This is a genomic window from Paracoccus maritimus, from assembly GCF_025195095.1.
Lineage (GTDB): Bacteria > Pseudomonadota > Alphaproteobacteria > Rhodobacterales > Rhodobacteraceae > Paracoccus > Paracoccus maritimus.
In genome coordinates this window covers 623,888-666,955 of record NZ_JANAVZ010000001.1, presented here as the reverse complement: position 1 = coordinate 666,955, position 43,068 = coordinate 623,888, and the positions used below count along the sequence as shown (strand labels likewise).

The following is a 43,068-nucleotide window of genomic DNA, read 5'->3' as shown; positions in this document are numbered from 1 at the left end:
CACGGAAATCACCAAAATACTTCGTGATCGCCGCCGTCAGCGTCGTCTTGCCGTGGTCAACGTGACCGATCGTCCCGATATTGACGTGCGGTTTCGTCCGTTCAAACTTTGCCTTTGCCATAACTGGCTCCTCTTCTTCTGACGGTGCGTGCAGGCACGCACCCTACGGGGGTTGGTAGGGTGCGCGGACCGCGCACCGCCCTTATGCGTATTTCTTCTGGATCTCGTCCGAGATGTTCTGCGGTACAGCCTCGTAATGCGAGAACTGCATCGTGAACACCGCGCGGCCCGACGACATGGAACGCAGGTTGTTGATGTAGCCGAACATGTTGGCCAGCGGAACGAACGAGTCGATGACATTCGCGTTGCCGCGGCTGTCCTGCCCGCGAACCATCCCGCGACGGCTGGTCAGATCGCCGATGATCGACCCCGTGTATTCCTCGGGCGTGACCACCTCGACCTTCATGATCGGCTCCAGCAGCTTGGCGCCGGCCTTGCGCAGCCCTTCACGCATTGCCGCGCGCGAGGCGATCTCGAAGGCCAGAACCGACGAGTCGACATCGTGGAAGGCACCGTCGATCAGGGCGACCTTGAAGTCGATCACGGGGAAGCCCGCCAGCGGGCCGGAATCCATCACCGACTTGATGCCCTTCTCGACGCCAGGAATATATTCCTTCGGCACCGCACCGCCCACGATCTTGCTTTCGAACGAGTAACCTTCGCCCGGCTCGGTCGGGGTGATGACCAGCTTGACGCGCGCGAACTGACCGGTACCGCCGGTCTGTTTCTTGTGCGTGTAGTCGATCTCGGCTTGCGACGAGATGGTCTCGCGATAGGCCACCTGAGGGGCGCCGATATTCGCCTCGACCTTGAACTCGCGCTTCATGCGGTCGACCAGGATGTCGAGGTGAAGTTCGCCCATGCCCTTCATGATCGTCTGGCCCGATTCCAGATCGGTCTCGACGCGGAAGGACGGATCCTCTGCCGCCAGACGCTGCAGGGCCAGACCCATCTTTTCCTGGTCGGCCTTCGACTTCGGCTCGACCGCGATCTCGATAACCGGATCGGGGAAGGTCATGGTCTCCAGGACGACCTGCTTGCTGGCATCGCACAGCGTATCACCGGTGGTGGTCTCTTTCAGACCGGCCAGCGCGATGATGTCGCCCGCGAATGCCTCGTCGATCTCTTCGCGGCTGATCGAGTGCATCATCATCATCCGGCCAATACGCTCGCGTTTGCCCTTGGTCGAGTTGATGATCGAGTCGCCCTTCTTCAGCACGCCCGAATAGATCCGGGTGAAGGTCAGCGAACCGACGAACGGGTCGTTCATGATCTTGAACGCCAGCGCAGAGAACGGCGCGGAATCGTCGGCAGGACGCTCGATGTTGCGCTCTTCGGTCTCGTCATCGGGGCTGAAGCCCTTCAGCACCGGCACGTCGATTGGCGCGGGCAGGAAGTCGATGACCGCGTTCAGCAGCGGCTGGACGCCCTTGTTCTTGAACGCCGAACCGGCAGCGACCGGGAAGAACGACAGCGACAGCGTGCCCTTGCGGATCAGCTGGCGCAGCGTATCTTCGTCAGGCTCGTTGCCTTCCAGATAGGCTTCCATCGCATCATCGTCCTGCTCGACGGCAAGCTCGATCATGTTGTTGCGCCATTCCTCGGCCTGATCCTTCAGTTCGTCGCGGATCGGCTGGCGGGTCCAGGACGCACCCAGATCCTCGCCGCGCCAAGTCCACTCTTCCATCTTGATCAGGTCGATGATGCCTTCCAGCTTGTCCTCGGCGCCGATCGGCAGGGCGATCGGGCACGGGGTGCCGCCGGTGCGGTCCTTGATCATCTTGACGCAGTTGAAAAAGTCCGCGCCGATCTTGTCCATCTTGTTGACGAACACGATCCGCGGAACCTTGTAACGGTCGGCCTGACGCCAGACCGTTTCGGTCTGCGGCTCCACGCCGGCATTGGCGTCCAGAAGGCAGATCGCGCCATCCAGAACGGCCAGCGAACGCTCCACCTCGATGGTGAAGTCGACGTGACCCGGCGTGTCGATGATGTTGAAGCGGTACTTGGTGTCCGACGTGCCGTCGGCAGTCGGGTCTTCCTGGCGCTGCCAGAACGTGGTGGTCGCGGCAGACGTGATCGTGATGCCGCGTTCCTGTTCCTGTTCCATCCAGTCCATGGTCGCGGCGCCGTCATGCACTTCGCCGATCTTGTGCGACTTGCCCGTGTAGAAAAGGATGCGCTCGGTCGTCGTCGTCTTGCCGGCATCGATGTGGGCCATGATGCCGAAGTTGCGATAACGCTGCAGCGGATAATCGCGTGCCATGGTCGGGATCCTTTCGCTTTACCAGCGGTAGTGGCTGAACGCCTTGTTGGCGTCGGCCATCTTGTGGGTGTCTTCGCGCTTCTTCACGGCGGTGCCGCGGCCGTTGACGGCGTCGGCCAGCTCGCCTGCAAGGCGCTCTTCCATCGTATTCTCGTTACGGTTCTTCGCGGCCGTGATCAGCCAGCGGATCGCCAGCGCCTCGCGGCGGACGGGGCGGACCTCGACGGGAACCTGGTAGGTGGCACCACCGACGCGGCGCGAACGCACTTCGACGGAAGGCTTCACGTTGTCCAGGGCTTCGTGGAAGACTTCGATCGGTTCGCGCTTGAGGCGGCCTTCGACGCGCTCCAGCGCGTTGTAGACGATTCGCTCTGCGGTCGATTTCTTGCCGTCAACCATCAGGTTGTTCATGAATTTGGTCAGCACGCGATCGCCATATTTGGCGTCGGGCAGGATTTCGCGCTTTTCAGCGGCGTGACGACGGGACATTGATGCCTCTCCTTATTTCGGACGCTTGGCGCCGTATTTCGAACGACGCTGACGACGATCCTTGACGCCCTGGGTATCCAGCACACCGCGCAGGATGTGGTAACGGACACCCGGAAGGTCTTTCACACGGCCGCCGCGGATCAGCACGACGCTGTGTTCCTGCAGGTTGTGCTTTTCGCCCGGAATGTAGGAGATGACCTCGAAGCCATTCGTCAGGCGGACCTTGGCCACCTTACGCATAGCGGAGTTCGGTTTCTTCGGCGTCGTGGTATAGACGCGCGTGCAGACGCCGCGCTTCTGCGGACATCCCTGAAGATGCATCGACTTGCTGCGCTGCACCCTGGGCTGCCGCGGTTTGCGGATCAGCTGTTGAATCGTCGGCATTCGGTTCCCCGTCTTGCTCTGTCAATACTCGCAGCCGACCGGCTGCGCCACTTCTCGACGGCATTCTGCGCGAATCGCAAAACGCCAAACCCATCCGGCCCCGAAAGGGGTGGATGGTCAAATTCCAGAGGATCGGGGCATTTTTGGCCCGGATCGTGACCACACAGGTTCTGGTCCCCGATGCGGTTTCCCGCCGGGTGTCGGGCGTATAGGGGGAATCGGATAGGGTGTCAACACAACCCGCGAATGCCGATGCCGCCCTGGCCGGTTCATCGAGACACCACATGGCCCCGGGGTCAAGACCGCTGCAACTGCGCTTCGCGCCAGATGGTGTATCCCCCTGCCCCGACGATCAGGATCGCGCCGATCCATGTCCAGGAATCCGGCCATTCCCCGAAGATCAGCAACCCGGCAACGATCGCAACCAGCAACGAGGTATAGCGGAACGGCGCGACATAGGAAATCTCGCCCACGCGCATGGCCGCGACCGCCGTCAGATATCCCAGCGTCAGGAACGCACCGCTGAGAACCAGCAGCGCAAGCTGCCGCACATCCGGCGCAACCCAGCCATCCCAGATCACCCCGACGAAGCCGGTGACCGCGACACTAAGCGCCGCATAGAACGCGATCGAGGCCGATCCGACATGCCGACCGAACAGTCGTGTCACCATGTCGCGCAGGACCATCAGCAGCATCGCCGCCAGCGCGACAAGGGCCCAGATGCCGAACGTCCCGCTGCCCGGGCGAAGGATCAGCATTACCCCGATCATGCCGACCACCACCGCCGAGGTGCGGCGCCAGCCCAACGGTTCGCCAAAGAACACGGCCGCGGCCAGCATGATCGCCAGGGGCAGCGACTGCATCACCGCCGCAAGGTCGCCGATTGCCATGGCACGCAGGGCATTCAGGAACAGGACCGTCGAGCCGACCTCGCCCAACACACGCCAGAACATCGGCCAGCGATCGCCGCGCGCCAGTCGCAACTGCAACCCGCCCTCGCGCCGTGCCAGAAACCACAGCACCACCACCATCGCGACGCCTCGCAGCGCGATGGCCTGATACAGAGGCATCGTCTGTGTCACGTATTTCATCACCGCGTCGTTGCAGCCATATCCCAGCATGGACAGGCACATCAGCACCGCACCGCGCAGGTTGTCGCCAGGCTGAAGCGGCTGGGTGGTGATCGAGGCCGGGCTGACCCGGCGAAAGGGCGATATCAGGGGCGCGCGCATGAAACACCGTGAGATTACCGGACATTCCTGCGATAGGGCCAGACGCGGTGACTTGAAAGCCCCTTGCCCGTCCGATGGGCAACGCGTCCCGCCACGACCATGACATGCTGGCCCGGGGATTTCAGACAAGAAAGGCCCGGCCGATATGGCCGGGCCTTTCTCAGTTCATGTCAGCGATCTCAGTCTTCGCTGTGCTCGTGCACATCCGCGACACTGCTTTCGGATGCCGGTTGATCCATCGCGGGTTCCGGCGCCGCCAGCGCGGCGGCAGCCTCGGCCTCGGCGCGGCGCGCCTCGATCACCTCGGCATCGCGTTCGCTGGCGATGCGGCGAACACGCGCGGTGGCCCCGCCGGTGCCTGCCGGGATCAGCCGGCCGACGATGACGTTTTCCTTCAGACCAACCAGCTTGTCGCGCTTGCCTTGAACGGCAGCCTCGGTCAGCACGCGCGTCGTTTCCTGGAACGAGGCGGCCGAGATGAAGCTGCGGGTCTGCAGCGACGCCTTGGTGATGCCCAGAAGCACCGGCTCGCCCGAGGCCGGGCGGCCCCCCTTGGCTTCGATCTTGGCGTTCTCCTCCTCGAACTCGTCGCGTTCGACATGCTCGCCCTTCAACAGCGTTGTATCGCCGCTGTCGATGATCTCGATCTTCTGCAGCATCTGGCGAACGATCACCTCGATGTGCTTGTCGTTGATCTTCACACCCTGCAGTCGATAGACATCCTGCACCTCGTCGATGAGGTAGTCGGCCAACGCCTCGATCCCCATGATCCGCAGAATGTCGTGCGGTGCCGGGTTGCCGTCCATAATGTAGTCACCCTTCTGCACGAAGTCGCCTTCCTGCACCGGGATGTGCTTGCCTTTCGGCACCATGTATTCGACGGGCTCCTGACCTTCCGCTGACGGCTCGATGGCGATGCGGCGCTTGTTCTTGTAGTCCTTTCCAAAGCGCACATAGCCGTCGATTTCGGCGATGATGGCGTGATCCTTCGGACGACGTGCCTCAAACAGTTCCGCCACGCGGGGCAGACCCCCGGTGATGTCCTTGGTCTTGGCACCCTCGCGCGGAATACGCGCGACGACGTCGCCCGGGCGGATGTCCTGACCGTCCTCGACCGACAGAATGGCATCGACCGACATCGGATAGCTGACCGGGTTGCCCTGATCGTTGCGCACCGGTTCGCCGTTGGCATCCATGATGATGATCTCGGGCTTGAGGTCGTTGCCCTTGGGCGCCGACCGCCAGTCCGTCACGATCTTCTGGGTCATGCCGGTTGCCTCGTCGGTCTCGTCGCGGACCGACAGGCCCGTGGCAAGATCGACGAACTTCGCCACGCCGCCCTTTTCGGCGATGATCGGCAGGGTATAGGGATCCCATTCGTACAGCTTGGCGCCGCGGATGACGCGGTCACCGTCCTTCACGAACAGCTTGCTGCCGTAGAACAACTTGTGACTGGCGCGTTCCTGCCCCTGATCATCCATGATCATCAGCTGCATGTTGCGCGACATGACCACCATCTCGCCGTTGGCATTTTCCAGCACGCTTTCGTTGCGGAACTGGACCGTGCCCTCGTGCGAGGCGGCCTGGAAGGACTGCTGACCACCCTGTGCGATGCCGCCGATGTGGAAGGTCCGCATCGTCAGCTGGGTGCCCGGCTCGCCGATCGACTGGGCGGCGATAATGCCCACCGCCTCGCCGATATTGACCAGCGTGCCGCGTGCCAAATCGCGACCATAGCATAGCGCGCAGACGCCATCCTCGGATTCGCAGGTCAGCGCCGAACGGATGCGGACGCTTTGCACGCCCGCCTGTTCGATCGCATCGGCCTTGCGTTCGTCGATCAGCTCGCCACCGCGAATGATGATCTCGTCCTCGCCGGGGACCAGCACATCCTCGGCCGCGGTGCGTCCCAGAATACGCTCGGACAGCGGGGCGATGACCTCACCATCGTTGACGGCGGCCGAGGCGGTGATGGCCTGCTCGGTTCCGCAATCATGTTCGCGGATGATGCAGTCCTGTGCCACGTCCACCAGACGACGGGTCAGATAGCCCGAGTTCGCGGTCTTCAACGCGGTATCCGACAGACCCTTCCGGGCACCGTGGGTCGAGTTGAAGTATTCAAGAACGGTCAGACCTTCCTTGAAGTTCGAGATGATCGGCGTCTCGATGATCTCGCCCGACGGCTTGGCCATCAGGCCGCGCATGCCACCCAGCTGCTTCATCTGGTTGACCGAACCCCGAGCACCCGAATGCGCCATCATATAGACGCTGTTCGGCTCCATCTCGGCGCCGCTCTCGTCCTTCTTGGTGGCCGAGATCGTCGACATCATGGCCTCGGTCACGCGGTCGTTGCATTTCGACCACGCGTCCACGACCTTGTTGTACTTTTCGCCCTGGGTGATGAGGCCGTCCAGATATTGCTGTTCGAACTCTTTCACCTGTTCCTGGACTTCGCCGACGATGTCCCACTTGTTGTCGGGAACGACCATGTCGTTCTTGCCGAAGCTGATGCCCGCGCGGAATGCCTCGCGGAAGCCAAGCGACATGATCTGGTCGCAGAAGATGACCGACTCTTTCTGACCGCAATAGCGATAGACGGTGTCGATGACGTTCTGGATGTCCTTCTTGCGCAGAAGGCGGTTGACCAGTTCGAACGGGGCCTTGGCATTCATCGGCAGCAGCGCGCCCAGGCGCACACGGCCCGGCGTCGTTTCAAACCGGCGGATGACCTCGTTTCCGTTCTCGTCGATCTGGCGAATGCGCGCCATGATCTTGGCGTGCAGATGCACCTCGCCCGCGGCCAGGGCATGTTCGACCTCTTCGATATTCGAGAAGGCCATGCCCTCGCCCTTCATGCCCTCGCGCATCATCGAGACATAATACAGGCCCAGAACCATGTCCTGCGACGGGACGATGATCGGCGCGCCGTTGGCGGGCGACAGAACGTTGTTCGTCGACATCATCAGGACGCGCGCTTCCAGCTGCGCTTCCAGCGACAGCGGGACGTGCACGGCCATCTGGTCGCCGTCGAAATCGGCGTTGAAGGCCGAACAGACCAGCGGGTGCAGCTGGATCGCCTTGCCCTCGATCAGGATCGGCTCGAATGCCTGGATGCCCAGACGGTGCAGCGTGGGCGCGCGGTTCAGCAGAACCGGATGCTCGCGGATGACTTCGTCCAGGATGTCCCAGACCTCGGGGCGTTCCTTCTCGACCAGCTTCTTGGCCTGCTTGACCGTGCTGGACAGGCCCTTCGCCTCAAGCCGCGAATAGATGAACGGCTTGAACAGCTCCAAAGCCATCTTCTTTGGCAGGCCGCACTGGTGCAGCTTCAGTTCCGGGCCGGTCACGATGACCGAACGGCCCGAAAAGTCGACCCGCTTGCCCAGAAGGTTCTGGCGGAAGCGACCCTGCTTGCCCTTAAGCATGTCCGACAGCGACTTGAGAGGGCGGCGGTTGTTCCCGGTGATGACGCGGCCTCGACGGCCGTTGTCGAACAGCGCATCGACCGATTCCTGCAGCATGCGCTTTTCGTTGCGCACGATGATGTCGGGCGCGCGCAGCTCGATCAGCCGCTTCAGACGGTTGTTCCTGTTGATCACGCGGCGGTACAGGTCGTTCAGGTCCGACGTGGCGAACCGGCCGCCGTCCAGCGGCACCAGCGGACGCAGTTCCGGCGGAATGACCGGAATTACGGTCAGGACCATCCATTCCGGACGGTTGCCGGATTCCAGAAACGACTCGACGATCTTCAGCCGCTTGATGATCTTCTTCGGCTTCAGTTCGCCCGTCGCCTCTTTCAGATCCTCGCGCAGCTGTTCAGCGGTCGCCGCCAGATCGATATTGGCGAGCATCGCGCGGATCGCCTCGGCGCCGATATCGGCGGTGAAGGCATCGGCGCCATAGCTGTCCTGCGCGTCCAGATATTCCTCTTCGCTCAGCAACTGGCCATAGGTCAGGTCGGTCAGGCCCGGCTCGATGACGACATAGTTCTCGAAGTAGAGGATGCGTTCCAGATCGCGCAGCGTCATGTCCAGCATCAGGCCGATGCGGGACGGCAGCGATTTCAGGAACCAGATATGCGCGACCGGCGCGGCCAGTTCGATATGGCCCATCCGCTCGCGGCGGACTTTCTGCAAGGTGACTTCGACGCCGCATTTCTCGCAGACCAGGCCGCGATACTTCATGCGCTTGTACTTGCCGCACAGGCATTCGTAGTCCTTGATCGGACCGAAGATGCGCGCGCAGAACAGGCCGTCACGTTCCGGCTTGAACGTGCGGTAGTTGATGGTTTCGGGCTTCTTCACCTCGCCGAAGGACCAGGCCAGAATTTCTTCCGGCGAGGCCAGCGAGATCTTGATTTCGTCGAACTGCCGCGGCGGGGCCAGCGGGTTCAGGGGGTTGGTGGCAAGTTCCTGGTTCATTTTCAAATCCTAATGAAGGGCACGGGGGTGGGGACGGGTGAGGGCCGCAGCCCTCACTCCTCTTCCTCCGCATCCAGGAGTTCCATGTTGAGGCCCAGACCCCGGACCTCCTTGACCAGCACGTTGAACGATTCCGGCACGCCGGCCTCGAAATTGTCCTCGCCCTTGACGATGGACTCGTAGACCTTGGTGCGGCCGGCGACGTCGTCCGATTTGACGGTCAGCATTTCCTGCAGGGTATAGGCGGCGCCATAGGCTTCCAGCGCCCAGACCTCCATCTCACCCAGACGCTGACCACCGAACTGCGCCTTACCACCCAACGGCTGCTGGGTCACAAGGCTGTACGGACCGGTCGAACGGGCATGCATCTTGTCATCGACAAGGTGGTGCAGCTTCAGGATGTATTTCATCCCGACGGTGACCTTGCGGGCGAATTGTTCGCCCGTGCGGCCATCGAACACCACCGACTGGCCCGACGTATCGAAGCCAGCGCGCGCCAGCGCGTCGTTGACATCGGCCTCTTTCGCGCCGTCGAAGACCGGCGTGGCGATCGGAACCCCGGTGCGCACGGTGTTCGCGTGCTCGACCAGAGTGTCGTCCTCCATGCCTTCGAAGGTCTCGGAATACAGCTGATCGCCGTAACCGATCTTCATCGCCTCGCGCACCGGGGTCATGTCGCCGTTGCGGCGATATTCTTCCAGCGCTTCGTCGATCTTGATGCCCAGACCGCGCGATGCCCAGCCCATATGGGTTTCAAGGATCTGGCCGACGTTCATCCGCGATGGCACGCCAAGCGGGTTCAGCACCAGATCGACCGGCGTACCGTCCGCCAGGAACGGCATATCCTCCATCGGCACGACCTTGGACACGACGCCCTTGTTGCCGTGACGACCGGCCATCTTGTCGCCCGCCTGCAGCTTGCGCTTCACGGCGACGAAGACCTTGACCATCTTCATCACGCCCGGCGGCAGATCGTCGCCCTGACGGACCTTCTCGACCTTGTCCTCGAAGCGGGCCTCAAGAGCCTTCTTCTGGGCGTCATACTGATGGTTCAGCGCCTCGACTTCCTTGGCGATGTCTTCTTCGCTGACAGCAAGCTGCCACCACTGGCCGCGGCTGAGGGTTCCCAGCAGATCCTCGGTGATCTCGGAGTTCGCCTTGACACCTTTCGGTCCCTTGACGGCGGTCTTGCCCATGATCAGCGATTTCAGACGCGCATAGATGTTACGGTCCAGAATCGCCTGCTCGTCGTCGCGGTCGCGCGCCAGACGCTCGACTTCCTCGCGCTCGATCTGCAGGGCGCGTTCGTCCTTGTCCACACCGTGGCGGTTGAACACGCGGACTTCGACGATCGTGCCATAGGCCCCCGGCGGCAGACGCAAGGACGTGTCGCGGACGTCGCTGGCCTTTTCACCGAAGATGGCGCGCAGAAGCTTTTCTTCCGGCGTCATCGGGCTTTCGCCCTTCGGGGTGATCTTGCCGACCAGGATATCGCCCGGTCCGACCTCGGCGCCGATATAGACGATGCCTGCCTCGTCGAGGTTGCGAAGCGCTTCTTCACCGACGTTCGGGATGTCGCGGGTGATTTCCTCGGGCCCCAGCTTGGTGTCGCGGGCCGCCACTTCGTATTCGTCGATATGGATCGAGGTGAACACGTCGTCGCGGTGGATCCGTTCGGAGATCAGGATCGAGTCTTCGTAGTTGTAGCCGTTCCACGGCATGAACGCGACGACCACGTTCCGGCCGATGGCCAGCTCGCCCTGATCGGTCGACGGACCGTCCGCGATGACCTGACCGCCTTCGACTTTCTCGCCCACCTTGACCAGCGGACGCTGGTTGATGGTCGAGGACTGGTTCGAGCGCTTGAACTTGCGCAGACGATAGATATCCACGCCCGCATCGCCGGCCTCGAGGTTCTCAGTGGCGCGCACGACGATACGCTGCGCATCGACCTGGTCGATGACGCCGCCCCGACGCGCGGTGATCGCGGCGCCGGAATCGCGTGCCACGACGGCCTCCATGCCGGTGCCGACGAAGGGCGCCTCGGCGCGCAGCAGCGGCACGGCCTGACGCTGCATGTTCGAGCCCATCAGCGCGCGGTTGGCGTCGTCGTTTTCAAGGAACGGGATCAGTGCCGCGGCGACCGAAACCAGCTGCTTCGGCGAAACGTCGATCAGATCGACGGCATCGACCGGGTTCAGCATGAAGTCGCCCGACTGGCGGGTCGAAATCAGTTCGTCCACGAAGTTGCCGTCCGCATCCAGCGTCGCGTTCGCCTGCGCCACGGTGTGACGCATTTCCTCGGTCGCGGACATGTAGACCACGTCGTCGGTGACACGGCCGCTTTCGACCTTGCGATACGGAGTCTCGATGAAGCCGTACTTGTTCACCCGCGCGAAGGTCGCGAGGCTGTTGATCAGACCGATGTTCTGACCTTCCGGCGTCTCGATCGGGCACATCCGGCCATAGTGGGTCGGGTGAACGTCGCGAACCTCGAAGCCTGCGCGTTCGCGCGTCAGACCGCCCGGCCCAAGGGCCGAAAGGCGCCGCTTATGCGTCACTTCGGACAGCGGGTTGGTCTGGTCCATGAACTGCGACAGCTGACTGCTGCCGAAGAATTCACGGACGGCTGCCGCTGCGGGTTTCGCGTTGATCAGGTCCTGCGGCATCACCGTGTCGATCTCGACACCGGACATGCGCTCGCGGATCGCGCGCTCCATGCGCAGCAGACCGATGCGGTACTGATTTTCCATCAGTTCGCCGACCGAACGCACACGACGGTTGCCCAAGTGGTCGATATCGTCGATCTCGCCCTTGCCGTCGCGCAGCTCCACCAGTCCGCGCACGCAGGCCACGATATCTTCGTGGCGAAGGGTGCGCTGGGTGTCCGGTGCGTCAAGGTTCAGACGCATGTTCATCTTCACCCGACCGACCGCGGACAGGTCATACCGCTCGCTGTCGAAGAACAGGCTGTTGAACAGCGTGCTGGCAGCCTCGACGGTGGGCGGCTCGCCGGGGCGCATGACGCGATAGATGTCCATCAGCGCCTGATCGCGGTTCATGTTCTTGTCCGCCGCCATCGTGTTGCGGATATACGGACCGACATTGACGTGATCGATGTCCAGAACCGGAATATCGGTGACATCGTTGTCCAGCAGCACCTTCAAAAGGCCGCCCGACAGATCGCCCTGCTTGTCATATTCCGCAGTGATCTCATCGCCGGCCTCGGCGTAGATCAAGCCGGTTTCCTCGTTGATGATATCCTTGGAGACAAAGCGACCGATGATACGCTCGAACGGAACCAGCAGGCTGACCTGCTCGCCCGAATCCAGCAACTGCTTGACTAGGCGCGGCGTTACCTTGTCGCCCGCTTTGGTGATCACCTCGCCGGTATCGGCATTCACAAGATCGTAGGCCGGGCGCGTGCCCCGAACGCGCTCGGGGAAGAAGCGCGTCACCCAGCCCTGACTGCGGCCGTCCTTGCGCAGCGTGTAATCGACGGTCTCGTAGAAGGCATCCATGATACCTTCCTGATCCATGCCAAGCGCATAAAGCAGGGTCGTCACCGGCAGTTTCCGGCGGCGGTCGATGCGCGCGAAGACCAGATCCTTGGCGTCGAATTCGAAGTCCAGCCAGCTGCCGCGATAGGGGATGATCCGGCAGGCGAACAGCAGCTTCCCCGAGGAATGGGTCTTGCCCCGGTCATGGTCGAAGAACACGCCGGGCGAACGGTGCATTTGGGAAACGACGACGCGCTCGGTCCCGTTCACGATGAACGTGCCGTTGGTGGTCATCAGGGGCATGTCGCCCATGAAGACATCCTGTTCCTTGATGTCCTTGACCGATTTCGCGCCGGTGTTTTCATCGACATCGAACACGATCAGACGCAGCGTCACCTTCAACGGTGCCGCATAGGTCATGTCACGCTGCTGACATTCCTCGACATCGTATTTCGGGCGTTCCAGGTCGTACTTGACGAATTCCAGCGTCGCGGTCTCGTTGAAATCCTTGATCGGAAAGACCGACTGGAACACGCCCTGAATGCCGTCGCCATCGTTGTGGCCGGTGCCTTCGCCCGAGTTCAGGAACAGATCGTAAGAGGATTTCTGAACCTCGATGAGGTTCGGCATCTCCAGCACTTCGCGAATATTGCCGTAATAGCGCCGGATGCGCTTCTGGCCGACATAGGATTGCGCCATGGGGTCTTGTCACCTTTCGTCTTCGCGCGCGATCCGGGTCGGGGCCCCCGGATGCGGCCTACGAATGCAGGGGTGAGGTTCCATTCGTGCCGCGCGTCCCACCGCGTGGCTCCCGAACCTCGAACATGCCCTGAAGGAAGGTCTGCGACGGATCGTCCAAATCGCCCTTCAAGACAGATTCGGCAGGGACCGGGAAAGCCCGGACCCTGCCACATTCATCCAGCAAGAAAGCCGATTACTTCAGCTCGACCTTGGCGCCAGCCGCTTCGAGCTTTTTCTTGATTTCTTCGGCTTCGTCCTTGTTGGCGCCTTCCTTGACCTTGCCACCAGCTTCGACCAGGTCCTTGGCTTCTTTCAGGCCCAGACCGGTGATGCCGCGCACTTCCTTGATCACGTTGATCTTGCTGGCACCGGCCTCGACCAGAACGACGTCGAATTCGGTCTTCTCTTCGGCAGCTTCTTCAGCGCCAGCAGCCGGACCGGCCATCATGACGGCGCCACCGGCAGCCGGCTCGATGCCGTATTCGTCTTTCAGGATGGTTTTCAGTTCTTGGGCTTCCAGCAGGGTCAGGCCCACGATTTCTTCGGCGAGTTTCTTCAGATCAGCCATTTTTCCGTTCTTTCCAGTTAGTGTTCCAACGTCGGGTATTCAACCACCAGTCGGGAAAGGGTTGCGTCAAGCAGCCTCGCGCTCTTCCAGAGTGCTGAGGATGCCCGCGATGTTGCTTGCAGGCGCGCCGATCGCACCGGCGATGTTGGAAGCAGGGGCGCCGATGCAGGACACGATCGAAGCAATAAGCTCGTCACGCGACGGCATGGCGGCCACGGCTTTCACACCGGCCGGATCCAGCGCCGAGTCGCCCATGGCACCGCCCAGGATCACGAATTTCTCGTTCCCCTTGGCGTATTCCTGGCAGACCTTGGCCGCAGCCACAGGGTCTTCCGAGAAGGACAACACGGTCATGCCCGTCAGGTAGTCGGCGATGCTTGCGCAAGGCTTACCTTCCAGGGCGATCTTGGCGAGCTTGTTCTTGGCAACACGCACCGCACCACCTGCTTCGCGCATCTTCGCTCGCAGGTCCTGCATTTGCGCAACCGTCATTCCCTCGTAGTGGGCAACCACCACGACGCCAGAGCTTTCAAAGATCTGGCCGAGTTCATCGACCACCTGTTCTTTTTGTGCTCTATCCACGGTTTCACTCCAATATGGGGGTTTCCCCCCGGCTCTCACTTTGTTCCGGCCCCGAGGGACCGGATCGGGTCCGTGAGGGACAAGATCGCCCGAAGGTTCAACCTTCGGAAAAATGCTTGTTCCCATCTCAGGAAGGACATTAAGCCTTGGTCCTTGCGGACCGCGGCACCCTCCGTCTCGGACAGGACGGGGCGGCGTTTCGGCAGCCCCGTCATTCCCGGCTTACAGGCCGGGAAATTCCTTAATTGGCGGTCGCCGAAGCGACGTCCACCGAAACGCCCGGCCCCATGGTCGAGCTGATGGAGACCTTTTTCATGTAGGTCCCTTTCGCGCCCGAGGGCTTGGCCTTCTGTACCGCGTCCACGAAGGCACGCAGGTTCTGAGCCAGCTTGTCTTCGTCGAAGCTGACCTTGCCGATGCCGGCATGGACAACGCCCGCCTTCTCGGCCTTGAACTGAACCTCACCACCCTTGGCGGCCTTGACGGCATTCGCGACATCCATCGTCACCGTGCCGACCTTGGGGTTCGGCATCAGGTTGCGCGGGCCCAGAATCTTGCCCAGACGGCCGACCAGCGGCATCATGTCCGGCGTCGCGATGCAACGGTCGAACTCGATCTTGCCTGACTGGATCGTTTCCATCAGGTCCTCGGCGCCGACGATGTCCGCACCCGCTGCCTTGGCTTCGTCAGCCTTGGGACCACGGGCGAACACGGCCACGCGCACATCCTTGCCGGTGCCGGCGGGCAGCGTCACGACGCCGCGGACCATCTGGTCAGCGTGACGCGGATCGACACCCAGGTTCAGCGCGATCTCGATGGTTTCGTCGAACTTGGCCGAGGCCGAGCCCTTGACCAGCTTGACGGCATCCTCGACGCTGACGTTGGTCTTGCCTTCAAAGGCGGCGCGGGCCGCGGCTTTTTTCTTCGCAATCTTCGCCATGGCTTAGCCTTTCACCTCGATACCGATCGAACGGGCCGAACCCAGAATGATCTTCATCGCCTGATCGACGTCATTGGCGGAAAGATCCGTCATCTTCGACTCGGCGATCTCGCGCACCTGCTTGACGGTCACATAGCCAGCGGTCGCGCGACCGGGCTTTTCCGAACCCTTGGCGCGGTTGCGCTTGCCCACCGGCTTCAGGCCGGCTGCTTTCTTCAGCAGGAAGGACGCCGGCGGCGTCTTCGTCTCGAAGGTGAACGACTTGTCGGCGTAGTAGGTGATCACGACCGGAACGGGGGAACCCTGCTCCATCTCCTGCGTCTTGGCGTTGAACGCCTTGCAGAATTCCATGATGTTGATACCGCGCTGACCCAGTGCGGGGCCAACGGGGGGCGACGGGTTCGCCTGACCCGCCTTGATTTGCAGCTTCAGCTGCCCGACGACTTTCTTGGCCATGTGGCCTTCTCCTTATCATCACGCCCCTGCCCTTGACCGGACTTGCGGGGCCGACTTAGCGGTACGGCCCGTATCCCCGAAGGGACCGGCGCCTCCCGCAACCAATCACGCGGTCTTGGCGACCTGCGTGAATTCCAGTTCGACCGGGGTCGGCCGGCCGAAGATCGAAACGGTGACCTTGATCCGCGACGCCGCTTCGTCAACCTCTTCGACCATGCCCGAAAAGCCCTCGAAGGGGCCATCGGTCACATTCACCTTCTCGCCCACGTCAAAGCGGATCAGGTTGCGCGGTGCAGCCTCGTCGCCATCGCCGGTGCGGTGAAGGATGGTGTTCACCTCTTCGTCACGCATGGGCATGGGCTTGCCCTGCGATCCGAGAAAGCCGGTGACCCGGTTGATCGAGTTCACCAGATGATAGGTCCGATCCGACATGTCCATGTGGACCAGCACATAGCCGGGCATGAAACGACGCTCGGACGTCACCTTCTTGCCGCGGCGGATCTCGATGACCTCCTCGGTCGGGACCAGCACCTCGTCGATCTGCTCTTCAAGGCCCTTCTCGGATGCCGCCTGACGAATCGCCTCGGCGACCTTCTTCTCGAAGTTCGACAGGACGCTGACCGAATACCAACGCTTTGCCATGTCTCGATCGACCCCTGTTCGTCTTTCGGGAATCACCTGCACATGCCGGCAACCCCTTGAATTCAAATGCGCCCGGCAAAATTGAAATCGGCGCGCATGCGGATTCGATGCACGCCGTCAACCGGACAGTCGTGGGCAGATACCGCCACGCGCCCGGAATTGCAAGCCCGGATCAGCCGCTGATGAACTTCAACCCTTCGGTCAGGCCGAAGCGGATCACCAGATCCACCAGAAAGAAGAAAATACTGGTCAGCGCGGCCATGATGAAGACCATGATCGTGGTCGTGATGACCTCGCGGCGGGTGGGCCAGGTGATCTTGGCGGCCTCGGCGCGGACCTGGTTGATGAACTGGACAGGATTGGTGGCCACTTGCGGCTCCTCGCGGAAATTCAGTTGGGCATTTAACTGGCGACGCGCGGCGATTCAAGCCCGCACCGGAAAAGCACCCGCCGGACACACGACATGCACAGCGCGTACACCGACAACGCACGCCGCGTTAACACAACCGAAACGACTGCCGCCGAGCGACCCTGCCGATCAATATCGCCTGGCAATTCGAGACATGTATGGAGGCCTGGCAGGGGCAGGGGGACTCGAACCCACGACCCTCGGTTTTGGAGACCGATGCTCTACCAACTGAGCTATACCCCTGCAGCGCAGCCCTGATAGGGTTTGCGACGCGCGCCGTCAAGCACACAATCGGCGACTGATGACGCCGGGCGTGCACCGGGCAGGAATCACTAGATCCAGCCGCCGATATTGTCGCGGATGACAGACATCATCACCTCGATATGAGCCGGGTCGTCGTTCAGGCACGGGATATAGGTGAAGTCCTTGCCGCCTGCGTGTTCGAAACTTTCGCGGATCTCTCCGTTGATCTCTTCCAGGGTTTCGATGCAGTCTGCCGCAAAGGCGGGCGAGACCACCGCGATATCGGTGACGCCCTGTCGGGCCAGTTCGGCGACATGTTCGACGGTATAGGGACGCAGCCATTCCTCGCGGCCGAAGACCGACTGGAAGGTGGTGTCGATCACGCCGTCGGGCCAGCCAAGCTCCTGTTGCAGAAGGCGCGAGGTCTTCTGGCACTGGCAGTGATAGGGATCGCCCTGCATCAGGTATCGCCGTGGCATGCCGTGATAGGACGCGACCAGACGTGACGGCACCCTGTCCCCCAGGGTCCGGCGGACCGAACCCGCCAGCGCCGCGATATAGTCGGGCCGGTCGAAATAAGGATCACAGGTCCGCACCGAAGGTTGCCAGGTCTGTTCCATCAGCGCCCTGAACAACTGGTCGTTCGCGGTCGCCGAGGTCGGCGCGGCGTATTGCGGATACAGCGGCAGGAACACGATCCGCCGACAGCCGGCCTTCACCATCCGATCCAGCACATCCGAGGTCGAAGGATTGCCATAGCGCATGCAGAATTCGACCATCACTTTGTCGCCCCATTCGGCCTGGGCGCGGTCGCGCAGCGCCGCCGTCTGATCGCGGGTGATCGTCATCAGCGGGCTTTCGCCCTTGTCTTCGTTCCAGATCAGCTTGTAGTTCGCGCCGGAACTGAACGGTCGCTTGGTCAGGATGATGCCCTGCAGGATCGGCTGCCATTTCCAGCGCGGCAGGTCGATCACCCGGCGGTCGGACAGGAATTCATTCAGATAGCGACGCATAGACCAGTAATCATAGCCGTCGGGCGTGCCCAGATTGGCGATCAGGATGCCGGTTCTGGCGGGCTGGATCGCGGGGTGATCGGCGGGCGCGTGGTCTGGCGTCATGGCTTGTTCCTGATTTCGTTCAGCGCATCGGCTAGGCGGGTCTTGGCAGAGCCGGGCCGCAGCGGTTTGGGCTGCGATTCGGACGGGGCCCATCCGGTCAGAAAGACCAGATCGAAGGTCGTTGCGACACGGGACGGATCGTCGCGGTCGGGATGATGTTCGGCCATGATCGCGGCGGCGCGGGCAAACACCTCGCGCCGTGTCGGACGGCGCAGGCGGGCGGCCATGGCGTTGCCCTCGCCCATGGCGCGCAAGTCGCGCGCGAGATGGATCAGGTCGCGATAGCTGGCACGCTGGCTGACCAGGTCGGCGACCGGCAGCGCCAGCCCGGCACGTCCCAGCAGCGCGCCCATGTCGCGGATCTCGCCCATCGGCAGGATGCGGGGCGACAACCCGCCCGTGACTTCCGCCTCGGCCTGCGCCAGAACCTGGCGGACCTCGTGCAAGGTCTGGCCGCCAAGACAGGCGGCGATGAACAATCCGTCTTCGCGCAGGGCGCGTGCCGACTGCACGATCTGTCCAACCGGGTCGTCCGCCCAGTGCAGCGACATGGCGTGAATCACAAGATCATGCGCGCCGGGACGCAGATCCAGCACCGGATCATCGGCCACGATCCTCGCATCCGGGAAGCGCGCGCGCCAGAAATCGGGAAATCCCGTCACCAGGGCGGTTTGCGTAAACGATCTGTTAATCTCGGCCAGCCTATCGTGGATCTCGTCCGCGGCAAGGCGGTGCAGCACATCGGCATGGCCCGCGCGGATCGCGCGCCGGCGCTGACGCTTCAGCGCCGCGCGGTCGGTCAGGACAGGGCGATCGGTGGCAGAGGGGGCTTCCATGGGGATGCAACATAGGGTGCTTCGCAGGGCGATGAAAGGCGCGCTGGCACTGCTGTATCCGCCGCAATGCATCGGTTGCGGCGTGCCCGTCGCGGGCAGCGCCGAAGACGACACGGGGCTGTGTCCGGATTGCTGGCGCGAGACCCGCTTCATCACCGGCACCGCGTGCAACCGCTGCGGCGCCCCGCTGCCCGATGATGGCACCTGCCGCACCGACGACGAATCGCTGATCTGCGACGATTGCCTGGCGATCGCGCGTCCCTGGCGGCACGGCCGCGCGGCGATGGTCTATTCCGGCACGGGTCGCAGCCTGATCCTGTCGCTGAAACATGGCGACCGGCCCGACCTGGCGCCCTTTCTGGCGGGCTGGCTGTCCCGTTCGGCCGCGCCGCTCGTGCGGCCGGGCATGGTCGTCGCGCCGGTCCCGCTGCATCTTCGGCGGCTGATGAAGCGGCGCTACAACCAGGCGGCACTGGTCTCGGCGCATCTGGCAAGGTTACGCGGGCTGCAACATATGCCCGATCTGCTGATCCGCCACCGCCACACGCAGGGTCAGGACCATCGCAATGTCAGCGACCGTTTTGCCAATATCGCCGGTGCGCTGGGGGTGAACCCGCGCCGCAGCGCGCGGATCGAAGGCCGGGCGGTGCTGCTGGTCGACGACGTTATGACCTCGGGCGCGACGCTGGCCGCAGCCGCCGAGGCGCTGCTGGCGGCTGGTTCGGGTCCAATATCGGTCGCGGTTCTGGCGCGCGCGGTCAAGGATGACTAGATTTGTCCCTGGAACCTGATGACCGGAACGCCATGACCCAGAAACCTACAGTCGAAATCTACGCCACCCGCACCTGCCCGTTCTGCATCGCTGCCAAGGCGCTGCTGGATCGCAAGAATGTCAGCTATGCCGAGATCGATGTCGGCGCCGAACCCGAACGCCGGGCCGAGATGATGCAGCGCGCCCACGGCAAGCGCACGGTGCCGCAGATCTTTGTCGGCGAAACCCATGTCGGCGGCAGCGATGAATTGCACGCGCTGGAGCGCGCCGGCAAGCTGGACCCGCTGCTGCAGGGCAAAGCGGCATGACCGGCGGCGACATGTTGAAGGTCGGGCTGGTCCAGCTGAACGTCAGCGACGATCCGATCGCGAATCTGTCGCAGACCATTCCGCTGATCCGGCAGGCGGCTGCCGAGGGTGCGCAGCTGGTGCTGACGCCCGAGGCGACGAATATCCTGTCGCCGGATCGCAAGCGTCAGGAGGCGGTGCTGCATGTCCAGGCCAAGGATCCGACCCTGTCGGCATTGCGATCCGAGGCGCGCGCCGCCGGGATCTGGCTGCTGATCGGATCGCTGGCGCTGAAATCCGGCGATGGCGACCGTTTCGTCAACCGCAGCATCCTGATCGATCCCGACGGCGAGGTCGCGGCCAGCTATGACAAGCTGCACATGTTCGACGTGAAAATTTCCGAGACCGAGCAATATCGCGAGAGCGCCGCCTATCGCCCCGGCGATCGGGCGGTGGTGACCAAGGCGGCAGGTGTGCCGGTGGGGTTGACGATCTGCTATGATCTGCGGTTCCCGCATCTTTACCGCAAGCTGGCGCAGGCCGGTGCGCGGATCCTGACGGTGCCCTCGGCCTTCAGCCCGACAACCGGCGCCGCGCATTGGGAGGTGCTGATGCGCGCGCGCGCCATTGAGACCGGCTGCTTTGTGCTGGCCCCCGCGCAATGCGGCACGCATGACGCGCCGCACAGCCCCGATCGAGTGCCGCGCCGCAGCCACGGGCACAGCCTTGCCGTCGATCCCTGGGGCAAGGTGCTGGCTGACGGGGGCGTGACGCAAGGTCTGAGCATGGTCGAGCTTGACCTTGGGGCAGTTGACAGGGCACGGTCGCGCATTCCCTCGCTGACCCATGACAGGCCGTTCGACGGCCCGTGAGACCTTGCCCAGACAATGAACAAGCCCGTGACAGACATCGAGAAACCGCAATCGACCGACCGGCTGGCCGCAAGCCTGTTCGCCGAGGTGCTGATTGCCGATCAGCTGTCACGCAACCTGATCAGCAAGGCGCTGCCGCGCGGCATGCAGATCTCTCATTTCTCGGTGCTGAATCTGCTGGCGCATGTGAACGAGGAACGCACCCCCGCCCAGTTGGCCGAGGCGTTCCACGTCACACGCGGCGCGATGACCAACACGCTGTCGCGGCTGGAATGGGCCGGGCATGTTCATATCCGCCCGGATTGGGACGACGCGCGGCGGAAATTCGTGTCGATCAGCCCGGCGGGTCGCGCGGCGCGGGATGCGGCAATCGCCGCGTTCATGCCGCTGATTGCCGAAGTGGTGCGCGATATCGGGGCGGATCGGGTGCGCGGCGCGCTGCCGGTGTTGCGGGAACTGCGCATCCGGCTTGAGGGCGGGCCGGACTGAGGTTGGCCGGTCAGGTCGGGCGCCGCGCCGTCAGGATATAGTTGACCGACAGATCGCGGTCCGACAGGTGCCACCCGAAACCGATCGGGTTGAAGACCATGCCGCGCCGATCCACGACATTGCAGCCTGCCGTTGCGGCCATCGCGGCCAGTTCGTCCGGCTTGATGAAGCGTGCCCAGTCATGCGTGCCCCTGGGCAGCCAGCGCATGATCCATTCGGCCCCGATGATCGCCGCGCCGAAGCTTTTCGCGGTGCGGTTCAGTGTGGACATGATTACCAGTCCGCCGGGACGCAGCAGATCGCGGCAGGTGGCGATGAAGGCCCCCGGATCGGCGACATGTTCCACGATCTCAAGCGCCATAACAACATCGAACCGCTCGCCCGCATCTGCCAGTGCCTCGGCGGTCGTGGCGCGATAGTCGATCGCAAGGCCCTGCTGGTCGGCGTGAAGCCCGGCGACTGCGATATTGCCCTGGGCGGCGTCCGCACCCACGACATCGGCGCCCAGACGCGCCATCGGTTCCGCGACAAGGCCACCGCCGCAGCCGATATCCAGAATACGCAGCCCATCGAATGGCCGGGCGCCCTTGCGATCGCGGCCAAACTCGGCCGCGATCTGGGTGGCGATGTAATCCAGACGCACCGGGTTCATCAGGTGCAACGGCCTGAACTTGCCCTTGGGATCCCACCATTCTGCGGCCATCGCCTCGAACTTGGCAATTTCGTCGGGGTCGATGCTGGTCATGCTTCGGTCCTTCTGGCAGGCGCTGTCGGTTGTGTCTATACTGGTCGGATGGACCGAATGGCAGGGCAAATCTCCGCGACACATGGCCGCCTGCACCCGGCGGACGATCCCTTCGACCGCCGCATCCTGAATGTGGGCGACGGACATCGTCTGTATATCGAGCAATGCGGCAATCCGGAGGGACGGCCGGTGCTTGTGCTGCATGGCGGGCCTGGTGGCGGATGCAGCCCGTTCATGCGCAGGTTCTTCGATCCGGCCCATTTCCGGATCGTGCTGTTCGACCAGCGCGGCTGTGGCCGGTCGCGGCCCACCGCATCGGTCGAGGCGAACACGACGCAGCATCTGGTCGCCGATATCGAACGCATCCGCGCCGATCTGGACATCCCGGCCTGGCTGCTGTTCGGCGGCAGCTGGGGCGCAACGCTGGCGCTGGCCTATGCCGAGGCGCAACCCGACCATGTCACCGGACTGGTGCTGCGGGGGGTCTTTCTTGGCCGGCAACGCGAGCTGGACTGGTTCTATGGCGGCGGCGCGGCGCGGTTCTTTCCCGATCTGTGGGCGCGGTTTCAGGATCCCATCCCCGAGGCGGAGCGCCACGACATGATCGGCGCGTATCATCGCCGCCTGTTTTCGGAAGACGCGGGACGGCAGGGCCGCTATGCCCTGCCCTGGCTGATGTGGGAAAACGCGCTGGCGGGCCTGCAATCGGCACCGGTCAGCCACGCGCCCGCCGAATATGCCCGCGCCTTCGCCCGGCTAGAGAATCATTATTTCAGCAACCAGTGCTTTCTGGAGGAAGGTCAGCTTCTGCGTGACCGCCACCGGATCGAACATTTGCCCGCGGTGATCGTTCAGGGCCGCTATGACATGGTGTGCCCGCCCGGAACCGCGCATGAGTTGGCCGAGGGCTGGCCGGGCTGCGAATTGCGGATCATCCCCGCATCGGGTCACGCCCTGTCCGAACCGCGCATCTCGTCGGAACTGGTCCGGGTCATGGACACGATCCGCGACGACGATCTGCGCGACGGTTCGGCCAGCGCCGGTTCAGCGTGACAGCGAGGCCAGCGGCAGGCTGAAATTGCGCACAAGCCCCGAGGCCGCACCGCCGCCGGTGATCTGCCCTTCAAGAGGCCCTGCCACCAGAAGATCGATCAGCTGCGATCCGAAACCCGGCGCGGAGGGATCGGTCGATATTTCGGCATCGCCACCCGTCGTGTCCGGATCGGTCGACGTTTCCGACCAGTCCAGTTGCAGCGAATTGCCCCCCAGCCGCCATCCGATCGCCAGCCGCCCGCCGCCATCGCGCAGCGCGCCGTATTTTGCGGCGTTCGTGATCATTTCGTGAAAGACCAGCGCCAGAGTCGCTGCGGCGCGTGGCCCCAGATCGATCTGCGGCCCTTGAAAATCCAGCGACAGGCCCGGCCGCTGATAGGGCGCGGTCAGGGTTTCGATCAGCCGGTCAAGCGGGACGCTGCCAGCCGCCAACTTGTCAGACGCCACGCTCGGCGCGATCAGCCCGTGCGCCGCCGATAACGCCTGAAGGCGCTGTTCAATCTCGGCCGCCAGAGCATCCGCGTCATCTTCGTGCGCGCGCCGGCTGATGCGGACGATGGCCGACACCACGGTGAAAAGATTTTTCACGCGGTGGTTCATCTCGGACAGCAGCAACTGCCGCGCGGCCGCGGCATGCCGCAGCGCAAGTTCGCTTTCGACCATTGCGGCCAGGCTGTGCATCGAATCGATCTGATCCTCGGACCAATCCCGGGACGAGGTGTCGATGGCGCACAGCGAACCGATAGCCTGGCCGTCGGGCGCATGGATCGGCACGCCCAGATAGGCGCTGACCTTCAGGTCGTGCACAGCACCGTTGTCGCGTAGCAGCGGGCTTTGCAGCGCATCCGACACGACCAGCGGGGCATCGCGGCTGACGACATACTGACAAAGCGAATGGCTGAGCGGGGTCTGGCGGGATTCGGCGACACCGTCGGGCAAGCCCGCCTGCGCCTTGAAGAACTGCCGCGTCTCATCGACCAGAGAGAAAAGCCCGACAGGCGCTCCGGTCAGGCGTGACGCCAGCCGGATCACCCGGTCGAACGTCTCCTCGGGCAGACTGTCCATCAGGTCGGACGCTTTCAGCGACGCCAGCCGCGCAGGGTCTGAAAGCCTGCCGCGATGATCGTCCGGCGCGGTGTCGAGGGGGGTGTCGGGCAGGCTCAATTCCGGCGTCCTTGTTGCAAGCGCATCAGGCTAGATCAGTTTCGCGGGGCAACGCAAGCCGGGCGGCGGCGCCCCCACACCAGATGCGAATGTCCGCTGTGCCGGTGCGATGTCTGCGGGCTGTCAGTTGCCGCCGCCCTCGGCGGGCAGGTCGGGTGCCTCACCCTGCGGCTGTGCGGCGGGCGGGGTTTCCGCCGCAGCGTCGTCAGCCTCGATCAGCCGGTTGTCCTGCCATTCGCCCGAGGCGACCTGCCCCGTCGCATAGCGCATCACGCCTTGGCCCTGCCGCTTTCCCGCAACGAAGTTCCCTTCATAGCGGTCGCCATTGGCATAGGTGGCGACCCCGTCTCCGTCGATCTCGCCATCCTTCCAGCCGCCCTCGTACACGAAACCGTCGGGGGTGGTCAGCTTGCCCTGCCCCGCCCTGAGACCGTTCGCGAAGCTGCCGGTATAGACGGTGCCATCCGGATAGGTCGCCTGGCCGTCGCCATGCCGCTGGCCGTCTTTCCACGCCCCGGTATAGACGTAGCCGTCGGGATAGGACATCCGGCCCTGACCGTCGTTGCGGGCGTTCCGGAAACTGCCTTCATAGACCATGCCGTTGGCATAGGTGGCCTTGCCCTCGCCCTCGATCACGCCTGCGTTCCACTGGCCCTCATAGGTCGATCCGTCGGGATAGGTGATCTTGCCCGTGCCGTCGGGCCGGTCGTCCTTCATCTGACCGACATAGACCGAACCGTCGGGATAGGTGATCCGGCCGCTGCCCTCCATCCGGCCCTCGACCCAGTCGCCGGTATAGACATAACCATCGGTGCCGGTGAACGTGCCGGTGCCGTGGCGACGGTCGGCACTGAACTGGCCGTCATAGACATCGCCGTTGGCATAGGTCGCAATGCCCTGCCCCTCGCGCTTGCCCGCCACCATCCGGCCCTCGTAGCGGTCGCCCGACGCCTGAACCAGAACGCCGGTGCCCGACATCTGGCCCGCCGACCAGATCCCGTCATAGGTCATCCCGTCGGCCATGGTCAGCTTGCCGCGCCCGGCACGCTGCCCGGCCAGCATGCCGCCTTCATAGATCGACCCGTCGGGATAGGTGATCCGGCCCTGGCCTTCCTTGACCCCGGCATTCCAGTCGCCTTCGTATTTGTAGCCATTCGGCTGGGTCAGCACGCCTTTGCCCTGGTGCAGGCCCTTGACGAACTGTCCCTTGTAGACGCTGCCATTGGCATACTGCGCCTCGCCCTCGCCGGTGATCTCGCCGCCGATCCAGTCGCCTTCATAGGTGCCGCCATCGCCATAGGTGATCTTGCCCTTGCCGTCGGGCTTGCCGCCGGCGAACTGGCCGACATAGACCGATCCGTTCGGGAAGGTCGCGGTGCCCTGCCCCATGATCTGACCATCGACCCAATCGCCCTCGTAGCGATAGCCATTGGGCAGAGTATAGCTGCCCTGACCGTGCTGGCGGCCATTGCGGAACGTGCCTTCATAGACGCCGCCATCGTCGTATTTCTTGGTGATGACCTGCGCATCGGCCACAGTCGTGGTCGTGAATATGGCCAGCGCCGCCAAACCTGCCCGAAATGCTGCCTTCATCAACCCGCACCCTTCGTCTTTTGCCTCATGGTCTATCGCAACCGGACGTCACGCGCAAAGCCCGACTTTTCCTTTCAGGAATGATCCCCTATCACGGATGCGAAAACACAGGGGGCCCTGCCATGACCGACCGTTTCCGCCTGACCATCGGGCAGTTGAACGCCACCGTCGGCGACCTGTCTGGCAATGCCCGCAAGGCACGCGAGGCGTGGCAGACCGCGCGTCAGGCCGGCGCCGACATGCTGGCGTTGCCGGAAATGTTCATCACCGGCTATCAGACCCAGGATCTGGTGCTGAAGCCGGCCTTCACCCAGAAGGCGATGACCGCCGTCATGGCGGTGGGCGAGGCCTGTGTGGACGGCCCCGCCATCGGTATCGGCGGTCCTTGGCGCGATGGGGACAAGCTGTATAACGCCTATTTCGTCTTCAGGAACGGCAAGCTGGTGGCCCGCGTCCTGAAGCATCACCTGCCCTACAAGCAGTTGTTCGACGAATTGCGCCTGTTCGACAGCGGCCCGATCAGCGGACCCTATGTCGTCGGCGATGCCCGGATCGGCAGCCCGATCTGCGAGGACAGCTGGTATCCCGACGTGGCCGAGACGCTGGCCGAGACCGGCGCCGAGATTCTGGTGGTGCCCAATGGCAGCCCCTATCACCGCGAAAAACTGGATCTGCGCATGGGTCACATGGTGGGGCGCGTGGTCGAGACCGGCCTGCCGCTGGTCTATGTGAACATGGTGGGCGGGCAGGACGATCAGCTTTACGACGGCGCCAGCTTCGTGCTGAACCCGGGCGGCAAGAAGGTGGTCCAGCTTCCGCCCTTCGAGGAAGCGATCGCGCATGTCGATTTCATCCGCAGCGCCGAGGGTTGGCAGGCGCAGCCCGGCCTGATGGCCACCCAGCCCGATGCCTGGGAACAGGATTATCACGCGATGATGCTGGGCCTGCGGGAATATCTGCGCAAGTCGGGCTTCAGCAAGGTCGTTCTGGGCCTGTCGGGCGGCATCGATTCCGCGCTGGTCGCGACCATCGCCGCCGACGCGATCGGGCCAGACAATGTGCGCTGCGTCATGCTGCCGTCGGAATACACGTCTCAGGGCAGTCTGGACGACGCCGCCGATTGCGCAACGCGACTTGGCACACGTCTGGACACCGTCCATATCGAGGGTGCGCGCGACGCCGTGGCCGATGCGCTGGCGCATCTGATGGAGGGGACCCAGCCCGACACGACCGAAGAGAACATCCAGTCGCGCCTGCGTGGCGTGATGCTGATGGCGCTGTCGAACAAGTTCAACGAGATGCTGCTGACCACCGGCAACAAGTCCGAGGTCGCGGTGGGCTATGCCACCATCTATGGCGACATGGCGGGCGGCTATAACCCCATCAAGGATCTGTACAAGACACGGGTGTTCGAAACCAGCCGCTGGCGAAACGCCAATCACCGCGACTGGATGATGGGCCCCAAGGGCGAGGTGATCCCGCCGCAGATCATCAGCAAGCCCCCCTCGGCCGAGCTGCGCCCAGACCAGAAGGACGAGGATTCGCTGCCCCCCTACGAGGTGCTGGATGCGATCCTTGAAGGATTGGTCGAAAAGGATCTGGCGCTGAAGGATCTGGTTGCCCAGGGCTTCGACGCCGAAACCGTGAAACAGGTCGAAAAGCTGCTGTATATCAGCGAATGGAAACGCTATCAGGCCGCCCCCGGACCGCGCATTTCCACCAGGGCGTTCTGGCTGGATCGCCGCTATCCGCTGGTCAATCGCTGGCGGGACGAATTGTAGCATCTGCGGCGCGGCCCGGAATCGGGCCGCACGCGCGGGCCCGATCAGACGAACTGCAGATCGTCGAAATCCTTCACGCCGTGAATGACGATCAGATCCGCATCGTCGCCCACGGTCAGTTGCAGCGTTCTGCCATGAACCGCGACCGATGTGATCCCGGCGTCTCCGATATCGATCCTGTCCAGGTCGTCATGGTCGCGGATTTTCAGCACGCTGGTCTGCTCATCAGAGATTTCGTCCACAAAGACGAACTGGTCGGCACCCTTGCCGCCGAACAGGACGGCGCCATCGCCCTGTCCATGGATCAGGTCGTCGCCCGCGCCGCCACGGATCGTATCGGCCCCCAGTCCGCCACGCAGGCTGTTGTCACCGCCATCACCGCGGATCACGTCGTCGCCTTGGCCGCCGATCACGTTCTCGATCGATTTGAGCGTGCCAAGTCAGGCTGTCCTGAAGAGCATCGCCGTCGCCCAGCATCTGCACCGCATCGGCGTCGTTATCCAGATCATAGCTCCACGCCCCGCTTGTGGGGTCGAAGGTGAACCGGCCATAGTCGCCGCACAGGGATGGCGGCGTTTGAAAGCCGGCCTGTCCCTGATCCTCGTCCGCGATCGTCAGCAGGCCGCCCGTGGTCGTATGGCCGTCCTCGGCGACCCGCCCGGCTGCGTCTCCGCCAATCGAGGCCGGGTCATCGACATCATTGATCGTCACGCTGATCGACTGGCGGGCCGCGCCTGCCCCATCGTTGGCCTGAACGATCACGTCATAGATGTTGTCCTGATCGGAATCGGTCGGCGCTTCGTAATTCGGGGCCGTGTTGAAACGAAGCGCTCCGGTCTTGGCGTCGATGGAAAACGCCGCCGCGTCGGAGCCCCCTGCAACCGCATAGCTTGGCAAGGCGCCCTCGGGGTCGAAGGCCGTGATGGTCGTCACGGCCTGCGTATTTTCGCCCATCTGCAGGGACAGGCTGGCAGCGCCGTCACCCGAGGTGATGATCGGCGCGTCGTCATCGCTGCCGGTGATCATCACCTCGACCTCTTGCGTGGCGACGCCGCCATGATCGTCGGTGATGGTGACCAGGAAATGCTCGATCCGCGCTTCGCCCGGCGCAAGGAAATCCACGGCGCGGCTGTCCACTGTATAGGTCCAGTTGACCGCGCCGCCCGTGCCGTCGCCCGTCGTGTCGGCGTGCAAGGTGACGTCAAGCCCCCCAAGCGCATCGGTCGTCAGCGCGCTGGCCGTGACTGAATGCGTCGCGTCGATATCGTTGTCCGCAAAGCCGAACGCCCCTGCCGTGGCCAGCACCCCCGCATCACCCCGCAACTCGGTCACTTGCCCCGGTGTGGTCCAACGCGCGTCCAGCGAAAAGCCAAGGGTCGCCGCCGCGACATCCTGCAGGGGGGCGACTTCGGATACCGTGATGCCCAGATCAGCCGCCGCACGTTCCTGCGCCCCGAGCGCGCGCGGATCGACGCCGGTGATCGTGCCGAACAGGGTCAGGCTGCTGAGATAGGATCCGTATTTGCTGGCATGCAGATTATCGTCCCACCACAGATCAACCTTGCCGTCGCTGCCCGCATCGGGCGCATAGGGATCGCGCGTCGCAACACCCTGCTGAACCGCCAACAGGAACGCCTCGCCCACCGGCGCCACCTCCCTGAAGATCGGATTGGCCTCGGCCAGACCGCGATAGGCGTCGCGCAGATCGTCTGTCATGTCCTCGAGCGACAGATAGTATTCCGGGGCAGAGACCTCGAAGGTGGTCACTTCTCCGGTTTCCTCGTCGGTCGAACGCTCAAGCGCACCAAGGACCAGATCAGGTCGCGCCCAGGTTTCGTAAAGATAGACCTGCGTGACGAGGTTCGCGTTGGCGTTGGCGGCGATCTCGCCATCCGCCGCGCCCGTGGTCGCATATTCGGCCAACTTGACCGCGTAGGTGTTGAACGACGCCAGGTTCGGGTTCTCTGCCCCTGCAGTTTCGAAACTATCGGCGCCGGTCACGGTGAAGTCCCCGGACGGCAGCGTCGCGGATCCGCTGACCTCGAAACCGACAGTCAACGCATCGGTCGCCGCGCCACTGCGGTGAAATTCGTAGACCAGATTGCCGTCGCCATCCTCATAAACCGTCGCCGAGGCAAGGTTCATCGTGATGTTGGGCAGGGAGGGATCCGTCTCGGGGTCTAGATCGTCGTTCAGGATCGTCGCGGCGACCGGACCAAGGGTGCCGACGTTATAGCCGTCGCTGTCGGCCAGGCTGAGGCGGATCGATTCATCTGCCTCGATCTGGGTGTCCGGGCGGGGGTCCAGGGTAAAGGTGACCGAACTTGCGCCCGCAGGGATGACGACCGATCCGCCACCCGCGTTGGATATGGTCACGTTCTTCGGCGATCCACTGGTCCTGCGATCAGCTGCCGGGCAAGATTCAGCATCCCGTCCCGCAGCATCGCGGCGCGGTAGGTGGCGTGCATGTCCTGGCTGGAACGACCGGCATGGATCAGCGTCACCTCGACCCCGCCCCGTTCGAACAGCAACGGCTCGAAGGTGATGACGGTGCCCGGACGTTCGGCATCGGGTGCGTTGCCGTTCGCGATGACCGCGTCCAGCGCCTTGCCGTTCGCGGGCGCTAGTTCAGTGTCCAGCAAGCCTTCTTCGCTGCTGATCACGATGCTGGCCTTGTTGATCTCGCCCAGCCAGAAGAATTCGTCGCGTTCGGCCGCCTGCTGGGTTTGCGCGGTCGCGATGCCGGGCAGGCAGGCGAATGCGCCGGCCAGCAGCACTCCTGTCATGCCTTGGCGGAAAGCTGGTGCCGTCTCACTAGGGCGTTTCATCGTTTCTATTCCCTCAACGATTGATTCGCTGTTGTCAGACCGTCGGCAAAGAAGCGGCTGCGGGCCGTCCGACCCGCAGCCGCGTTTCAGTCTGTCATGTCGCGTTGACCCGCTGACCTCGCATGGCGCGCTGCAGAACGAACAGACCTGCGGCCACCGCCAGCCCGATGGCGTCCGTCAGCCAGCCCCCGTCGACCATCGCCAGAGCGGCAGCCAGCAGCACCGCGCGCAGAACGATGTTCAGCCGACCGAAATAATAGCCGATCACCGATGCAGACAGCAGGAACATCCCCAGCATCGCCGATACGAAGACATGCAGGATGTCGATCCATTCGCCCTGCATCAGCAGTTCATGCGACGAAAAGAACATGAACGGCACGATGAAGGCGGCAAGCCCAAGGCGGAAAGCCTCGAACGAGGTCTTCATCGGGTCCGACCCCGCAAGCCCCGCCCCCGCATAGGCGGCGAGCGCGACCGGCGGTGTGATCGCCGACATGACGGCATAGTAGAAGACGAAGAAATGCGCGACCAGAACCGGGATGCCCAAAGATACCAGCCCAGGCGCGACGACTGCCGCGGCCACGGCATAGGCGGCCGTGGTCGGCATGCCCATTCCCAGCAGGATCGAGATGCACATCGCAAAGAACAGCGCCAGAAGCTGGCTTTGATCGGCGATGCTCAGCAGCAGGGTCGAGAAACGCGCGCCTACGCCCGTCAGCGCGATGACACCGACGATCACTCCGGCGGCGGCACAGACCGCAACCATCTGGATCGACATGCGCGCCCCCAGATCAAGCGCGTGCAGGATCTGGCGCGGTCCCATCCGGTGCGGGGTAAGCCAGCTGACCACGGCTGCCGACACCATCGCCAGCGTGCCGGCACGAATGACCGAATACCCCGCAAACAGCGTATAGATCAGGATGATGATAGGCAGGAACAGATAGACCTGACGGACCAGCACGGCGAATTTCGGTAGTTCGGACCGGGGCAGCCCCTTCATGTCCAGCTTCAGCGCCTGCAGATCGACCATGAAGTAGACCGAAATGAAATACAGCACCGCCGGGATGATCGCGGCCACGACGATTTCCGTGTAGGGAATGCCCGTGACCTCGGCCATGATGAACGCACCGGCCCCCATGATCGGCGGCAGGATCTGCCCACCCGACGACGCGGTCGCCTCGATGGCGGCGGCCGATCTGGCCGGATAGCCCACCCGCTTCATCAGCGGAATGGTCAGCGACCCGGTCGAGACGACATTGCCCGCCGAGGTGCCGTTGATCATGCCCATCAGGCCGCTGGCAAAGACGGCGACCTTGGCCGGTCCGCCGCGCGCCTGACCGGCGGCGGCGAAGGCGAAGTTAACGAAGTAATCGCCCACCTTCGATGCCTGCAGGAAAGCCGCGAAGACGATGAACAGGATGATATAGGTCGAAGACACCGCGATCGGCGCCCCCAGGATCCCCTGATCGGTGAAGATATAGGTGAAGAAGCGCGAGGCGTTATAGCCACGGTGGTTCAGGAACCCCGGCAGCCACGGACCCAGGAACGAATAGGCGATGAACACGCTGACGATCACCACCAGCACAAGCCCGGTCAGGCGTCGCGTCAGTTCAAGGATCAGGATCACGCCGGCGATGGCGGCATACATATCACCCGGCTGCGCCATCCCGGTGCCCGCGCGAAGGCGCAGGGCCCCGACAACGAACAGGATATAGCCAAGCACCGCGATCGACGCGATGCCCAGAAGCCAGTCCCCTTCGTAGATCCGGTTGCGATCGCGACCAGAGTAAACCCAGCCCGCCACCAGCGCGGCAATCGTTCCGACAAGCAGCGGAATGCCGAAACTGTTGAAGATGAAGGCGGAGGGATTGGCCATGCCTGCGAACCAGCGTCCAAGCCAGGCATAGGCGATCATCGCAAAGGCATATCCCACCCCTGCCAGCGCCAGTGCCAGCAGCGCCTTTTCAGGCATGCCGCGGTCCGACAGCTTGCCCGCCGCACCGGTCGCCTCATCGGATTGCGTCAGCGCCGAATAACCCAGGAAGCCGATCACGAGACCGCCGGTGACATGGATCAGTCGATAGGCCCATGTCTCCATCGGAAACAGGTTCATGACCAGAATATGGAAAAGCGTATAGGCGATGCACAGCGCGGCGAAGACGAGGCCGTTTCGCCCCCGCAGGTCGCGTTGCGTCGGGGTCAGTGGTTCGTCATCCACGCCCTGCGCGATGACGGGTGACTGGGTGGGCTCGGGATGAGACATCTGCCGCTCCGTTGCAAAAGGGTATCGCCGTGCCGCGCCCTGTGGGCGGCATCGTGGCTGCGCGGACAATCGCCGCAAATTACTGGAAGGTTTGGTGGGGATGCCCCGTCATCCGGGGCATCCTTGCCGCCTTACGGACGCAGTTCGTCCGGGATCTCGATGCCGGCTTCGTCGAAATAGCGCACCGCGCCGGGATGATAGGGCAGGAAGCTGTTCTGACCGACATTCTCGGGTAGGGTTTCGGCCGCTGCCGCGTGGATCTGAACCATCGCCTCGTTGTTTTCCATCACAAGCTTGGTGATCTCATAGGCCAGGCTCTCGGGCATTTCAGCCGAAGCGGTGGCAAAGTTCCACATCGCCACGGTCCCGTGCGCCGGGGTGTCCGGATACAGGTCCGCCGGAATATCGAAGGCCGAAACCTCGGGCATCGCCTCAAGGATCTGGTCGCGCTGCTCGTCGGTGAACCCGAAGATGTTCACCGGGTTTTCTGCGGCAATCTGCGAGAAGGCCGAGATCGGCACGCCAGCGGCAAACGAGAAGCCATCGATCAGACCGTCCTTGACCTGCCCGGTCGAGTCACTGGCGCCTGCATAGCTGATGTTCGGGCTGACACCGATCACCTCGAAGAAGCGCGGCCAATAGGTGGCAGCGGTGCCGCCGGCCGGACCGACCGAGACGCGCTTGCCGTCCAGCTTGGACACGTCGTCGATGCCCGTGGATTGCAACGCAACGGCCTCGAACGGGGTCTGGTACATCGGGAACAGCGCGCGCAGCTGCTTGTGTTCCACACCAGGCGCAAGTTCGCTTTTGCCGGTCCAGGCCTCGTGTGCCGGTCCCATGGTCAGCAGACCGACCTGATGATCACCGGTTTCCACCAGAGTGGCGTTCTGAACCGGGCCGCCCGTCACCTCGGCCGAGGCGTTGACGCCCAGGTTCTGACTGATCAGCGCCGCAAGTCCGGTCCCGTAGATGAAATAGGTGCCGCCCTGGCTGGCGGTGCCGATGGTCATGCTGCTAGGCCAGTCCGCGCGATCTTCCTGTGCGACGGCCGGCTGAAAGATCATCAGCGCGGCGGCGGCGGCAAAGGCGAGACGATAGGTTTGCATGAATTTCCTCCCTCTATGCATCCTCTCCGCGGGCCATGCCCGTGGGATGCACAGTTGAAAGCACCTTGCACAGTTTTGTCGCAAACCTTGCTAGCGCCACCGAAGCCCAAAAAACGCCGCCGCACCGCAGCAATGGGTGGAAAAGGTGACATCGCTTCGCAGGCATGTTCCCTGCGGACCGCATCAGTCGTCGGTTTCGTCGGCGTCCAATCCGAACCGGGTCTTGTCGATCCCGTATTTCTGCATCTTTTCGTAAAGCGATTTTCGCGACAGCCCCAGTGATTCGTAGACCGGTTTCAACTTGCCGCCATGGTTCAGCAACGCCGCCGCGATCACGTTCCGCTCGAACGCGGCGACCTGATCTGCCAGGCGCATCGGTTGTTCGTCTTCCCCGTCCAAGGGTTGCAGCGCGATGCCCATCGCATAGCGATCGGCGGCATTTCGCAGTTCGCGGACATTGCCCGGCCAAGGCCGCGAGTTGATGTCACTGATGACCCTGGGCGACAGCGGCGGCGGTTCGCAACTGTATCGTCCGGCGGCCTCTTGCACCAGCTTGCTGAACAGAAGCGGAATATCTTCCTGCCGGTCGGTCAGGGGCGGAACCGTCAAGGTCACGACGTTCAACCGATACAGCAGATCGGGCCTGAAATTGCCCGCCGCGACCTCTTCTTCCAGCGGCTTTCGGGATGTGGCCATGAACCGCACGTCCAGCGGCCGTTCATCGTGCGAGCCAAGCCGGGTGATCACACGCTTTTCCACCGCCCGCAGGAATTTTCCCTGTACCTGGGTCGGTAACGAGCCGATCTCGTCCAGCAGGATCGTTCCGCCCTGCGCATGTTCCAGCTTGCCGTATCTTTCGCGCAGGGCACCGGCAAAGGCGCCGGCCTCGTGCCCGAACAGTTCGGATTCGATCAGGCTTGCCGGCAACGCAGCGCAGTCGATCGCAACGAATGGCTTGGTTGCCCGCGACGACAGATCGTGCAGCGCACGCGCCACCACTTCCTTGCCGACGCCGGTCTCGCCGACGATCAGCACGTCTGCCTCGGTCGGTCCGATGGTGCGCATCCTGCGCCGAAGATCAATCATCAGGCTGGAACGCCCGATCAGCCGCTGTTCCAGATCGTCATTTTGTCCGGCGGCGGCGCGCAGCACCCGGTTTTCCAGCAGCACGCGCCTGAATTCCATCGCGCGGGCGGCGATTTCGGTCAGATGCGTGGTCTTGAAGGGTTTCTCCAGAAAATCATAGGCGCCGTCGCGCATCGAGCGAACGGCAAGCTGCACGTCCCCGTGCCCTGTCACAAGGATCACCGGAATTTCGGCATCAATCTCGGCCACGCGGTTCATCAGGCTTAGCCCGTCAAGGCGGGGCATGCGGATGTCGGTGATCACGATGCCCCGAAACCCGAAGCTGAGCAGATGCAGCGCCGACTGCGCATCGGAATGATCCTCGACCTCGAAGCCTGCCAGATCCAGGGCCTGCGCCATGGAAAGCCGGAAATCATCCTCGTCGTCGATCAGCAGCACACGGCCTTTCATGGCGATTCTTCGTCCTCTGGTCTTGCCGCTTTCAACTCTATCTCGAATATGGCGCCGCCTGACGGCGCATCGCGCAACCGCAGTTCGCCATCGAAATCCCGTATGATGTTATACGAGATGGACAGGCCAAGCCCCAGTCCCTGTCCGACACCCTTGGTGGAAAAGAACGGATCGAAGATCCGCTCCTGTAGATCCGGCGGAATTCCCGGCCCGTTGTCGATGATGCTTACCAGCACGTTTTCACCCTTGTCGGCGGCCGCGATTACAATTCTCGCATCAGGGGTTTCGCGCAGCGCATCCAGCGAATTTGCCAGCAGATTGACCATTACCTGCTGCAGGCGGACGGGTTCTGCCATGACCCACAACTGATCGGGAACACCATCTGAATCGATGCGGATGGCCGACCCTTTCAGCCGCCACGAGATCACCTCGACGCTTTCGCCGACCAGGGCGGCCAGATCGACGGGACCAAGTTGCTGCCGGGGCTTACGTGCGAAATTGCGAAGCGTGCGGCTGATTTCGGTCATGCGATCGGTCAGGCCAAGAATACGCGTGATGTTCTTGCGCGCCTCATCCCACCGGTCGCGCTCGATATAGCTTTCGGCGTTTTCGGCAAAGTTCCGTATCGCCCCCAGAGGTTGGTTGAACTCATGGCTCAGCGCCGCCGACATCTGTCCCAACGCGGCCAGCTTGGCCGATTGCACCAATCGGCGCTGCGTGCGGCGCAGCTCGGTCTCGGTCGCGCGGCGTTCTGTGACCTCGTCGCGCAGACGCGCGTTGACCGATGCCAGTTCCGCGGTCCGTTCCTGCACGCGTTGTTCCAGAAGCGCCTGCGTCGCCCGCTGATACTGGGTCAGTTCGCGCTGCCTGTTCCGGCGCTGCATGACGACCCCCAGCCCAAGCGTGACGAACGCGATCGCAAGAACCGCCAGCAAGACCATCGTCCATGCCTGCGAACGGGCCAGGGCGGTATCGACCAGCACCCGCACGGTCCATCCGGCATCCTGCATCTGTTGCGCGATGACCAGAAAGCGGCGCGAACTGCCGCCATCATCCACGGTCACCAGTTCATCGCCGTCATAGCTGCCGGTCACGCGCAAGGGCAGAACACCGATCTGAGCGTCGGCATAACGCTGCACTTCGCGGGATCGCTGCAACGCCTCGATGCTAAGGGGTGCCAGCGACGAATAGGACCAGTCCTGCCGGGCCGACAGAAAGATGATCCCCTCGGGGTCGGTCACGATGATCTCGTATTCCGCCGCGCGCCAGCTTTCCTCCAGAAGGTCCAGATCGATCTTCTGCGCTATGACACCCGTGATCGCGCCACCCTGCCGGATCGGCGCGGCGAAATAATAACCGCGCCGCTGTGACGTGGTTCCCAAGCCATAGAAACGCCCGAATCCGCCCTGCAGGGCATCCGCGAAATAGGGCCGATAGGAAAAGTTCTGCCCCGTGAAGGGAACATCCGAATCGTAGTTGCTGGCGGCCACCGTCAGCCCGTCGGTGTTCATCACGTAAAGATCGGACGACCCAAGCAGCGTGTTGACCGATTGCAGGTAGGCATTCGCGGCCTGAACGACATCGCTATCGGCAGGGTCCGAGACGACCCGTCGCACCAGATCCTGCTGCGCCAGCAATTGCGGCAACCGTTCGTATCGGGCCAACTCGCCATTCAGCGTGGCGACGACCAGACGCATCGTATTTTCGCCGCGCGCCTTGCTGTCCGACAGATAGTATTTCGTCAGTGGCCCGATGCCGAACACGGAAACGGCAAGGCACAGCGCGATGCAGCACGCGAACAGAACCACCCTTTGGTCGGGCACAGCCTCGTCGCGCTTCATCGCGGGCAACGTCATCTCTTGGATCGCCTTGTCATTTCAAACAGTCGGGCACGCCCCTGACCACTCTATGAGGTCTTGCAACCAAGATCCAAGGATGTACCGGGATGCCGATCAGCCTGCCGCTCGCCGCTCTTCGTGGCGTTGCAGAAGACGCGCGATCGCAGGTATCGCAGGAACGATCATGAAGATCCGCACCAGATGAAATGCGGTGATCAGCGCGACGTCCAGTTCCAGATACTTGGCGGTCAGCGCCATCTCGGTCACGCCTCCGGGCGCCGCACCAAGAACCAGATCCTCCCACGTCATGCCAAGAAAGATCGACAGGGCATAGCCGGTGATCGTCGTAAGCCCCAGGAACAGCAGCGTTGACAGGCCGATCGACGCAACCGTCCGCCCCGCCGACACGAACAGGGAACGGCGGAAGGTCGACCCGAGCCAGGTTCCCAGCAGAATCTGAGCAACGGACAGCACGGCTGGAGGAAACGGGGCCGGTGTCGTTCCGAACGCGGTCAGGGCGGCAGAAGCCGCCAGCGCGCCCAGAAAGAACGGGTTCGAGATGCGCAGGAAGCGGAACACGAAGGCCGCGGTCACGGCGGCGGCGATCAGCAGCAGCGATCCGAAAGCATCGAAATCCTGTGCCGAGGTCAGTCCCTGACGATCCGGCCAGCCATCGATGGCGTAGATCGTGATCGGCACCAGAACCACGATGGACGCGATCCGAAGCGTCTGCGCGAAGATGATCGGTCCGGGGGGCAGGCCCATGCGCTCGGCGATGATGGCGGCCTCCACCGGGCTGGTCGGAATGGTCGACAGCAGCGATGCGACAAGGCCCGTGCCCGAGATCCGGCTAAGGACAAAGGCGACAAGGCAAGCGCAACCCGCGGTCAGCAACGCCATGCCGACCAGCAGCGGCATCAGGTCCAGAAGCTTGCCAAGAGCCGCCGGCGAAAAGGACAGCCCGACTTGCGCGGCCACGATGATCTGCCCCAAAGGGCGCGTGCGCACCGGAATGATGTAAGTCGTGACACCGGCGAGATAGAGCAAGGCGGTCGCAATCAGCGGGCCGATCATCCAGGGCAGCGGCGATCCTGTCGCGCTCATCAGCCAGCCGCCGAGTGCGGCAAAGCCGTAGATACCCACGGGATGCACGATCTTGCTAATTTTCATGACCAGATAGCTCCCTCGTCATGTCGTCCGCCATGACCTCGTTGAAGATTTCGGTCACCGGGGCGGCAAGAAAATGGATCGTCGGGCGCGAGGCTGTTCCCGTGGGCCGGAAGATCGACCCGGATACAGCGATAGTGACGTGGCAGATCCGTATTCAGTGCCCAGTGTCCCCGGCTGGACAGGATCCCATGCACCAGCAGCAATGCCGGCTTGCCCGCAGGATCGGCCTTGAAATGAAGTTCGTGCATTCGTCGTTCCGCCCTCCCGCCTAAGGTTGATCCATGGGCAAGGTTGCAGCAACTGCAATATATCAGGGTATGGGCCGAGCAAAGGGCGGGTTACAAGATCAGCCGACAGCCTGCTCTGCCTGTCGATGACCGGACGGCAATATGCCGGAATTTTTCGCCAAGCCTTTTCGACTGATAGCCCGGTAGAGAACAGTGCAGGCGTGGGTGCCAACTCATCTCGGGATCAAACCGGATCGTCAGCCAGCCACGGTGCCGGTGCGTGTCTGCGCAAGCTTGCGACATTCTGCCTTTTCAAATGATCAAAGTTGCTCTGATCACGAATCCCGGTTCGCGGCATGCATTGTCGAGAACAACCCTTTGAAGGGCTTGATTATCTCTCGACGAACATGACGACAGATTTCAGGGAAGGAAAAGGTGGTAGCGGAGGAGGGATTTGAACCCCCGACACAAGGATTATGATTCCTCTGCTCTAACCAACTGAGCTACTCCGCCACGGGTGTGGGGCGATGTAAGGGGTGGCGCAGGGGGCGTCAAGCGGTTTTCTGGAACATGTCCGAACAAACGCCGACGCTCCGCCTCATCTTTTTGTTCCGTCTTGGAAAACGCCGACGCAGTCCGCCCGATCCGATGTCGCAGGATCGCGCAAAGCAACAATCACGGGCGCATGGCAGGACATCGATCAGCGACGCTTCCAGTCATGGAACCGTCGCTGACGCTGCGCCCACAACTGCCGTTAACCGCGCGCCTTCACCACTTGAAGCAGCGGCATCAGGTCGGCCATCTCGGGACCGTGCGCCTGCCCCGTGACTGCCTTGCGCAGCGGCATGAACAGCCCCTTGCCCTTGCGGCCGGTTGCGGCCTTCACCTGCGCGGTCCACGTGGCCCAAGTGGCATCGTCGTAGGGCGGCGGCGGCAGCAGCGCCATCGCATCCACGATGAAATCGGCATCTTCAGGATCGATCTGCGGATCGGCCCCGGTGCTGAAGATGCGCCACCATCCGGCAAGATCGTCCAGCGTGGTGATGTTCTTTGACGTCACGCGCCAGAACCGCGCGGCCTGTTCCTTCGGGACGCCAAGCGCCAGGATCTGGTCCTCGACCGCCTCGAACGGCAGCGACTGGGTCTTTTCACGGGTCAGCGGCCACAGATCTTCGGCATCGAACTTGGTGGGCGATGCACCGAACCGCGACAGGTCGAACTCGTCCGCCAACTCGTCAAGACCTGCCAGCGTCACCGGCTGGCCCGACCCCAGCCGCGCCATCAGCGACAGCAGCGCCTCGGGCGCCACGCCAGCTTCGCGCAGATCCTTCAGCGACAGCGCGCCGATCCGCTTGGACAGCTCTTCGCCCTTGGCGCCGGTCAGAAGGCTGTGATGGGCGAAGTTGGGGGGGGTGCCGCCGATCGCCTGAATGATCTGGATCTGCGTCGCGGTATTGGTCACGTGGTCAGATCCCCGCACGATGTCGGTCACACCCATATCGGTGTCATCCACCGATGACGCGAAGGTATAAAGAACCTGTCCGTCGGCACGGATCAGCACCGGATCGCTGACCGAGGCCGCGTCGATCGAGATGTCGCCCAGAATGCCGTCATCCCATTCGATCCGCTGGTGATCCAGACGAAAGCGCCAGTAGCCGTCGCGGCCCTCGGCGCGCAGCCGATCCTTGTCCGCGTCCGACAGGTTCAGGCCGGTGCGATCATAGACCGGGGGCTTGCCCATGTTCAGCTGCTTCTTGCGCTTCAGGTCCAGTTCGGTCGGGGTTTCGAACACCTCGTACAGCCGACCCGATTCGCGCAATTGCCGCGCAACCTCGGCGTAACGGTCCAGACGCAGCGACTGCCGTTCGACACGGTCCCAGTGCAGGCCCAGCCATTCCAGATCCCGCTTGATCCCATCGGCATATTCCTCCTTGCTGCGCTCTTGATCGGTATCATCAAGGCGCAGGATGAAGGTGCCGCCGGCCTTTCGCGCGATCAGATAGTTGAACAGCGCGGTCCGCAGGTTTCCGACATGGATGTTGCCGGTGGGTGACGGTGCGAAGCGGGTGGTGGTCATGGGCTGTCTCCTGTTGCCGTTGCTCTTTCACAGAAGCCGATTCTTGTCCATATCAGGGAATGAACGCAGGAGGTGTGGATGGCGGACTGGGACGGGATCAGGGCACCCGACGCGAACGAGATCGAGGCGATGGCGCGGGCGGCGCTGGTCACGCTGCCGGCAAGGTTCGCGGGGCACGCGCAGGATGTCGCGATCCGGGTCGCCGAATTCGCGCCCGACGACGTGCTGGACGAACTGCAGATCGACGATCCGTTCGAGCTGACCGGGCTTTACGACGGCATCCCGGTGACCGAGAAATCGGTGGCCGATCAGCCCGAAGGGCCGGACATTGTCTGGCTGTTCCGCCGCCCCTTGCTGGACGAATGGGCGGCGCGCGGAAACGTGACCCTGGGCGAGCTGATCACCCACGTCGTCACGCATGAACTGGCCCATCATTTCGGCTGGTCCGACGACGACATCGCGCATATCGACAGGTGGTGGGAATGACCTTGCCCGGCAGCGAGACCCAGGCCCCGATCCTGACGGTCACGCTGAATCCGGCGCTGGACCTGTCCACCGCCGCCGACGAGGTGCGCCCGGACCTCAAGCTGCGCTGTGACAAGCCGGTTGTCGATCCCGGCGGCGGCGGCATCAATGTCAGCCGCGCGATCAAGGTGCTGGGAGGGCAGTCCACGGCGATGGTCGCCCTTGGCGGCGCGACCGGCACCCGGATTGCGGATCTGCTGAAATCCGACGGGCTGTCCATCCTGCGTCTGACCGCGCCCGGCGAAACGCGACAATCGCTGGCGGTGACCGATCGTGCGACGGGCAGCCAGTATCGCTTCGTCATGCCAGGTCCTGAATGGCACACGACCCATGTCTCCGACATGATGTCCGCGGTTTCTGAAACCGCGCGCGCGGGCGGCTGGGTGGTTGTCTCGGGGTCCAACCCGCCGGGCGTGGCGCCCGGCTTCGAACAGATGCTGACCGTGCGCCTGAAGGATGGCCGGGCGCGGCTGCTGGTCGACACGTCAGGCGAGGCGCTGCGGGCGCTTGCAGGGTCGTCAATACCGGTTGATGTGCTGCGCATGGACAGCCACGAGGCAGAGGCGCTGGCTGGCCGCCCCCTGCCCTTGCGCAGCGACAGCGCCGCATTCGCTGCCGGGCTGGTCAGGGAAGGTGCCGCGAGGTCCGTCATCGTCGCCCGCGGCGCAGACGGGTCGGTGATCGCCGGCCCTGACGGCGCGTGGCATGCCGAGGCAGCGCGGGTCCGGGTGGTCAGCGCGGTCGGCGCAGGGGACAGTTTCGTGGCGGGGTTCGTACTGGCCCGGGCCCGCGAATGGCCCGTGGAAGAAGCGCTTGCCCTTGGTGCCGCAGCCGCCTCGGCCGCTGTCATGACACCGGCAACCGAACTGTGTCACGCCCATGACGTCGAGCGCATGTTTGCCGAACGTGTTGTCACCCGGATCTGACGCAGGCCTGCGAAGTAGGCCCCGCCAGCACATGCCGCAAAAAAAGCCGCCCCGAAGGGCGGCATGTGTTTTTCATGCGGGACGACTGACGCGGATCAGGCGGCCTCGGCTTCTTCCGCCTCGGCGGCCATGCGGCGCTCGCTTTCCTCACGCGACAAGGCAACCGATGTGCGGACACCCTTGGACACGAATTCCATCAGACCCTTCACGACCCGTTCGTTCGGATCGATGCCGGCGCAGCTCAGCACTTCGCGACCATCGCGGGACCGGGCCCAACGCGCGATCTGGTCGGGGCCGTTCCCATATTTCTTGTCGTCAGCGATGGCATCATCCAGCGCCGCCAGCACCACGGCCGCAAAAAGCTTGCGGGCGCGCTGGCCTTGTTCGAAATTGAAAGCTGAGCCGTCAACAAAATCACGCATTCCATTCGTCCATTCTTATGCGGACCTCGGGTCACCAAGGCCCTTGCGGGAGGAACATGACGCAACCCCGCGTTTTTTCTTTCCGTTTCTTCGACGGTGCCGCCTGCAATAGACCAGAACCCCGCCGATTCGATATTCCCGCAACCGCATAGCTGCCATGCATAGCCCGCATTCCATGTAAAACTCAGAAGAAATTTACATGTCACTGCCAGAATCGGCGGCGGATCGCCGCTGATCCTGCCTTGACAACGCGCCAATCCTGTATTGGTTGCCTCTGTGTGCTGCTGCGGATATAGGAACGCGACACCGCCGTTCAACGTCCGGACGAGCGGATTTTCCGTAACATCCGACAGAGTATGGTTCATGCCCAAGATAAACGGCAACGAAATTCGCCCCGGCAACGTGCTGGAACATGACGGAGGCCTGTGGGCCGCCGTGAAAGTCAATCATGTCAAACCCGGCAAGGGCGGCGCCTTTGCGCAGGTCGAACTGAAGAACCTTCGCGAC

Annotated in this window: 38 protein-coding genes and 2 tRNA genes (1 of these 40 running past the window's edge); 9 read left to right on the top strand and 31 right to left on the bottom strand. The window is 63.1% G+C overall.

Annotated elements, in window-relative coordinates; all coding sequences use genetic code 11:
* The 16 genes from MU516_RS03105 to MU516_RS03030 form a co-directional block, all read right to left on the bottom strand.
* On the bottom strand, positions 1–121 hold a 121-nt coding region (locus MU516_RS03105; protein ID WP_246954716.1), incomplete at its 3' end, for a GTP-binding protein.
* 81 nt (positions 122–202) lie between these two features.
* Positions 203–2,326 (bottom strand): elongation factor G, encoded by a 2,124-nt coding sequence (gene fusA / locus MU516_RS03100; protein ID WP_260275710.1) that lies wholly within the window; start codon positions 2,324–2,326, stop codon positions 203–205.
* Between the two features lie 18 nt (positions 2,327–2,344).
* Positions 2,345–2,815 (bottom strand): 30S ribosomal protein S7, encoded by a 471-nt coding sequence (gene rpsG, locus MU516_RS03095; RefSeq protein WP_209059673.1) that lies wholly within the window; start codon positions 2,813–2,815, stop codon positions 2,345–2,347.
* A gap of 12 nt (positions 2,816–2,827) precedes the next feature.
* On the bottom strand, positions 2,828–3,199 hold the full coding sequence (gene rpsL, locus MU516_RS03090; protein WP_042252808.1) for a 30S ribosomal protein S12: 372 nt from the start codon (positions 3,197–3,199) through the stop codon (positions 2,828–2,830).
* Positions 3,200–3,495: 296 nt separating this feature from the next.
* Positions 3,496–4,431 carry a DMT family transporter gene (locus MU516_RS03085; RefSeq protein WP_260275709.1) on the bottom strand — a complete coding sequence of 312 codons (936 nt, stop codon included), beginning with the start codon at positions 4,429–4,431 and terminating at the stop codon, positions 3,496–3,498.
* 179 nt (positions 4,432–4,610) lie between these two features.
* Entirely contained in the window at positions 4,611–8,852 is a 4,242-nt protein-coding gene (gene rpoC, locus MU516_RS03080) for a DNA-directed RNA polymerase subunit beta' (RefSeq protein WP_260275708.1), read from the bottom strand.
* 53 nt (positions 8,853–8,905) lie between these two features.
* Positions 8,906–13,051, bottom strand: coding sequence for a DNA-directed RNA polymerase subunit beta (gene rpoB / locus MU516_RS03075; RefSeq protein WP_260275707.1), 4,146 nt, complete (start codon positions 13,049–13,051; stop codon positions 8,906–8,908).
* A 235-nt stretch (positions 13,052–13,286) separates the two neighbouring features.
* Positions 13,287–13,661 (bottom strand): 50S ribosomal protein L7/L12, encoded by a 375-nt coding sequence (rplL, locus tag MU516_RS03070; protein WP_209059686.1) that lies wholly within the window; start codon positions 13,659–13,661, stop codon positions 13,287–13,289.
* Between the two features lie 66 nt (positions 13,662–13,727).
* Positions 13,728–14,243, bottom strand: a complete 516-nt coding sequence (gene rplJ / locus MU516_RS03065) for a 50S ribosomal protein L10 (RefSeq protein ID WP_260275706.1) — start codon at positions 14,241–14,243, stop codon at positions 13,728–13,730.
* A 241-nt stretch (positions 14,244–14,484) separates the two neighbouring features.
* Complete coding sequence (gene rplA, locus MU516_RS03060) at positions 14,485–15,183, bottom strand: 50S ribosomal protein L1 (protein WP_260275705.1); 699 nt, start codon at positions 15,181–15,183, stop codon at positions 14,485–14,487.
* Positions 15,184–15,186: 3 nt separating this feature from the next.
* Positions 15,187–15,639 (bottom strand): 50S ribosomal protein L11, encoded by a 453-nt coding sequence (gene rplK, locus MU516_RS03055; protein ID WP_209059707.1) that lies wholly within the window; start codon positions 15,637–15,639, stop codon positions 15,187–15,189.
* A gap of 105 nt (positions 15,640–15,744) precedes the next feature.
* Positions 15,745–16,281, bottom strand: coding sequence for a transcription termination/antitermination protein NusG (nusG, locus tag MU516_RS03050; RefSeq protein WP_260275704.1), 537 nt, complete (start codon positions 16,279–16,281; stop codon positions 15,745–15,747).
* Between the two features lie 172 nt (positions 16,282–16,453).
* Complete coding sequence (gene secE, locus MU516_RS03045) at positions 16,454–16,651, bottom strand: preprotein translocase subunit SecE (RefSeq protein WP_209059710.1); 198 nt, start codon at positions 16,649–16,651, stop codon at positions 16,454–16,456.
* Positions 16,652–16,857: 206 nt separating this feature from the next.
* Positions 16,858–16,933, bottom strand: a tRNA-Trp gene (locus MU516_RS03040).
* A gap of 89 nt (positions 16,934–17,022) precedes the next feature.
* Positions 17,023–18,051: a ferrochelatase gene (gene hemH, locus MU516_RS03035; protein WP_260275703.1), complete on the bottom strand. Its 1,029-nt coding sequence runs from the start codon at positions 18,049–18,051 to the stop codon at positions 17,023–17,025.
* Positions 18,048–18,887 (bottom strand): methyltransferase domain-containing protein, encoded by an 840-nt coding sequence (locus MU516_RS03030; protein ID WP_260275702.1) that lies wholly within the window; start codon positions 18,885–18,887, stop codon positions 18,048–18,050. The genes hemH and MU516_RS03030 overlap by 4 nt, the downstream gene beginning before the upstream one ends.
* On the opposite strand from MU516_RS03030, the gene MU516_RS03025 reads away from it, so the two are divergent.
* From MU516_RS03025 to MU516_RS03010, 4 genes are read left to right on the top strand one after another with little or no spacing between them, the layout of a single operon-like run.
* Entirely contained in the window at positions 18,886–19,659 is a 774-nt protein-coding gene (locus MU516_RS03025) for a double zinc ribbon domain-containing protein (protein ID WP_260275701.1), read from the top strand. The two genes, MU516_RS03030 and MU516_RS03025, sit on opposite strands and share 2 nt — an antisense overlap.
* Before the next feature lie 32 nt (positions 19,660–19,691).
* Positions 19,692–19,967 carry a glutaredoxin 3 gene (grxC, locus tag MU516_RS03020; RefSeq protein ID WP_260275700.1) on the top strand — a complete coding sequence of 92 codons (276 nt, stop codon included), beginning with the start codon at positions 19,692–19,694 and terminating at the stop codon, positions 19,965–19,967.
* Positions 19,964–20,818, top strand: coding sequence for a carbon-nitrogen hydrolase family protein (locus MU516_RS03015; protein WP_260275699.1), 855 nt, complete (start codon positions 19,964–19,966; stop codon positions 20,816–20,818). The genes grxC and MU516_RS03015 overlap by 4 nt, the downstream gene beginning before the upstream one ends.
* 27 nt (positions 20,819–20,845) lie before the next feature.
* The gene (locus MU516_RS03010; protein ID WP_425606796.1) at positions 20,846–21,307 is read left to right on the top strand and encodes a MarR family winged helix-turn-helix transcriptional regulator; all 462 of its coding nucleotides are present in this window, start codon (positions 20,846–20,848) and stop codon (positions 21,305–21,307) included.
* A 10-nt stretch (positions 21,308–21,317) separates the two neighbouring features.
* Here MU516_RS03010 and ubiG read toward each other — a convergent pair whose 3' ends face one another.
* Positions 21,318–22,052, bottom strand: a complete 735-nt coding sequence (gene ubiG, locus MU516_RS03005) for a bifunctional 2-polyprenyl-6-hydroxyphenol methylase/3-demethylubiquinol 3-O-methyltransferase UbiG (protein ID WP_260275698.1) — start codon at positions 22,050–22,052, stop codon at positions 21,318–21,320.
* Positions 22,053–22,100: 48 nt separating this feature from the next.
* Here ubiG and pip point away from each other — a divergent pair, with 48 nt between their 5' ends.
* Positions 22,101–23,105: a prolyl aminopeptidase gene (gene pip, locus MU516_RS03000; RefSeq protein WP_260275697.1), complete on the top strand. Its 1,005-nt coding sequence runs from the start codon at positions 22,101–22,103 to the stop codon at positions 23,103–23,105.
* Here pip and MU516_RS02995 read toward each other — a convergent pair.
* Both MU516_RS02995 and MU516_RS02990 read right to left on the bottom strand, forming a co-directional pair.
* Positions 23,097–24,269, bottom strand: coding sequence for a GAF domain-containing protein (locus MU516_RS02995; RefSeq protein ID WP_260275696.1), 1,173 nt, complete (start codon positions 24,267–24,269; stop codon positions 23,097–23,099). The two genes, pip and MU516_RS02995, sit on opposite strands and share 9 nt — an antisense overlap.
* A gap of 123 nt (positions 24,270–24,392) precedes the next feature.
* Positions 24,393–25,862, bottom strand: coding sequence for an MORN repeat-containing protein (locus tag MU516_RS02990; RefSeq protein ID WP_260275695.1), 1,470 nt, complete (start codon positions 25,860–25,862; stop codon positions 24,393–24,395).
* A gap of 122 nt (positions 25,863–25,984) precedes the next feature.
* On the opposite strand from MU516_RS02990, the gene MU516_RS02985 reads away from it, so the two are divergent.
* Positions 25,985–27,643: an NAD+ synthase gene (locus tag MU516_RS02985; protein ID WP_260275694.1), complete on the top strand. Its 1,659-nt coding sequence runs from the start codon at positions 25,985–25,987 to the stop codon at positions 27,641–27,643.
* A gap of 44 nt (positions 27,644–27,687) precedes the next feature.
* Here the strand turns inward: MU516_RS02985 and MU516_RS02980 are convergent, their stop codons facing one another.
* The 11 genes from MU516_RS02980 to gltX all read right to left on the bottom strand — a co-directional run bounded on the left by MU516_RS02980 (position 27,688) and on the right by gltX (position 40,688).
* On the bottom strand, positions 27,688–28,032 hold the full coding sequence (locus MU516_RS02980; RefSeq protein ID WP_260275693.1) for a calcium-binding protein: 345 nt from the start codon (positions 28,030–28,032) through the stop codon (positions 27,688–27,690).
* On the bottom strand, positions 28,019–30,019 hold the full coding sequence (locus MU516_RS02975) for a VCBS domain-containing protein (protein WP_260275692.1): 2,001 nt from the start codon (positions 30,017–30,019) through the stop codon (positions 28,019–28,021). The genes MU516_RS02980 and MU516_RS02975 overlap by 14 nt, the downstream gene beginning before the upstream one ends.
* Positions 30,016–30,471, bottom strand: coding sequence for a lyase family protein (locus tag MU516_RS02970; RefSeq protein ID WP_260275691.1), 456 nt, complete (start codon positions 30,469–30,471; stop codon positions 30,016–30,018). The genes MU516_RS02975 and MU516_RS02970 overlap by 4 nt, the downstream gene beginning before the upstream one ends.
* 94 nt (positions 30,472–30,565) lie before the next feature.
* Positions 30,566–32,734 carry a TRAP transporter permease gene (locus tag MU516_RS02965; protein WP_260275690.1) on the bottom strand — a complete coding sequence of 723 codons (2,169 nt, stop codon included), beginning with the start codon at positions 32,732–32,734 and terminating at the stop codon, positions 30,566–30,568.
* Positions 32,735–32,865: 131 nt separating this feature from the next.
* The gene (locus tag MU516_RS02960; RefSeq protein ID WP_260275689.1) at positions 32,866–33,840 is read right to left on the bottom strand and encodes a TAXI family TRAP transporter solute-binding subunit; all 975 of its coding nucleotides are present in this window, start codon (positions 33,838–33,840) and stop codon (positions 32,866–32,868) included.
* Positions 33,841–34,023: 183 nt separating this feature from the next.
* Positions 34,024–35,376, bottom strand: a complete 1,353-nt coding sequence (locus MU516_RS02955) for a sigma-54-dependent transcriptional regulator (RefSeq protein ID WP_260275688.1) — start codon at positions 35,374–35,376, stop codon at positions 34,024–34,026.
* Positions 35,373–37,232 (bottom strand): sensor histidine kinase, encoded by a 1,860-nt coding sequence (locus MU516_RS02950; protein WP_260275687.1) that lies wholly within the window; start codon positions 37,230–37,232, stop codon positions 35,373–35,375. Before MU516_RS02950 ends, MU516_RS02955 begins: the two co-directional genes overlap by 4 nt.
* 96 nt (positions 37,233–37,328) lie before the next feature.
* The gene (locus MU516_RS02945) at positions 37,329–38,384 is read right to left on the bottom strand and encodes an AbrB family transcriptional regulator (protein ID WP_260275686.1); all 1,056 of its coding nucleotides are present in this window, start codon (positions 38,382–38,384) and stop codon (positions 37,329–37,331) included.
* Positions 38,381–38,632, bottom strand: a complete 252-nt coding sequence (locus MU516_RS02940; protein ID WP_260275685.1) for an alpha/beta fold hydrolase — start codon at positions 38,630–38,632, stop codon at positions 38,381–38,383. Before MU516_RS02940 ends, MU516_RS02945 begins: the two co-directional genes overlap by 4 nt.
* A 415-nt stretch (positions 38,633–39,047) precedes the next feature.
* Positions 39,048–39,124: transfer RNA gene (locus MU516_RS02935), tRNA-Met, on the bottom strand.
* A 241-nt stretch (positions 39,125–39,365) separates the two neighbouring features.
* Positions 39,366–40,688 carry a glutamate--tRNA ligase gene (gltX, locus tag MU516_RS02930; protein WP_260275684.1) on the bottom strand — a complete coding sequence of 441 codons (1,323 nt, stop codon included), beginning with the start codon at positions 40,686–40,688 and terminating at the stop codon, positions 39,366–39,368.
* A gap of 78 nt (positions 40,689–40,766) precedes the next feature.
* On the opposite strand from gltX, the gene MU516_RS02925 reads away from it, so the two are divergent.
* The gene (locus tag MU516_RS02925) at positions 40,767–41,174 is read left to right on the top strand and encodes a metallopeptidase family protein (protein WP_260275683.1); all 408 of its coding nucleotides are present in this window, start codon (positions 40,767–40,769) and stop codon (positions 41,172–41,174) included.
* Positions 41,171–42,139 (top strand): 1-phosphofructokinase family hexose kinase, encoded by a 969-nt coding sequence (locus MU516_RS02920; RefSeq protein WP_260275682.1) that lies wholly within the window; start codon positions 41,171–41,173, stop codon positions 42,137–42,139. The genes MU516_RS02925 and MU516_RS02920 overlap by 4 nt, the downstream gene beginning before the upstream one ends.
* A gap of 95 nt (positions 42,140–42,234) precedes the next feature.
* On the opposite strand, the gene MU516_RS02915 is transcribed toward MU516_RS02920, so the two are convergent.
* Positions 42,235–42,561 carry a DUF6280 family protein gene (locus MU516_RS02915; RefSeq protein WP_209057567.1) on the bottom strand — a complete coding sequence of 109 codons (327 nt, stop codon included), beginning with the start codon at positions 42,559–42,561 and terminating at the stop codon, positions 42,235–42,237.
* Between the two features lie 363 nt (positions 42,562–42,924).
* Between MU516_RS02915 and efp the strand changes: the two genes are divergently transcribed.
* Positions 42,925–43,068 carry the 5' end (the start) of an elongation factor P gene (efp, locus tag MU516_RS02910; protein ID WP_209057564.1) on the top strand. 420 nt of this gene lie beyond the right edge of the window, so 144 of the gene's 564 nt are visible here — the first part of the coding sequence; it begins with the start codon at positions 42,925–42,927; its stop codon lies off the right edge, out of view.

Excerpts from the sequence above, each read along its gene's own strand:
- fusA (WP_260275710.1), bottom strand. The coding sequence starts at position 2,326 with ATGGCACGCGATTATCCGCTGCAGCGTTATCGCAACTTCGGCATCATG.
- rpsG (WP_209059673.1), bottom strand. The coding sequence starts at position 2,815 with ATGTCCCGTCGTCACGCCGCTGAAAAGCGCGAAATCCTGCCCGACGCC.
- rpsL (WP_042252808.1), bottom strand. The coding sequence starts at position 3,199 with ATGCCGACGATTCAACAGCTGATCCGCAAACCGCGGCAGCCCAGGGTG.
- MU516_RS03085 (WP_260275709.1), bottom strand. The coding sequence starts at position 4,431 with ATGCGCGCGCCCCTGATATCGCCCTTTCGCCGGGTCAGCCCGGCCTCG.
- rpoC (WP_260275708.1), bottom strand. The coding sequence starts at position 8,852 with ATGAACCAGGAACTTGCCACCAACCCCCTGAACCCGCTGGCCCCGCCG.
- rpoB (WP_260275707.1), bottom strand. The coding sequence starts at position 13,051 with ATGGCGCAATCCTATGTCGGCCAGAAGCGCATCCGGCGCTATTACGGC.
- rplL (WP_209059686.1), bottom strand. The coding sequence starts at position 13,661 with ATGGCTGATCTGAAGAAACTCGCCGAAGAAATCGTGGGCCTGACCCTG.
- rplA (WP_260275705.1), bottom strand. The coding sequence starts at position 15,183 with ATGGCGAAGATTGCGAAGAAAAAAGCCGCGGCCCGCGCCGCCTTTGAA.
- rplK (WP_209059707.1), bottom strand. The coding sequence starts at position 15,639 with ATGGCCAAGAAAGTCGTCGGGCAGCTGAAGCTGCAAATCAAGGCGGGT.
- nusG (WP_260275704.1), bottom strand. The coding sequence starts at position 16,281 with ATGGCAAAGCGTTGGTATTCGGTCAGCGTCCTGTCGAACTTCGAGAAG.
- hemH (WP_260275703.1), bottom strand. The coding sequence starts at position 18,051 with ATGACGCCAGACCACGCGCCCGCCGATCACCCCGCGATCCAGCCCGCC.
- MU516_RS03025 (WP_260275701.1), top strand. The coding sequence starts at position 18,886 with ATGGGGATGCAACATAGGGTGCTTCGCAGGGCGATGAAAGGCGCGCTG.
- MU516_RS03030 (WP_260275702.1), bottom strand. The coding sequence starts at position 18,887 with ATGGAAGCCCCCTCTGCCACCGATCGCCCTGTCCTGACCGACCGCGCG.
- grxC (WP_260275700.1), top strand. The coding sequence starts at position 19,692 with ATGACCCAGAAACCTACAGTCGAAATCTACGCCACCCGCACCTGCCCG.
- MU516_RS03015 (WP_260275699.1), top strand. The coding sequence starts at position 19,964 with ATGACCGGCGGCGACATGTTGAAGGTCGGGCTGGTCCAGCTGAACGTC.
- ubiG (WP_260275698.1), bottom strand. The coding sequence starts at position 22,052 with ATGACCAGCATCGACCCCGACGAAATTGCCAAGTTCGAGGCGATGGCC.
- pip (WP_260275697.1), top strand. The coding sequence starts at position 22,101 with ATGGACCGAATGGCAGGGCAAATCTCCGCGACACATGGCCGCCTGCAC.
- MU516_RS02990 (WP_260275695.1), bottom strand. The coding sequence starts at position 25,862 with ATGAAGGCAGCATTTCGGGCAGGTTTGGCGGCGCTGGCCATATTCACG.
- MU516_RS02985 (WP_260275694.1), top strand. The coding sequence starts at position 25,985 with ATGACCGACCGTTTCCGCCTGACCATCGGGCAGTTGAACGCCACCGTC.
- MU516_RS02970 (WP_260275691.1), bottom strand. The coding sequence starts at position 30,471 with ATGAAACGCCCTAGTGAGACGGCACCAGCTTTCCGCCAAGGCATGACA.
- MU516_RS02965 (WP_260275690.1), bottom strand. The coding sequence starts at position 32,734 with ATGTCTCATCCCGAGCCCACCCAGTCACCCGTCATCGCGCAGGGCGTG.
- MU516_RS02960 (WP_260275689.1), bottom strand. The coding sequence starts at position 33,840 with ATGCAAACCTATCGTCTCGCCTTTGCCGCCGCCGCCGCGCTGATGATC.
- MU516_RS02955 (WP_260275688.1), bottom strand. The coding sequence starts at position 35,376 with ATGAAAGGCCGTGTGCTGCTGATCGACGACGAGGATGATTTCCGGCTT.
- MU516_RS02950 (WP_260275687.1), bottom strand. The coding sequence starts at position 37,232 with ATGACGTTGCCCGCGATGAAGCGCGACGAGGCTGTGCCCGACCAAAGG.
- MU516_RS02945 (WP_260275686.1), bottom strand. The coding sequence starts at position 38,384 with ATGAAAATTAGCAAGATCGTGCATCCCGTGGGTATCTACGGCTTTGCC.
- MU516_RS02940 (WP_260275685.1), bottom strand. The coding sequence starts at position 38,632 with ATGCACGAACTTCATTTCAAGGCCGATCCTGCGGGCAAGCCGGCATTG.
- gltX (WP_260275684.1), bottom strand. The coding sequence starts at position 40,688 with ATGACCACCACCCGCTTCGCACCGTCACCCACCGGCAACATCCATGTC.
- MU516_RS02925 (WP_260275683.1), top strand. The coding sequence starts at position 40,767 with ATGGCGGACTGGGACGGGATCAGGGCACCCGACGCGAACGAGATCGAG.
- MU516_RS02920 (WP_260275682.1), top strand. The coding sequence starts at position 41,171 with ATGACCTTGCCCGGCAGCGAGACCCAGGCCCCGATCCTGACGGTCACG.
- MU516_RS02915 (WP_209057567.1), bottom strand. The coding sequence starts at position 42,561 with ATGCGTGATTTTGTTGACGGCTCAGCTTTCAATTTCGAACAAGGCCAG.